At 66.9% G+C, this 53,924-nt stretch carries 60 protein-coding genes and 1 pseudogene (2 of these 61 running past the window's edge); 28 read left to right on the top strand and 33 right to left on the bottom strand.

What is annotated here, in order from left to right; all coding sequences use genetic code 11:
• The 7 genes from ABD729_RS01885 to ABD729_RS01855 form a co-directional block, all read right to left on the bottom strand.
• Window positions 1-246 carry the 5' end (the start) of a S10 family peptidase gene (locus tag ABD729_RS01885; protein WP_344708463.1) on the bottom strand. Its footprint begins 1,248 nt before the window's first position, so only the first 246 of its 1,494 coding nucleotides appear in the window; its start codon is at window positions 244-246; the stop codon falls past the left edge of the window.
• A gap of 91 nt (window positions 247-337) precedes the next feature.
• On the bottom strand, window positions 338-2,164 hold the full coding sequence (locus tag ABD729_RS01880; protein ID WP_344708462.1) for an autotransporter domain-containing protein: 1,827 nt from the start codon (window positions 2,162-2,164) through the stop codon (window positions 338-340).
• A 102-nt stretch (window positions 2,165-2,266) separates the two neighbouring features.
• Complete coding sequence (locus tag ABD729_RS01875) at window positions 2,267-2,569, bottom strand: GNAT family N-acetyltransferase (protein WP_344708461.1); 303 nt, start codon at window positions 2,567-2,569, stop codon at window positions 2,267-2,269.
• A gap of 4 nt (window positions 2,570-2,573) precedes the next feature.
• Window positions 2,574-3,851: a fumarylacetoacetase gene (fahA, locus tag ABD729_RS01870; protein WP_344708460.1), complete on the bottom strand. Its 1,278-nt coding sequence runs from the start codon at window positions 3,849-3,851 to the stop codon at window positions 2,574-2,576.
• On the bottom strand, window positions 3,848-5,137 hold the full coding sequence (hmgA, locus tag ABD729_RS01865; RefSeq protein WP_344708459.1) for a homogentisate 1,2-dioxygenase: 1,290 nt from the start codon (window positions 5,135-5,137) through the stop codon (window positions 3,848-3,850). The genes fahA and hmgA overlap by 4 nt, the downstream gene beginning before the upstream one ends.
• 63 nt (window positions 5,138-5,200) lie before the next feature.
• Window positions 5,201-5,416, bottom strand: a complete 216-nt coding sequence (locus tag ABD729_RS01860) for a hypothetical protein (protein ID WP_344708458.1) — start codon at window positions 5,414-5,416, stop codon at window positions 5,201-5,203.
• A gap of 58 nt (window positions 5,417-5,474) precedes the next feature.
• Window positions 5,475-5,705 carry a KTSC domain-containing protein gene (locus ABD729_RS01855; RefSeq protein ID WP_344708457.1) on the bottom strand — a complete coding sequence of 77 codons (231 nt, stop codon included), beginning with the start codon at window positions 5,703-5,705 and terminating at the stop codon, window positions 5,475-5,477.
• 163 nt (window positions 5,706-5,868) lie between these two features.
• Here ABD729_RS01855 and ABD729_RS01850 point away from each other — a divergent pair, with 163 nt between their 5' ends.
• The 3 genes from ABD729_RS01850 (at window position 5,869) to ABD729_RS01840 (ending at window position 12,624) form a co-directional block, all read left to right on the top strand.
• Window positions 5,869-7,041 carry a PAS domain-containing protein gene (locus ABD729_RS01850; RefSeq protein WP_344708456.1) on the top strand — a complete coding sequence of 391 codons (1,173 nt, stop codon included), beginning with the start codon at window positions 5,869-5,871 and terminating at the stop codon, window positions 7,039-7,041.
• Between the two features lie 87 nt (window positions 7,042-7,128).
• Entirely contained in the window at window positions 7,129-11,751 is a 4,623-nt protein-coding gene (locus ABD729_RS01845; protein WP_344708455.1) for an NAD-glutamate dehydrogenase domain-containing protein, read from the top strand.
• Window positions 11,752-11,760: 9 nt separating this feature from the next.
• On the top strand, window positions 11,761-12,624 hold the full coding sequence (locus tag ABD729_RS01840) for an ATP-grasp domain-containing protein (RefSeq protein WP_344708454.1): 864 nt from the start codon (window positions 11,761-11,763) through the stop codon (window positions 12,622-12,624).
• 24 nt (window positions 12,625-12,648) lie between these two features.
• On the opposite strand, the gene ABD729_RS01835 is transcribed toward ABD729_RS01840, so the two are convergent.
• From ABD729_RS01835 to ABD729_RS01815, 5 genes are read right to left on the bottom strand one after another with little or no spacing between them, the layout of a single operon-like run.
• Window positions 12,649-12,888 (bottom strand): ribbon-helix-helix domain-containing protein, encoded by a 240-nt coding sequence (locus ABD729_RS01835; protein ID WP_344708453.1) that lies wholly within the window; start codon window positions 12,886-12,888, stop codon window positions 12,649-12,651.
• A 2-nt stretch (window positions 12,889-12,890) separates the two neighbouring features.
• Window positions 12,891-13,613, bottom strand: a complete 723-nt coding sequence (gene phbB / locus ABD729_RS01830; RefSeq protein ID WP_344708452.1) for an acetoacetyl-CoA reductase — start codon at window positions 13,611-13,613, stop codon at window positions 12,891-12,893.
• Between the two features lie 29 nt (window positions 13,614-13,642).
• A complete protein-coding gene (gene hemH, locus ABD729_RS01825; RefSeq protein ID WP_344708451.1) occupies window positions 13,643-14,650 on the bottom strand; it encodes a ferrochelatase in 1,008 nt (335 codons plus the stop codon).
• A gap of 5 nt (window positions 14,651-14,655) precedes the next feature.
• Complete coding sequence (locus tag ABD729_RS01820) at window positions 14,656-16,797, bottom strand: molybdopterin cofactor-binding domain-containing protein (protein ID WP_344708450.1); 2,142 nt, start codon at window positions 16,795-16,797, stop codon at window positions 14,656-14,658.
• A 10-nt stretch (window positions 16,798-16,807) separates the two neighbouring features.
• Window positions 16,808-18,475, bottom strand: a complete 1,668-nt coding sequence (locus tag ABD729_RS01815) for a class I adenylate-forming enzyme family protein (protein ID WP_344708449.1) — start codon at window positions 18,473-18,475, stop codon at window positions 16,808-16,810.
• 69 nt (window positions 18,476-18,544) lie between these two features.
• On the opposite strand from ABD729_RS01815, the gene lgt reads away from it, so the two are divergent.
• Genes lgt through ABD729_RS01790 form a run of 5 tightly spaced genes read left to right on the top strand, consistent with a single transcriptional unit; the run spans window position 18,545 to window position 21,957 of the window.
• Entirely contained in the window at window positions 18,545-19,432 is an 888-nt protein-coding gene (lgt, locus tag ABD729_RS01810) for a prolipoprotein diacylglyceryl transferase (protein ID WP_344708448.1), read from the top strand.
• Between the two features lie 20 nt (window positions 19,433-19,452).
• Complete coding sequence (locus ABD729_RS01805) at window positions 19,453-20,406, top strand: class I SAM-dependent methyltransferase (protein ID WP_344708447.1); 954 nt, start codon at window positions 19,453-19,455, stop codon at window positions 20,404-20,406.
• Window positions 20,403-20,906 (top strand): GNAT family N-acetyltransferase, encoded by a 504-nt coding sequence (locus tag ABD729_RS01800; protein ID WP_344708446.1) that lies wholly within the window; start codon window positions 20,403-20,405, stop codon window positions 20,904-20,906. The genes ABD729_RS01805 and ABD729_RS01800 overlap by 4 nt, the downstream gene beginning before the upstream one ends.
• On the top strand, window positions 20,903-21,661 hold the full coding sequence (pgeF, locus tag ABD729_RS01795; RefSeq protein WP_344708445.1) for a peptidoglycan editing factor PgeF: 759 nt from the start codon (window positions 20,903-20,905) through the stop codon (window positions 21,659-21,661). Before ABD729_RS01800 ends, pgeF begins: the two co-directional genes overlap by 4 nt.
• 35 nt (window positions 21,662-21,696) lie before the next feature.
• Window positions 21,697-21,957: a hypothetical protein gene (locus ABD729_RS01790; protein WP_344708444.1), complete on the top strand. Its 261-nt coding sequence runs from the start codon at window positions 21,697-21,699 to the stop codon at window positions 21,955-21,957.
• Between the two features lie 4 nt (window positions 21,958-21,961).
• On the opposite strand, the gene ABD729_RS01785 is transcribed toward ABD729_RS01790, so the two are convergent.
• Complete coding sequence (locus ABD729_RS01785; RefSeq protein WP_344708443.1) at window positions 21,962-22,534, bottom strand: DUF1993 family protein; 573 nt, start codon at window positions 22,532-22,534, stop codon at window positions 21,962-21,964.
• 530 nt (window positions 22,535-23,064) lie between these two features.
• On the opposite strand from ABD729_RS01785, the gene ABD729_RS01780 reads away from it, so the two are divergent.
• Window positions 23,065-23,235, top strand: coding sequence for a hypothetical protein (locus ABD729_RS01780; protein WP_344708442.1), 171 nt, complete (start codon window positions 23,065-23,067; stop codon window positions 23,233-23,235).
• Window positions 23,236-23,285: 50 nt separating this feature from the next.
• Here the strand turns inward: ABD729_RS01780 and ABD729_RS01775 are convergent, their stop codons facing one another.
• The 4 genes from ABD729_RS01775 to ABD729_RS01760 all read right to left on the bottom strand — a co-directional run bounded on the left by ABD729_RS01775 (window position 23,286) and on the right by ABD729_RS01760 (window position 24,601).
• Entirely contained in the window at window positions 23,286-23,510 is a 225-nt protein-coding gene (locus ABD729_RS01775; protein ID WP_344708441.1) for a hypothetical protein, read from the bottom strand.
• A complete protein-coding gene (locus ABD729_RS01770) occupies window positions 23,507-23,671 on the bottom strand; it encodes a hypothetical protein (protein WP_344708440.1) in 165 nt (54 codons plus the stop codon). The genes ABD729_RS01775 and ABD729_RS01770 overlap by 4 nt, the downstream gene beginning before the upstream one ends.
• Before the next feature lie 173 nt (window positions 23,672-23,844).
• Window positions 23,845-24,021, bottom strand: a complete 177-nt coding sequence (locus ABD729_RS01765; protein WP_344708439.1) for a hypothetical protein — start codon at window positions 24,019-24,021, stop codon at window positions 23,845-23,847.
• A gap of 49 nt (window positions 24,022-24,070) precedes the next feature.
• Window positions 24,071-24,601, bottom strand: a complete 531-nt coding sequence (locus ABD729_RS01760; protein ID WP_344708438.1) for a MarR family winged helix-turn-helix transcriptional regulator — start codon at window positions 24,599-24,601, stop codon at window positions 24,071-24,073.
• Window positions 24,602-24,948: 347 nt separating this feature from the next.
• Here ABD729_RS01760 and ABD729_RS01755 point away from each other — a divergent pair, with 347 nt between their 5' ends.
• The gene (locus tag ABD729_RS01755) at window positions 24,949-25,152 is read left to right on the top strand and encodes a hypothetical protein (RefSeq protein WP_344708437.1); all 204 of its coding nucleotides are present in this window, start codon (window positions 24,949-24,951) and stop codon (window positions 25,150-25,152) included.
• A 12-nt stretch (window positions 25,153-25,164) separates the two neighbouring features.
• On the opposite strand, the gene ABD729_RS01750 is transcribed toward ABD729_RS01755, so the two are convergent.
• The 6 genes from ABD729_RS01750 to ABD729_RS01725 all read right to left on the bottom strand — a co-directional run bounded on the left by ABD729_RS01750 (window position 25,165) and on the right by ABD729_RS01725 (window position 28,670).
• Entirely contained in the window at window positions 25,165-25,701 is a 537-nt protein-coding gene (locus tag ABD729_RS01750) for a hypothetical protein (protein WP_344708436.1), read from the bottom strand.
• 35 nt (window positions 25,702-25,736) lie between these two features.
• Window positions 25,737-26,306, bottom strand: a complete 570-nt coding sequence (locus ABD729_RS01745; protein ID WP_344708435.1) for a hypothetical protein — start codon at window positions 26,304-26,306, stop codon at window positions 25,737-25,739.
• Between the two features lie 304 nt (window positions 26,307-26,610).
• On the bottom strand, window positions 26,611-27,663 hold the full coding sequence (locus ABD729_RS01740) for a ribonucleotide-diphosphate reductase subunit beta (RefSeq protein WP_344708434.1): 1,053 nt from the start codon (window positions 27,661-27,663) through the stop codon (window positions 26,611-26,613).
• A gap of 4 nt (window positions 27,664-27,667) precedes the next feature.
• A complete protein-coding gene (locus ABD729_RS01735) occupies window positions 27,668-27,811 on the bottom strand; it encodes a hypothetical protein (protein ID WP_344708433.1) in 144 nt (47 codons plus the stop codon).
• A 40-nt stretch (window positions 27,812-27,851) separates the two neighbouring features.
• A complete protein-coding gene (locus ABD729_RS01730; RefSeq protein WP_344708432.1) occupies window positions 27,852-28,235 on the bottom strand; it encodes a PepSY domain-containing protein in 384 nt (127 codons plus the stop codon).
• A 78-nt stretch (window positions 28,236-28,313) separates the two neighbouring features.
• Window positions 28,314-28,670, bottom strand: coding sequence for a hypothetical protein (locus tag ABD729_RS01725; protein ID WP_344708431.1), 357 nt, complete (start codon window positions 28,668-28,670; stop codon window positions 28,314-28,316).
• Window positions 28,671-28,771: 101 nt separating this feature from the next.
• On the opposite strand from ABD729_RS01725, the gene ABD729_RS01720 reads away from it, so the two are divergent.
• Entirely contained in the window at window positions 28,772-29,032 is a 261-nt protein-coding gene (locus ABD729_RS01720) for a DUF2171 domain-containing protein (protein ID WP_344708430.1), read from the top strand.
• 71 nt (window positions 29,033-29,103) lie between these two features.
• Here the strand turns inward: ABD729_RS01720 and ABD729_RS01715 are convergent, their stop codons facing one another.
• Both ABD729_RS01715 and ABD729_RS01710 read right to left on the bottom strand, forming a co-directional pair.
• Window positions 29,104-29,328 carry a hypothetical protein gene (locus tag ABD729_RS01715; RefSeq protein ID WP_344708429.1) on the bottom strand — a complete coding sequence of 75 codons (225 nt, stop codon included), beginning with the start codon at window positions 29,326-29,328 and terminating at the stop codon, window positions 29,104-29,106.
• Between the two features lie 282 nt (window positions 29,329-29,610).
• Window positions 29,611-31,497, bottom strand: a complete 1,887-nt coding sequence (locus ABD729_RS01710) for a ribonucleoside-diphosphate reductase subunit alpha (protein WP_344708428.1) — start codon at window positions 31,495-31,497, stop codon at window positions 29,611-29,613.
• A 739-nt stretch (window positions 31,498-32,236) separates the two neighbouring features.
• Between ABD729_RS01710 and ABD729_RS01705 the strand changes: the two genes are divergently transcribed.
• The 3 genes from ABD729_RS01705 to ABD729_RS01695 all read left to right on the top strand — a co-directional run bounded on the left by ABD729_RS01705 (window position 32,237) and on the right by ABD729_RS01695 (window position 34,561).
• A complete protein-coding gene (locus ABD729_RS01705; protein ID WP_344708427.1) occupies window positions 32,237-32,887 on the top strand; it encodes a DUF2490 domain-containing protein in 651 nt (216 codons plus the stop codon).
• Window positions 32,888-32,928: 41 nt separating this feature from the next.
• On the top strand, window positions 32,929-33,999 hold the full coding sequence (locus ABD729_RS01700; protein ID WP_344708426.1) for a TerC family protein: 1,071 nt from the start codon (window positions 32,929-32,931) through the stop codon (window positions 33,997-33,999).
• A gap of 88 nt (window positions 34,000-34,087) precedes the next feature.
• Window positions 34,088-34,561, top strand: coding sequence for an SgcJ/EcaC family oxidoreductase (locus tag ABD729_RS01695; RefSeq protein ID WP_344708425.1), 474 nt, complete (start codon window positions 34,088-34,090; stop codon window positions 34,559-34,561).
• 89 nt (window positions 34,562-34,650) lie between these two features.
• On the opposite strand, the gene ABD729_RS01690 is transcribed toward ABD729_RS01695, so the two are convergent.
• The 4 genes from ABD729_RS01690 to ABD729_RS01675 all read right to left on the bottom strand — a co-directional run bounded on the left by ABD729_RS01690 (window position 34,651) and on the right by ABD729_RS01675 (window position 38,141).
• Window positions 34,651-35,169: a DUF3617 domain-containing protein gene (locus ABD729_RS01690; protein ID WP_344708424.1), complete on the bottom strand. Its 519-nt coding sequence runs from the start codon at window positions 35,167-35,169 to the stop codon at window positions 34,651-34,653.
• Between the two features lie 71 nt (window positions 35,170-35,240).
• Window positions 35,241-35,519 carry an HNH endonuclease gene (locus ABD729_RS01685; RefSeq protein ID WP_344708423.1) on the bottom strand — a complete coding sequence of 93 codons (279 nt, stop codon included), beginning with the start codon at window positions 35,517-35,519 and terminating at the stop codon, window positions 35,241-35,243.
• 11 nt (window positions 35,520-35,530) lie between these two features.
• Window positions 35,531-36,751 carry a hypothetical protein gene (locus tag ABD729_RS01680; RefSeq protein WP_344708422.1) on the bottom strand — a complete coding sequence of 407 codons (1,221 nt, stop codon included), beginning with the start codon at window positions 36,749-36,751 and terminating at the stop codon, window positions 35,531-35,533.
• On the bottom strand, window positions 36,726-38,141 hold the full coding sequence (locus ABD729_RS01675; protein ID WP_344708421.1) for an MBOAT family O-acyltransferase: 1,416 nt from the start codon (window positions 38,139-38,141) through the stop codon (window positions 36,726-36,728). The genes ABD729_RS01680 and ABD729_RS01675 overlap by 26 nt, the downstream gene beginning before the upstream one ends.
• A 142-nt stretch (window positions 38,142-38,283) precedes the next feature.
• On the opposite strand from ABD729_RS01675, the gene uvrB reads away from it, so the two are divergent.
• Together uvrB and ABD729_RS01665 are read left to right on the top strand one after the other, a co-directional pair.
• Entirely contained in the window at window positions 38,284-40,485 is a 2,202-nt protein-coding gene (uvrB, locus tag ABD729_RS01670; protein ID WP_344708420.1) for an excinuclease ABC subunit UvrB, read from the top strand.
• Window positions 40,486-40,571: 86 nt separating this feature from the next.
• The gene (locus ABD729_RS01665) at window positions 40,572-41,345 is read left to right on the top strand and encodes a class I SAM-dependent methyltransferase (RefSeq protein ID WP_344708419.1); all 774 of its coding nucleotides are present in this window, start codon (window positions 40,572-40,574) and stop codon (window positions 41,343-41,345) included.
• Between the two features lie 10 nt (window positions 41,346-41,355).
• On the opposite strand, the gene ABD729_RS01660 is transcribed toward ABD729_RS01665, so the two are convergent.
• Entirely contained in the window at window positions 41,356-41,844 is a 489-nt protein-coding gene (locus ABD729_RS01660; RefSeq protein ID WP_344708418.1) for a flagellar hook assembly protein FlgD, read from the bottom strand.
• Here ABD729_RS01660 and ABD729_RS01655 point away from each other — a divergent pair.
• From ABD729_RS01655 to ABD729_RS01625, 7 genes and pseudogenes are all read left to right on the top strand, one after another.
• A pseudogene (locus ABD729_RS01655) lies at window positions 41,845-42,027 on the top strand (flagellin); the annotation flags it as partial.
• A 125-nt stretch (window positions 42,028-42,152) separates the two neighbouring features.
• Entirely contained in the window at window positions 42,153-42,581 is a 429-nt protein-coding gene (locus ABD729_RS01650; protein ID WP_344708417.1) for a hypothetical protein, read from the top strand.
• A 91-nt stretch (window positions 42,582-42,672) separates the two neighbouring features.
• Window positions 42,673-42,996: a hypothetical protein gene (locus ABD729_RS01645; RefSeq protein WP_344708416.1), complete on the top strand. Its 324-nt coding sequence runs from the start codon at window positions 42,673-42,675 to the stop codon at window positions 42,994-42,996.
• 25 nt (window positions 42,997-43,021) lie between these two features.
• On the top strand, window positions 43,022-43,783 hold the full coding sequence (locus ABD729_RS01640; RefSeq protein ID WP_344708415.1) for an alpha/beta hydrolase family protein: 762 nt from the start codon (window positions 43,022-43,024) through the stop codon (window positions 43,781-43,783).
• Window positions 43,780-44,196, top strand: coding sequence for a VOC family protein (locus ABD729_RS01635; RefSeq protein WP_344708414.1), 417 nt, complete (start codon window positions 43,780-43,782; stop codon window positions 44,194-44,196). The genes ABD729_RS01640 and ABD729_RS01635 overlap by 4 nt, the downstream gene beginning before the upstream one ends.
• Entirely contained in the window at window positions 44,193-44,912 is a 720-nt protein-coding gene (gloB, locus tag ABD729_RS01630) for a hydroxyacylglutathione hydrolase (protein ID WP_344709614.1), read from the top strand. Before ABD729_RS01635 ends, gloB begins: the two co-directional genes overlap by 4 nt.
• A 63-nt stretch (window positions 44,913-44,975) precedes the next feature.
• Window positions 44,976-45,410 carry a hypothetical protein gene (locus ABD729_RS01625; RefSeq protein WP_344708413.1) on the top strand — a complete coding sequence of 145 codons (435 nt, stop codon included), beginning with the start codon at window positions 44,976-44,978 and terminating at the stop codon, window positions 45,408-45,410.
• Between the two features lie 3 nt (window positions 45,411-45,413).
• On the opposite strand, the gene ABD729_RS01620 is transcribed toward ABD729_RS01625, so the two are convergent.
• Genes ABD729_RS01620 through ABD729_RS01610 form a run of 3 tightly spaced genes read right to left on the bottom strand, consistent with a single transcriptional unit; the run spans window position 45,414 to window position 49,953 of the window.
• A complete protein-coding gene (locus ABD729_RS01620) occupies window positions 45,414-47,210 on the bottom strand; it encodes an AMP-dependent synthetase/ligase (RefSeq protein ID WP_425564812.1) in 1,797 nt (598 codons plus the stop codon).
• A gap of 50 nt (window positions 47,211-47,260) precedes the next feature.
• A complete protein-coding gene (locus tag ABD729_RS01615) occupies window positions 47,261-48,556 on the bottom strand; it encodes a hypothetical protein (RefSeq protein ID WP_344708412.1) in 1,296 nt (431 codons plus the stop codon).
• Entirely contained in the window at window positions 48,553-49,953 is a 1,401-nt protein-coding gene (locus ABD729_RS01610; RefSeq protein WP_425564811.1) for a glycosyl transferase family protein, read from the bottom strand. Before ABD729_RS01610 ends, ABD729_RS01615 begins: the two co-directional genes overlap by 4 nt.
• 183 nt (window positions 49,954-50,136) lie before the next feature.
• Between ABD729_RS01610 and ABD729_RS01605 the strand changes: the two genes are divergently transcribed.
• The 5 genes from ABD729_RS01605 to ABD729_RS01585 form a co-directional block, all read left to right on the top strand.
• Window positions 50,137-50,637 carry an A24 family peptidase gene (locus ABD729_RS01605; RefSeq protein ID WP_344708410.1) on the top strand — a complete coding sequence of 167 codons (501 nt, stop codon included), beginning with the start codon at window positions 50,137-50,139 and terminating at the stop codon, window positions 50,635-50,637.
• A complete protein-coding gene (locus ABD729_RS01600) occupies window positions 50,634-51,116 on the top strand; it encodes a hypothetical protein (RefSeq protein WP_344708409.1) in 483 nt (160 codons plus the stop codon). Before ABD729_RS01605 ends, ABD729_RS01600 begins: the two co-directional genes overlap by 4 nt.
• A gap of 71 nt (window positions 51,117-51,187) precedes the next feature.
• Window positions 51,188-52,375 carry a dual-specificity RNA methyltransferase RlmN gene (rlmN, locus tag ABD729_RS01595; protein WP_344708408.1) on the top strand — a complete coding sequence of 396 codons (1,188 nt, stop codon included), beginning with the start codon at window positions 51,188-51,190 and terminating at the stop codon, window positions 52,373-52,375.
• Between the two features lie 295 nt (window positions 52,376-52,670).
• Entirely contained in the window at window positions 52,671-53,147 is a 477-nt protein-coding gene (locus tag ABD729_RS01590; protein ID WP_344708407.1) for a hypothetical protein, read from the top strand.
• 44 nt (window positions 53,148-53,191) lie between these two features.
• Window positions 53,192-53,924, top strand: partial view of an oxygenase MpaB family protein gene (locus ABD729_RS01585; RefSeq protein ID WP_344708406.1) — the 5' portion only. The gene runs 134 nt beyond the window's last position; only the first 733 of its 867 coding nucleotides appear in the window; it begins with the start codon at window positions 53,192-53,194; the stop codon falls past the right edge of the window.

Genomic DNA, 53,924 nt, shown 5'->3' with positions numbered 1-53,924 from the left:
TTCCTTGATGTAGGCGGTGGTGACGATCGCAGCCTGCGGCGTCCCTTCCTTGTCCTTGAGGAGGGTCTCGCCGATCGTCGCGCTATAGTTGAGGCGCTGGCCGCCGAAGGTGCCGCTGTGCCGGGTAGTAACGGATTGCGGCTGATAGGCCCGCGCGGCGGCTTCCGCCTTGTCCTTGTCCTGCGCCGCTGCCGGCACGGTTGCGAGCGCCAGCGCGGCGGCGGCGGTCAGTCGAAGGTATTTCATGTGATCGATGCCCCTGGAATTCGGGGGGCATCATGCCGCGGCGGGAGCCAAGCGCAAGCCATGCTCCCGCCGCGGTGATGATTGACGGGCCTTAGAAGCCGAAGCGCACTCCGCCGAGCGCGCTCACCTCATTGCCATCGTCCTTGCCGACGGTGGTGCTGGCGGTGAAGTCGAGCTGGACGCCGCGACCCATCTGCGCCGAGGCACCGCCCGCGAGGCGAGTGTAGATGCCCTTGTCACGCCCGCCGAGATCGAAGCGGTTGACGATGGTCGGGCTGGCGGTCTGCGAGAAGGTGAGGGTGCGGCCGTTCCCCTTGAGGTCCTTTTCGACCATCGCGGAAGCGAAGGGACGAAGCGCGCTTCCGCCGGCATCGAAATCGCCGCGCAGTTCGAGGCCAAGGCCGCCGACCAGCGACGAATAACGCTGCGAGCCGACATTGAGGCTGAGCGCGCCGTCACCCGTTTCGGTGTAGGCATCGACCTTGACGCGGGCATAGTCGATCGCCGCGACCGGACCGACGCGGAACCCGCCGAGCGGCGCGAGGAAGCCCGCCTTCGCGCCGGCGACAACATGCTTGCCGTCGGGGCTGGCGGCGAGGCGATCGATGACTGCGGCACGGCTGATCTTGTAGTCGGTGCGGCCGACGCCGGCGTGACCCTGCACGAACACGGGGCCCAGCGCATAGGCGGCGTAGATGCCGCCCTGCAGACCCTTGGCGTTGGTGCGCGAGGTGTTGTTGTCGAAGCGCGTCTTGTCGCGGGTGATTCCGACCGCGGCACCGACGAGGCCGTTGGCACCGAAACCGACTTCCGCACCCGCCGTCGCGCCGACGGAATCGACATCGAAGGCGTCGGTGGTGAGGCTGGCGTTCACGTCACGGCTAAAGGTGTCGCCGGTGACGAAGAAGCGCAGGCCTTCGAGCGTCTCGCCGTCGCGCGGGGAGCCGAGGTCCATCCGGCTGTTGAGCGTGCGGCTGAACTGGCGCGCGCTGTCGAGCCCGAGGTCGGTGGTGGCGCCAAGGTTGAGCGGGGCCTGCAGCTGGCGCTGGATATATTGCCCGACCACCCGGAAGCCGTCGGAGCTGAGGTGCAGCGCATCGACGTAGAAGAGATAGCCCGCGCAGCCCGACAGCACGTTCGCCTGGGTCGGCGCGCAGACCACGCCGTTGGGCAGCCCATAGGCCGTGCCGTTGGCCTGGACCGAGGCCAGCACCTTCGACAGGTCGAGGTAGTGGACCACGACGCCCCGCGCCGCATAACCCGACAGCGTCTGCTGCAGCGCATTGTTGAAGGTGGTCGAGAAGGTGTTGCGGACCGCCTGCGCAGCCGGGTTGGTCGCGACTTCGGGCAGCAGCGCGGTGTTGCCGGCAAGGAAGCTGATCGTCGGCGCGCCGGCCCCGACCAGCCGGTCGAGCTGGGTGCGGGTCGAATTGATCGCGTCATTGACGGTGAAGGCGCCGTAGAAGCCCTGCTGGAAATAGCGGGCGTCGTTGCCGCCGATCGACACGGCCAGCAGGTCGTTGCGGCCAAAGGTCGGCGCGCCGTTGGGGAAGACGCTCGACTGCGTGCCGACATTGAGGAAATTGTCGACTTCGAGCTGGAAGTCGAAGGTGGTCGCCGGGGCACCGCGCACCGCGCTTGCACCGCCGATGGCGAAGTTCTCGACCGGCGCGCCGAGCAGGAACGATAGGCTATCGATGTAATTGGTCCCGCCCGAGAAGCGCCCCGTCGGATAGATGCCACCCTGGTAGGTGGCGGGGTTCAGCCCGGTCAGCTTGAACAGGTTGCCGGTGTCGGCATAGCTGTCACCAAAGGCGACGATCCGGGTCACGCGCTGCGCTTCGGCCGGCGCAGCGAACCCGAGTGCGAGAGCGGCGGTAGCCCCGAGTAGGGCGCGGGCGCCAAGACGCTGAATCATGTGTATTTTCCTCCCCGGCCGAACGTCGGCCCGTGAGAGGCGATATGCGCGCCGCGAACGCGTGCTGACAAGTGGCGGCGCTGCAACAGTCGGGCGGTGGCGCTAGACCCCGAGCACCTTGCGATAGCCGGGGTCGAGGAGGTCGTGCACCTCCGCGTGCCGCTGCATGTATTTGGCGTAGAAGGTGCAGGCGGGGATCACCAGCAACCCTTCGGACCGCGCCCAGTCGAGCGAGGCCTTGGCGATCGCCGAGCCGATGCCCTGGCCTTCGTGATGCGGCGGGACGACGGTGTGCGGAAACTTCACCTTGCCGTGCATCGGCCTGTAATCGGCAAAGGCGACCGTCCCGTCGCTCAGGTGGATTTCGAAGCGCTGATCGGCCTCGTTGCGGATGACGTCGTGCATGATCCTATCCGACAACCAGGCCGCGGCATTCGCCAAGACCGATGGAGACAAAGCCTTGCGCCGCAGCCTGCGCCGTGAGGATCAGTTCGTCCCCATCCTCGAGGAAATTGCGGGTTTCGCCGGAAGGCAGGGTCAGCGGCTGCTTGCCGCCCTTGCTGATTTCCAGCAGCGAGCCGAGCCCGTCGGGCGAAGCGGTCGACAGCGTGCCGGTCCCGATCAGGTCGCCGGCCTGCAGGTTGCAGCCGTTGCAGCTGTGGTGCGCGACGATCTGCTCGACCGACCAGTACATGGCGTCCGCGGCGAGACCCTGGCTCAACTGATGCGGCGGCATTCCGGCGTCGCGCATCTGCCGGGTGGTCAGCAACGCCCGAACGGTGAGGCCGAGGCCGGGCTTTTCCGATCCGCCGGCCAGGTAGGGGAGCGGTTCGGGATCGCCCTCGGGCCGGCGAAAGCCTTCGGTCATGAATGGCGCCATTGCTTCGGGTGTGACGACGAACGGCGACACGCTGGTGAGGAAGTTCTTCGCCAGGAACGGTCCGAGCGGCTGATATTCCCACGCCTGCAGGTCGCGCGCCGACCAGTCGTTGAGCAGACAATAGCCGGCGACCGCGCTCTCCGCCTGGTCGATCGGGATCGGATCGCCAAGCGCATTGCCCGGGCCGATCCACACGCCGAGCTCGAGTTCGTAATCGAGGCGGCGCGAAGGCCCATATTCAGGCGCCTCGGCCTCGGGGGCCTTGCGCTGCCCGTTCGGCCGCACCACCGGCTGGCCCGAAACCCGCACGCTCGACGCCCGGCCGTGATAGCCGATCGGCACATATTTGTAGTTCGGCAGCAGCGGATTGTCGGGCCGAAACTGCTTGCCGACATTGATCGCGTGATGAATGCCAACATAGAAATCGGTGTAATCGCCGATCAGCGTCGGCAGGTGCATCGTCGCTTCCGACTGGCCGATCAGGCAGCCCTCGACCGCATCGCGATACGCCTCGTCGGAAAGCAGTTCGGACAAGCGCTTGCGCAGCGCGACCCGCGGTCCGCTGCCAAGCGCGAGGAAGGCATTCAGTACCGGCTGCGCCAGCTCGTCCACCCACGCACCGCCAAGCGTGTCGGCGATCGCGGGCAGGTCGACGAGGAAGTCACCGATCGGCACCCCCGCGCGCCGCTCGCGCCCTTCGCTGGCGAAGATGCACAGGGGCAGGTTCTGGACCGGGAAGTCCGCATGCCCGTTCGCGCTTTCCACCCAGCTGGTGCGGGCGGGATCGTGGGTTTCGTCGATTCTCATGGCAGGCGTGCCTTTGGAAAGTCGGCCCAGGCCGCGTCATAGTCGGGCTGGGCCCGCCCCAACGCTTCGGCGGGCACTTCGAACGGCCAGCAGCTTTCGATCATGAAAGCCATCGTGCCGTCGATCTTGTGGGGTTTCAGGTCGGCCTCGCTTGCGCGACGCCAGGTTTCGACGTCGGGGCCGTGCCCGCTCATCATGTTGTGGAGCGACAGTCCGCCGGGCTGGAAACCCTCGGCCTTGGCATCATAGGCGCCGGTGAGGAGGCCCATGCACTCGCTCATCACGTTGCGGTGGAACCAAGGCGGCCGGAACGTGTCCTCGGCCACCATCCAGCGCGGCGGGAAGATAACGAAATCGACATTGGCCCGGCCAGCCATGCCCGACGGTGAAGTGAGCACGGTGAAGATCGACGGGTCGGGATGATCGAAACTGACCGTTCCGATCGCGTTGAAGTGCGACAGGTCGTAGCGGCAGGGCGCAAGATTGCCGTGCCACGCGACGACATCGAGGGGGCTATGGTCGAGCGTCGTCGCCCACAGCCTGCCATCATATTTCTGGATGACCTGGGTCGGTTCGTCCCTGTCCTCGAACCAGGCGACCGGGGTTTCGAAATCGCGCGGGTTGGCAAGGCCGTTGGCGCCGATCGGGCCGAGGTCGGGCAGGCGGAACGGCGCGCCATAATTTTCGGCGAGATAGCCGCGCGCCGAGCCGTCGGGCAGCGCGATCTTGAAGCGCACGCCGCGCGGGATGAGCGCGACCTGGCCCGCTGCAAGCTCGATCCGGCCAAGCTCGGTCAGAAGCTCGAGCCGGCCGTCCTGAGGAAGCACGAGAAGTTCGCCATCGGCGGACACGAACACCCGGTCGAGCCGCTCGCGATTAGCGGCGTAGAGATGCATCGCGACCCCTTCGAGGTCCGACGGTGCGCGATTGTGGACGATGGTCGTCAGGCCATCGATGAAATCGGTTTCCGGCCCGGGATCGGGAAGCGGGTCCCACCGCAGCCGGTTGGGGGCCAGCGGACCTGCCAGGGTGACGTTCAGCCCCTTGGCGTCGTCATAGGCGACAAACGGACGGTGATCGGCGCTTGGCCGCATTCGATACAGCCACGACCGCCGGTTTTCATGCCGCGGCATGGTGAAGGCCGTTCCGGACAATTGTTCGGTGTAGAGCCCGAAGGCCGGGCGTTGCGGGCTGTTGCGGCCCTTGGGCAGGGCGCCGGGCACGGCCTCGGTCGCGATGTGCCCGCCAAAGCCTGCCACATAAGCGGGTGAGGAGCTGGTCAGCATGTCCCCGGCTCTAGGCCGGTGAAGCGGGGGAGGGAAGCCAGCAACCCGCCCCCGTTCCCCTGATCAGGTGACGTTGACGTTGATCGAGTCCGGAACCTTGATCTCGGTCTTGGACCCGCCGAACGTGCCGTTCGAATAAAGCAGGTAGCCGATCACCAGCACGGCAAGCAGAACGACGACGGCGATCACGCCGCCGCTTCCGCCGCCGCCGTCGGTATTCACTACGGTGGTGCGCTCGATCACGCGATCTTCAGTGCCGTCTCGGTTGATGTCGGCCATGTGCAAGGACTCCCATTATGTCGGCGAAACGAACGCCGGGAGCGATGAACCGTTCCGCTCAGTCGTTCACCGCGCGCCGTGCGGGTTCTTCGTCGCGCAGGGGGTGGCAGTCGTAGCGTCCTCTTATGGCACGATTGAAGTAGCTGCCCTTGGAGGAAGCCGCGGCAAATCCTTCGGCTACTTCCGCCGGGACGCCCAGGTAGAGATAGCGGCGTCCACCCGTCAGGCACAATTCGAGCGCCCGGTGATCGGGCCAGTAAAGGGCGCCGCGGATCAGGCTGCTGTCCATCCCGCCTGAAACGCTGCTTGCGCGCTGGTGACTCACCGTTGCGACGAAGGGATTCACAGGCGAGTCGAACCGATATACTTAACCATTCGGTAACTGCGACTGAGGCATTTACATCCTGAATGGGGGTAATGTTGGACGCATGGACGGCAGTTTTGCAGCAAGCATGACGGCGGACGCCGAACCGCACGACACGCCGATGGCCATCGGAAACGATGAGCGGCGGATGCATGTGCGCGCCTATAATTACTGGGCCTCGCTGCTGAACGGGCGCGACTTCCCCTCGATCGAGGATCTCGACGGTCGGGATGTCAGCGATTTTGCCGACCACAGCCTGCTGCTCGATTTCACCGCCGGCGCCGATAATCCGGCGACCAGTTTCATCGGTGCCGCGATCCGCGCCGAATGCGAGATCGGCGATGAAGTGCGGACGCTGTCCGACGTTCCGCCGCGCTCGCTGCTCAGCCGCCTGACCGACCACTGGCTGCAGATCGTCGCCAACCGCGCGCCGATCGGTTTCGAAGCCGAGTTCACCAACCAGCGTGGCCACGAAATCTGCTATCGAGGCATCCTCATGCCCTTCTCGTCAGACGGTGAATCGATCGACTTCATCTATGGCGTCATCAACTGGAAGGACGCCCCTTCCCAGCAACGGCCATCGCCCGTCCTGACCCTCGTCGAGGAAGACGCGATCCTCGACCTCACCGACCCGCTCGACGGCGAGGAAGAGCTTGTCGAGGTGCCTGTCCCTGCTGCCGACGCCGGGCTTGCCGACCGCCTCTCCGCCGCGCGCGAGACGGTGGAGGTGCTGAAGGCCGCCGATGGACGCAGCCGCGCGGCGCTCTACCGGGCGCTGTCGCTGGCTTATGATTTCGCGGTCGCCAGCCAGCGCGTTCCCGACGACTATGCCGACCTCCTCGACGATGCGGGGATCAAGGCGCAGGCCCGCGCGCCGATGACCCCGATCGTCAAGCTCGTCTTCGGCGCGGACTACGACAAGGCGCGGCTAACCGAATTCGCCGCCGCACTCGCCCATGCCGAGCGCTGCGCCATCGACTTCGAAGGCTTCCTGCCGTTCATCGAAAGCTTTCCCGGCGGCCTCAAAGGGCTGGTCGCGGCCGAACGGACCGCCCGGCGACCCGAACCGCGCGCCGACAATCGCGCCGACCAGGCGCGCATCCGCCTGCGCGCGACGAGCGCAAAATCGCTCAGCGCGCTTGCCGGCAACGATGAATTCACCCTCGTCCTCGTCCGTCGCGACGCGACCGGAAAGGTCGAGCCGGTTTGCGCCGTTCCGGATCTGAGCTTGCTCGAAAAAGCCTTCCGCAAGCTCGGCTGATTGCCCTTGGCCGGCCGCCGCGGGGTTGTGACCCGCCGTGGCCGGGTCTAGACGCGCCCCATTCCTGATGGGAGCGTAAAGAACATCATGGCGGCTGACCCCCGCGTGTCCGCCTCGCTGGCGGATGCCTTTTCCAAGGCCCTTCTCGAAGGTGCCCTGCCCGGCGAGACCGAAGGCTTCACCCCGCAAGAGCAGACCGAGGCCGCCGCCTTCGTCACCGAGGTGGCGGAGCACCGGCGCCCGGGCGAAATCGCGCTGAAGCTTCAGTCCGTCGGGGGGGAGGCTGCACGCCGCCTGATGCGGCTGGTCATCGTCAACGACGACATGCCATTCCTGGTCGACAGCGTCGCCGCGGTGATCGCCGGGCAGGGGCTCACCGTCCACCGCCTGCTGCATCCGATCGTCCATGCGCAGCGCGACGGCGACCGGCTGGTCGCTCTTGGCGAGGGCGGTTCGGAATCGATCATCTACGTCGAACTCGACCGGGCCGATGCGCGCGGCCGGCAGGAACTGGTGCAGGAGATCGAGCGGGTGCTCGATTCCGTCCGCGCCGCGGTCGGCGACTGGAAGGCGATGGTCGCGCTGATGCGCGAGGACGCGTCTGCGGTCGCTTCCGATCCTGAAAGCGCCTCCCTCCTCGAATGGCTGGCCGCCAACAACTTCACCCTGCTCGGGCACAAGTTCGTGTCGCCCGACGGACAGGTCGGCGAGGGGCTCGGTATCCTCTCGACCGCAGGCATCGACTTGTGGAGCCAGGGCGACCTTCGCGGCCTGTTCGACACGTTGCAGGCCGACGGGCGCAAGGTCCTCGCGCTGAAGGCCGACCGCCTGTCGCCCGTGCACCGGCGTGTCCCGCTCGACGTGGTGGTCGCCCGCCGCGACGACGGCACGCTGTCGATCCATGCCGGCCTGTGGACCAGCGCCGCCCTGCGCTCGCCGCCGTCCGAAATCCCCGTGGTCCGGCGGCGCCTTTCCGACCTCGACCGCGAACTCGATTTCGCGCCCGCGAGCCATGGCGCGAAGGCGCTCGCGCACGCCATGTCGACGCTTCCGCCCGACCTCCTCGTGTCGTTCAGCGAGCGCGAGGTCCGGGCTGCGGCGCTGATGGCGATGAGCCTTGCCGACCGGCCGCGCCCGGCGCTGCTGCTGCTTCCCGGCGCGCTCCATCGCCAGCTGTTCGCCTTTGTCTGGCTGCCGCGGGACGAGCTTACCACCACCCGCCGCATGGCGATCATGAAGATGATCGAGGAAGCGGTATTGTCCTCGGTCAGCAGCTGGGCGGTCGAGCTTGGCGACGGCGATCTCGCCCTGATCCGCCTCACCCTCGGCTTTTCCGCCTCGCGTCCGCTGCCCGACGTCGATCGCCTCGACCAGCAACTGGTCGACATGGTGCGCGGCTGGGGGCCGGCGGTCGAGGCCGAACTGACCGACCGTGTCGGCAGTGGCCGGGCGACCCGCCTCGCGCTCACCTACCTGCCCGGCGTTCCCGAGGATTATCGCAACCGCGCAGGCGCCGACGAGGCGGCCGCGGACATTCTGCGCCTTTGCGCGCTTGAAGGTGCGGACGACCGCGACGTCCGCCTGTTCCGCGACGCCGACGACCGCACGGGCCAGCTGCGCCTGAAGCTGTACCGCTCGGGCGGACTGGTGCCCTTGTCCGAAGCCGTCCCGGTGCTCGAGAATTTCGGCTTCAAGGTTATCGAGGAGCGCCCGACCGCGCTTGGTGACGACAGCAAGCTGGGCCACATCCACGACTTCCGGCTCGAGCTGGCGGGCGCCGATGTTGGCGACCTGCTTGCCCGTACCGACGTCATCGAAGGGGCCATCGCCGCCACCCTTCAGCGCCACGCCGAGGACGACGAGTTCAACCAGCTGGTGCTGTTCGCGGGGCTCGATCCGCAGCCGGTGGTGTGGCTGCGCGCCTGGTTCCGCTACCTGCGCCAGACCGGCGTCGCCTACGGCCTCGTCACCATGGTCGATGCGCTCAAGCGCACCCCGGCCGCGACCCGTGCGCTGGTTGCCTGGTTCAGTGCCGCCCACGACCCGGCGCGCGAAGGCCGCAAGGCTGCCGTCGATGCCGAAAGGGCCGCGTTCGAGGAGGCCCTGAACGCGGTCAAGTCGATTGACGACGACCGCATCCTGCGCCTGTTCCGAAGCGTGGTCGAAGCGACCTTGCGCACCAACGCCTTCCACCCGATGCCGGGCGAGGCGCTGGCCTTCAAGCTCGATCCCACGAAGATTCCGGGCTTGCCCGCACCGATCCCGTACCGCGAAATCTGGGTCTACAGCCCGCGCGTCGAAGGCATCCACCTGCGCGGTGGACCGGTCGCCCGCGGCGGCCTTCGCTGGTCCGACCGGCGCGACGACTTCCGCACCGAGATCCTCGGCCTGATGAAGGCGCAGCTGGTCAAGAATGCGGTGATCGTGCCGACCGGCGCCAAGGGCGGCTTCTATCCCAAGCAGCTTCCGTCGCCCGCGATCGACCGCGAGGCGTGGCTGGCGGAAGGCACCGAAAGCTACCGCATCTTCATCCGTTCGCTGCTGTCGGTCACCGACAACATCGTCGGCGGCAAGGTGGTCCATCCCGACGGCGTCGTCGTCCATGACGGCAACGATCCCTATTTCGTGGTCGCCGCCGACAAGGGTACCGCGACCTTTTCCGACGTTGCCAACGCCATCGCGCTCGAACGCGACTTCTGGCTGGGCGATGCCTTCGCCTCGGGCGGGTCGAACGGCTACGACCACAAGGCGATGGGGATCACCGCCAAGGGCGCGTGGATCAGCGTCCAGCGGCACTTCCTCGAAATGGGCGTCGACATCCAGTCCGAGCCGGTGACGGTGGCGGGCTGCGGCGACATGTCGGGCGACGTGTTCGGCAACGGCATGCTGCTGTCGAAGGCGATCCAGCTGGTCGCCGCCTTTGACCACCGTCACATCTTCATCGATCCGAACCCCGATCCGGCAACCAGCTGGGAAGAGCGCAATCGCCTGTTCCAGCTGCCGAGGTCGAGCTGGGACGATTACGATCGTTCAAAGCTCAGCCCGGGTGCGATGATCGTGCCGCGCAGCCAGAAGGAAATCGCACTGTCCGCGGAAGCCGCGGCGGCGATCGGCGTGGCGGCCGGCACCTACGATCCCACCGGCCTCATTAGCGCCATCCTCAAGGCGCCGGTCGGCCTGCTCTGGTTCGGCGGCATCGGCACTTATGTGAAATCGCGGGCACAGGCCAACAGCGCCGTCGGCGATCCCGCCAACGACGCGCTCCGCGTCGATGCGGCGGACCTTCGCGCCAAGGTGCTGGGCGAAGGCGCCAACCTTGCGATCACGCAGGCGGCCCGCATCGAATTCAGCGAACATGGCGGGCGCTGCAACACCGACTTCATCGACAATTCGGCAGGTGTCGATTGCTCGGACAACGAGGTCAACATCAAGATCCCCCTCAACCAGGAAATGCTGGAAGGGCGGCTGACGTTCGAGGACCGCAACCGTCTCCTCGAGAGCATGACCGACGAGGTCGGCGAACTGGTGCTCGACGACAATCGCCGCCAGACGCTCGCGCTCTCCGTCGCCGAACATGGCGGCGCGGCGGCGCTTCCCGTGCATGTCCGCACGCTCGAATTGCTTGAGGCGTCAGGCCGGCTCGATCGCCGGGTCGAAGGGCTTGAGACGAGCGACGAACTGCTCCGCCGCAGCGGCGACAATCGCGGGCTGACCCGGCCCGAGCTGTCGGTTCTGTTGAGCCTCGCCAAGCTCAGCCTGCAGGACGCGGCCGAAGAACTGAAGCTGGCCGAAGATCCGCTGCTTCACGAACAGCTCCTCGCCGCCTTCCCCGCGCCGCTTCGCGAAGCACATCGCGAGGCGCTGCTGCACCACCGGCTTGGCAACGAGATTCTCGCCACCAAGGTCGCCAATCGCATCGTCAACCGCCTCGGACCCAGCGTCGCGCTCGACCTCACCGAGGAAGAGGGTAGCTCGCTTGCCCAGGTCGTCGCGGCCTTCCTGACCGCCGAGCGGCTGCTGAAGCTCGATGTCTTCTGGGAACGGCTGGAGCAGGCACCGGTCACCGAGGCCGTCCGCCTCGACCTGTTTGCGATGGCCGCCCAGAGCGTCCGCAGTCACATGAGCGATATCCTGCGCGCCGCCGGGGGAGAGACCAGCGTCTCCGACCTTGTCGCCGTGCTCGAGCCGGGCCTGGCCAAGATCAGCGACGCCGCGCGCTCGATCATCCGCGCCGAGGTCAAGACACAGGCCGAAGCGCTGCATCGTTCGCTCGAGGCGACGGGCGCGGGCGAGGCGGTCGTGCGCGGGCTGGTCAAGCTTTACGAACTCGACGGCGTATTCGGGATTGCGGGCCTTGCCGCACGCAAGGACCTCGACGCGCTCGCGCTGACGCAGGCCTATGTCCGGATCGGCGAAGCGCTCGGGCTCGACTGGGCGCAGAGCCAGGCCTTGCGGTTGCAGCCGACCGATCAGTGGGAGCGCCTGCTGGTCGCCGGACTGCTCAACGAGTTCGAGCAGCTGCGCATCGACTGGCTGTCGCGCACACGCAACGACGATCCGGTGCACGCGGTCGAGCGCTGGACCGAACGTCAGGCGAAGCGGATTGCCCAGTTCCGACGCCTGATCGATCGTGCCCGCACGGCAGGCACCGTGTCGGTGCCCATGCTCGCGCAGATCGCCAGCCAGGCGCGCATCCTGCTGTCTCGCTAGGCGGCGTCCGTGCGCATCGCGATGCTCACTCCGGCGCCGTCCTACGGGTCGGACTTTAATTGGGCCTTCGACATCCAGGCCGAGGCCCTCCGCGCGGCGGGTGCGGAGGTAACGGGTGAGCCCTGGACGGAGTTCGAGGGTCCGGCGGGTTACGACCTCGTCCTCCCGCTCGTCGCGTGGGGCTATCACCAGCGCCACGCCGAATGGCTGACGTTCCTCGACCGTGCGGAGGCCGAGGGCTGGCCGATGGTCAATCCGCCGCGGCTGCTGTGGTGGAACAGCGACAAGGCCTATCTGGCCGAGCTTGGCCGCAAGGGCATCGCCAGCGTGCCGACGCTGGAAGTCGACCATCTCAACGAGGCGGCGCTGGCGGCGGCGCATGGCGTGCTCGGCGCGGATGAAGTGGTGATCAAGCCGCCGGTCTCGGCGGGTGCCTGGGGGACCTACCGGCTGAACGCTGGCCAGCCCGTTCCCGAGGACGTCCATGGCAAGCGCATGCTGGTCCAGCCGTGGCTTGGCGCGGTGGTCGAGGAAGGCGAATACAGCCTGATCCTGTTCGGCGGCCGTTTCTCGCATTGCGTGGCGAAGCGACCAAAGGCGGGCGATTATCGCGTCCAGCCCGATCACGGCGGGACGACCGAGCCCGCGGAGCTGCCCGAAGGCGCGCTCGCGCTGGCCGAGGCGGCGCTTGCCGCAGCCCCGGCTCCCGCAACCTATGCCCGGGTCGACCTTATCCGCGGCAACGACGGCGCGCTGCGGCTGATGGAAATGGAGCTCATCGAGCCCGCCTTGTTCCTGCAATGCGCGCCAGACGCGAAGGCGCGCTTTGCGGAAGCGATCCTGGCGACGGTAGCCTCGCCGCAATCCAGCTAAGCGTAACTTCCGTCAGCGCCGGGCTCAGCCCCCCAGCGCCCTCCCGAACAGCCACTGCCTGAGCGCGCTGGTGAGGTTTGGCGGATTGGCCACCTTCAGCCGCGCTTCGTCGATCTCCGCGACCAGTGCATTGACCGGCATGACCGCGTCGCGCGCCGCCACCTCGAGCGCGCGCCAGAACAAGGGTTCGAGACTGATGCTGGTCTGGTGACCACGGATCAGGACGCTGCGCTTCACAGGTGGCGAGTAGGTGACGATGTCCACCGTCAATACATGTGCTGCCCGCCGTTGATGGACAAGGTCGAACCCGTCACGAACCCGGCATTCTCGTCCACCAGGAAAGCCACTCCCCGTGCGATTTCGTCGGCGCGGCCCAGGCGGCCCACCGGAATCCGGGCGACGATCTTGCCGAGCACGTCCTCGGGAACTGCGGCAACCATGTCCGTGTCGATGTAGCCTGGCGCGATCGCGTTGACCGTGATCCCGGTCCGCGCCCCTTCCTGGGCAAGCGCCTTGGTAAAGCCATGGATGCCCGACTTGGCCGCGGCGTAATTGACCTGGCCATATTGCCCGGCCTGGCCGTTGATCGACCCGATGTTGACGATCCGTCCATAGCCGCGGCCGACCATGCCTTCCCACACCGCCTTCGCCATGTTGAAGCAACCGCCAAGATTGGTGTCGATGACTTCCTGCCACTTGGCATGGTCCATCCGCTTCATCGTGGTGTCGCGGGTGATCCCGGCATTGTTGACCAGCACGTCGACCGGGCCGACCGCCTGCTCGACTTCGCGGACGCCGGCCATGCAGGCTTCATGGTCGCTGACGTCCCACTTGAACGCCTTGATTCCGGTCCGCTCGGTAAAGGCCCGGGCGCGCTCCTCGTTTCCGGCATAATTGGCCGCGACGGTCATTCCCGCATCCCGCAGCGCAATACTGATCGCCTCACCGATGCCGCGCGTGCCGCCGGTCACGATTGCCACTCTTGCCATTTGTTACTCTCCTCCGTCCGGAAGCGAGACTAGGCAGGCGCAATCCACCCCGCAAGTTCGCGGCGGACGATCGCTTCAAGCATCTGCATGCCTTGGTCGCGATCGTTGAGGCAGTCGAGGCGGGCATAATCGCGGCCACCTGCTTCGGTGAATTCCTCCTTGCCGCGGATCCCGAGCTCCTCGATCGTCTCGAGGCAATCGGCGGAAAAGCCCGGCGCGGCGATGGCGATGCGGGTGATGCCCTGGGCCGGATAGGCTTTCAGCACCGCGTCGGTGGCGGGCTCCAGCCACTTGTCGCGCCCGAAGCGCGACTGGAAACTGGTATCGACGGTGATCTTCAGCCGGTCGCCAAGCAGCCGGGCGGTCTTGCGGCAATGGCAATGGTAGGGATCGCCCTTGCGCAGCGTCCGCTCCGGCATTCCGTGGTACGAAAGCAGAAGGCGCTGCGGCTCGAAGTCGAGCGCTTCGAGCTGAGCCTCGATGTCGCGCTGGAGCGCGCCGATATAATCGTCGCTGTCGTGATAGGGCGGAAGCGTGCGCAGCGCGGGCTGCCAGCGCATTCCCGCCAGCGTCGCAAAGGCGAGGTCGTTGGCGGTAGCGGTCGTGGCGGCGCAATATTGCGGGTAGAGTGGCGCCAGCAGGATCCGCTCGCAGCCGGCATCCTTCATGGCGGTAAGCCGGTCCGGAATGCTCGGCGCGCCATAGCGCATCGCCCAGTCGACCAGCACTTCGTCACCCAGTCGCCCGGCAAGCGCGTCGGACTGCCGCTTGGTGATCGCGGCCAGCGGCGAACCATGTTCGGTCCACACCTGCGAATAAGCATGCGCCGACTTGGCGGGGCGCGTGCGCAGGACGAGGCCGTGAAGGATCGGCTTCCAGATCGCGCGCGGGATCTCGATGACGCGGGGATCGGACAGGAATTCGGCAAGATATCGACGCACCGCGGGCACGTCGGGGGCTTCGGGCGTGCCGAGGTTGATCAGCAGCACGCCGACCTTGCGCGGCGGAATGACAGGGTGCGTGGCGGGAAGCGGCATGATTGTCAGGACTTCGGATCGAGCGGCAGGCTGCGCAAGCGGCGCCCGGTCGCGGCGGAAAGAGCGTTGCCGACAGCCGCGGGGGCTGCTGCCGGCCCGAGCCCGCTAGCCCCCCCGGGGGCCGCGTCGGAAGCCAGTATTTCGACCAGCACCTCGGGCGCGCGGGCAAGGGTCGGGATCTGCGGCTCGATCGGTTCGAGCACCCGGCCATGGCGGAAGGAGGGCGCGCGCGCCGTCGCCTGAGCAATGGCCGACAACATACCGCCCTCGACTTCGGCCTTCAGCAGCGCGGGATTGATCACCCGCCCGCAATCCACTGCGGCCACCAGCCGGCTCACCTCCACCATTCCCCCTTGGCCCAACTGGGCCTGCGCGACGACCGCGATGTGGCTGCCATAGCCGCTAAAGGCGGAAAGTCCCATCACGCTTCCCGCCCCGCCGCCGTCCCATCCGCCAAGCGCGGTCGCGCGAACCAGGCAGCGGGCGAGGCGCGGGTTGCCGGAGAGCAGCGCCATCCGCTGGCTCAGCGGATCGCGCCCTCCCAGCCGCGCCAGTTCGTCGAGAAAGCTCTCGGTGAAGAAGGTGAGGGCAGGGTGAAGCTCACCGCGGTGATAACCCAGCCGGATCGGAAGCGCTGCCGGCGCGAACTCCAGCGCGACGTCGGGAATGCCATAGGGGAGGGGCATGAGCGCGGCTTGCCGCGGTCCCTGGCCGCTTGTCCCGAACAGCCGCGCCATCGCCTCGGCAGTGCCATCGCCCCCGGCGACCCGCATCCGCCAGCCGGCGATCGAACCGTCCGGAAGCGGACGGGCGAACATCCGGGCCTTGAGCGGCGCCCGCACGGCGTCGGACCGCACCTGCTCGGTCCGGCTTGCGGTGGCCTGCACCGGGCGGCCCGTCCGCCTTACCAGCGTGGCGGCGATCGACACCATGTCGGCTTCGAGCGCCGCGCCGCCCTGACCGCCGACGGGCATGGGATAAAGGATGGTCTTGCCGAGCGCATGCCCGGCCGCCTCCGCCCCTGCACGGCGCGCCAGTACGGGAGCCTGCGTCGCGGCCCATATTTCGAGCAATCCGCCCTGGAGCCGGGCCGTCGCGCTCGGCGGCTCGATGTCGGCGTGCAGCTGTGCCGCGGCGGTATAGGTCGCGGCCAACGGCCGGGCCCCTTCGAATGCCTGGTCGACGTCGCCGACGCTGTGCAAGACTTCGAAATCGTCGCCCGCGAGTGCTTCGTCCAGGGCCGCGGCGATGGCCAGGTCATTACCGCCGGCAGGCCCAAGTGTAGTGACCTTCGCAGCGGCAAGAGCGCGCTCGGCCGACCACCAGTCGTCGGAAATGGCGGCGACCCATCCGTCGCCCGTCTCGAACCGTACCCCTTGCGGAGGCCCGGACTTAAGCGCGATCGTCCCGCGCCCCGCGCGCCGCACAGAAGCGTGGAGCAGGTCGGGCAGCCGGACGTCGCCCGCGAAGCGAAGCCGCCCTTCGGCCTTGGGAAGGGCATCGAGGCGGGCGAGCGGCTTGCCGACCAGATCGCCGACCGCCTCGCGCAGCGGGATGTCACCGCCAGGAAGGGATCGCACCGCAGCGCCCTCGCCCAGCGCTGCAAAGGGCAGCGACTTGCCTTCGTGGCGCACGAAACCGCCGCTGGTGTCGCATTCGGCCGCGCTGACGCCCCACCGGTCGGCGGCCTCGGCACATAGGAGCAGCCGCGCGACGGCCGCAACCTGTCGCATCGGCTGTGCATAGGCCCGGACCGATGTCGCGCCGGCGGTGATCCGCGTCACGCCCGCTTCGGACGCGAACGGCCAGGGCCGTGCGCCTGCTATCCAGCCTTCCACCTCGGCAAGGCTGTTGTCCCAGGCACTGCCGGAACGGGCGGGCGCGACCGCGACCGATTCCCAGGCCGCGCCAAGCTCGTCGGCGGCGATCTGGGCAAGGGCGGTCGAGATACCCTGCCCCGTCTCCACCTGCGGGACGGCAATCGTCACCCGCCCGTCGCGGCCGATCAGGATCGCCGGTCCGAGCGCCGACTGGTCCTTTCCGGCAAGCAGGCTGGCGCGCTCCCCGCGAGGCCAGGCGGCCCAGGCGACGATAAGGCCGGCAGCCGCGCCGGAGCCGACCAGGAGGGTTCGGCGGGTCAGCTTCAAGTGCGTAGCCTCAAGCCGCGTACTGGGCTTTCAGTGCCACCCGGTCGATCTTGCCGGTGCCCAGTCGCGGCAGGCTGTCGTGCGCGAAGATGAAGCGGCCGGGCACCTTGAATGCGGCAAGGCGCGGCTCGAGGAAGCGGCGCAGATCCGCTTCGCTGAGGTCGCTGCCCTCGGCCGGTAAGACGACCGCCACGGGCACCTCGCCGAGCCGGTCGTCGGGCGCACCGAATACCGCGGCTTCGGCCACCTTTTCGCAGGAATAGATGGCGGCTTCGACCTCGGCCGAGCTGATGTTCTCGCCGCCGCGAATGATGATGTCCTTCTTGCGGTCGACGATGAACAGGTAACCGTCCTCATCCAGAAAGCCGATGTCACCGGTGCGGAAATATCCGTCGGCGGTGAAGGCCGCTGCGGTGGCCTGGGGGTTCTGCCAATATTCCTTGATGTTCGCGGCCGAGCGGATCGCAACCTCGCCGCGCTCCCCACCGGACAGATGCGCGTCGCCATCGCCAAGGATCGCAATGTCGACAAAAGGCAGCGCGCGGCCCGTCGACGCGGGCTTGGCAAGGTAATTGCCCCAGTAATTGCCGCAGCCGACGGCGTTGGTTTCGGTCAGGCCATAGCCAAGCGCCGGCTGCGCGGCCTCGAAGCTGTCCTTGAGCCGCTGCACATGCGCGACCGGCCGCGGCGCGCCGCCAGCCGCAATGTCGGTCAGGCTGGACAGGTCGAAGCGATCCCTGTCGGGATGGCTCATCATTTCCAGGCTCATGGTCGGCACGCCGACGAAATAGGTGATCTTTTCCCTCTCGATCAGCCGCAGCGCCTCGCCCGCGTCCCACTTTGGCATCAGCACCATGCCCCGGCCGATGACGAAGCTGTTGAGCAGGACCGGGACTTCGCCGGTGACATGGAACAGCGGAACGTTGAGCAAGGTCTTGGGCGGATGCTTGGGTTCCGACCCCATGCTCTGCATGATGCCGAGCAGGCACATCAGGCTGGTGGCATAAGTGTAGACGCCCTGCGTCACCGCGCGGTGCGTCGACAGCGCGCCCTTGGCGCCGCCGGTCGATCCCGAAGTGAACAGGATGGTGGCATCGTCGTCCGGGCCGATGTCAGGCAGCTCGGCAGATGTGTCCTCGCCCCCGGTGATCGGGGCCATGGCTTCGGCGATCGGGCGCTCGATCGGAAGCGACACCAGCGCGATCTGCCCGCACCCCGCTTCGAGGCGGCGGAAGCGCGGTTCGTCGGCGATGATCAGCTTGGGCGCAGTGAGCTCCAGCGCGTAGCGCGCTTCCTCCGCCTGCCACCAGCCGTTCAGCAGGGTGGAAACGCCGCCCGCCTTGAGGATCGCCATGTGAGCGACGATCCAGCTTGGGCAATTGCGCATGGCGATGCCCACCCGGTCGCCCTTGGCGATGCCGTGCCGCGCCACCAGGGCGCGCGCCACCTCGTCAGAGATCCGGTCGAGGTCGGCGAAGGTCAGCCTTTCCTCGCCGCTGATCACCGCTTCCACGCCGGCATTCAGCTGGCAGAAGGTCTTGAAGAAGGCCGGCAGCGTCGCGGGAAAGTTGGTGACCATGCGCCGGCCCTGCGCGTCCTCACCGACCACCAGGCGCCCGCCCGGCCCCGTGACGGCCGCGAACACGGCGTCGTAACGTTGGTCGAGCTCGGTCGGCATGGTGTTGTCGTTCCTTGGCCTTTGCTTTCCCGCACCTTATGGGACGCGGGGGCGCCTAGGGAAGACCGAATGAACAATGTAACATCCGCGGGTATCGACTTTACCAGCCTCGGGCTCGATCCCGTCGCGCTGAGCGTTCCCCTCGGTTTCACGACGTTCGAGCTGCGCTGGTACAGCCTGGCCTACCTCGCGGGCATCTTCCTTGGTTATTTCTACATGCTGCGTCTGATCCGCCAGCCGGGCGCGCCGATGGCCCGGCGCCACGCCGACGACCTCGTCTTCTATGCCTCGCTCGGCGTGATCCTCGGCGGGCGGCTCGGTTATGTCCTGTTCTACCGCCTCGGCTTCTATCTCGAAAACCCGCTGGAGATCATCAAGCTGTGGGACGGCGGGATGAGCTTCCACGGCGGCGTGATCGGGACCAGCCTCGCGATCATCTACCTGTCGTGGAAGGAGAAGCTGAACTGGCTCCGGATCCATGACTATGTCTCCTGCGTGGTGCCGATCGGGCTGTTCACCGGCCGCCTCGCCAACTTCGTCAACGGCGAACTGTGGGGTGCGCCGACGACGGTGCCCTGGGCGGTTCGCTTCCCTGAAGTGATCGCAGGCGTGGTGACGCTCGGGCCCCCGCGGCATCCGAGCCAGCTTTACGAGGCGGCCCTCGAGGGGATCGTCCTGTTCGCCATCCTCGCCTTCATGTTCTGGCGCACGCGCGCACGCTATCAGCCGGGCCTGCTGACTGGCGCCTTCCTGTTCTTCTACGGCATCTTCCGCTTCGGGGTGGAGTTCATCCGCGAGCCCGACAATCATCTCCGCGCCTTCGCCGAGGCGACCGGCCTCCATATGGGCCAGTGGCTGTGCGTGCCGATGATCCTGGGCGGGCTTTACCTGATCGCGACCGCCGCGAGCCGCCGCCGCCGCGTGGAAAGCTTCGCCGGCCAGGAGAGCGTCGCCTGACGCCTTTCGCGCGCGCGCTGATGGAGCGGCTCCGAAGCCAGGGGCCGATGACCGTCGAGGCCTATATGGAGGCGTGCAACACCTATTATTACGCGACCCGCGATCCGCTCGGCGCGGGGGGCGACTTCACCACCGCGCCCGAGATCAGCCAGATGTTCGGAGAACTGGTCGGCGCGGCGCTGACCGACGTCTGGCGGCGCGCAGGCGCTCCGGCGAACGTGCGCTACGTCGAACTCGGGCCCGGGCGCGGGACACTGGCAAGCGACGCTTTGCGGGTGATGCGCTCGGCCGGCCTTTCGCCACCCGTCCACCTCGTCGAAACCAGTCCCACCTTGCGGCAGGCGCAGGCAGCTTTGCTCGGCGATGTCACCCATCATGACGCGATCGGCGACCTGCCCGGCGACAGTCCCCTGCTGGTCGTCGCTAACGAATTCCTCGATGCGCTGCCGATCCGGCAGCACGTCGGCAGCGCGGAGCGGCATGTCGAGTGGATCGGCACCGGCCTCGCCTTCGATCGTGACGGCGAGATCGTGGAGACTTCCCCCGCACGAGACGAAGCGGTGCGGGCACTGAGCGAGGGACTGGTCGCGCTCGGCGGCGTCGCCCTCGTGATCGATTATGGCCACGCCCGCAGCGCGCGGGGGGACACCCTTCAGGCCGTCCGCAGCCATCGTTTTGCACCTGTGCTCGACAGCCCGGGCGAGAATGACCTCACGTCGCATGTCGATTTCCAGCGCGTGGGCGAGGTGGCGCAGGATGCCGGGGCATTCGTCGCCGGCCCGGTCGAACAGGGGGCGTGGCTTGAGCGCCTCGGCATCCAGGCCCGCGCCCGCGCCCTCGCCAATGCTTCGCCTGCGCGGGCGGGTGAGATCGAGGCCGCCCGCGCGCGCCTTTGCCGACCCGACCAGATGGGCAGCCTGTTCAAGGTGCTTGCCATTCACTCGCCCGAATGGCCAAAGCCCGCCGGGCTATGATCATCCGTCCCGCTACCGCTGCCGACCTCCCCGCGATCGACCAGGTCTTCCGCACCTCCTTCTGCGACACCTTCGCGCACCTCTACGATCCGGCCGATCTCGCCGCCTTTCTCGATGGCTTCACTGCCGCGACGTGGCAGGCCGAATTCGACGATCCCGACTATGCCTTTCAGGTCGGCGAAGTGGGCGGAAAGGTGGTCGGCTACATCAAGCTCGGCCCGAACAAGCTGCCGCATGTCGAGCCGGGACAGTTGCTGGAGCTGAAGCAGCTCTACCTCCTCAAGGAAGCGCAGGGGACCGGCCTTGCGCATGGCCTCATGAACTGGGCGCTCGACGAGGCGAAGTTGCGCGGAGCACGGCGGATGGCGCTGTCGGTGTGGAGCGAGAATTGGCGGGCGCAGGCCTTTTACGACCGCTACGGTTTCGAGGACCGCGGGCCGGTCGGGTTCATGGTGGGGAACCACCGCGACGAGGACCGGGTGTGGGAAGCCGAGCTGTGAGCGTCCCGGTGTGGCGCGCGCGCAGCTTCGGCGACCTGCCGCACGGCTTCCTCGGCCGCGCCGGCGGGGTGAGCGAGGGCGCGATGGCGAGCCTCAATTGCGGCTGGGGAAGCGGTGATGATCGGGCCCTGATCGTCGAGAACCGGCGGCGCGCCGCCGACGCGGTGCTGCCGGGCGCGGCAATCGTCTCGCCCTATCAGGTCCACGGGATCGACGTGCTCGAAGCCGGAGACTGGTCCGACAACGAGCGGCCCCCTGCCGACGGGCTGGTCACCGACAGGCCGGGTGTCCTGCTCGGTATCCTCACCGCCGACTGCGCGCCCCTGCTGTTTGCCGATCGCGAGGCCGGCGTGATCGGTGCCGCCCACGCCGGGTGGCGCGGCGCGCTGGGCGGGGTGGCGGAGGCGACGATTGCCGCGATGGAGAGACTGGGCGCCGACCGCTCCCGCATCGCCGCGGCGATCGGCCCGACCATTGCGCGGGCCTCCTACGAGGTCGATCGCGCCTTTCCCGAACCGTTTCTCGCGGCCGATCCCGAGACCGAGCGCTTCTTTGCCGAGGGGCCGGCGGGCAAGCCGCATTTCGACCTTCCCGCCTACCTGCTCCACCGTCTGGCCGCCGCGGGGCTGCGGCAGGTCGAGGCGCTGGGGCTCGATACCTACGACCGCGAGGAAGACTTCTATTCCTTCCGCCGCGCCACCCACCGCGGCGAGCCGAGCTATGGCCGGCAGATCAGCCTGATCGGGCTGCGCTAACCACTCGGCAAGGGATTGGCCTTATTCGCAAGGGCATGGCGCGACCCATGCCCTCGGCCAAGAAAGCAGTCGACCTTGCCGGCGGACCCCGGAAGGTCGGATCGCGCATTCGCCGTGCGCCGCCGCCCAAGCCCGAAAAGCGGCTCACCGCCGCCGAACTGCGCGAGCGGGAGCGGACGGTGGTGGTCGGCGGAATCCTGCTGTTCGCGGTGGCCCTGTGCGTGATCATGGTCGCGGCCGGGCAGTGGGGCGGGTGGAGCCCGAGCCACGTCCAGCTGGTTATCAACGCCAGCTGAGCGATCAGCCCGCGGCGGGCATCGTCCCAGGGCGGAGATAGGCCCACATGTGCGGTACGTAGTCGCGCTTGCCGAGCGGGACGCCGGCGCTGCGCAGGAGGGCGTAGGCCATGTCGACGTGGAAGCTGACCTGCGGCAGCGCCCAGTCGCGGACGTAGGCGAAGCCGGTCATGTCGAATACCATGCCCATCGGAAGCACGTGCGAAAGCGGGCGGTCGGCGGCGGCGTCGAGTTCGTCGGGGCCGACGCCTTTCAGCAAGGCGACCGCGGCGGCGAGGATGGCGCGCAGCTCGGCGAGGGAGCCGGGCTCATCGGGCCGGGTCGCGCCGTGGGTGCGGATGGCGGTCACCTCGTCGGGCACCTCGGCGTCGCGGAGGCGGTAGACGGCTTCCTGCGTCAGATAGGCGGCGAAGCGCAACTGGGTCCCGAGCGGGAACATGTCGGTCGCCAGGCGGACGCGGAGGAGGTCGTCGACCGTCATCTTCTGCGCGGCGGCATGCTCCTCCCCCTTGTCGAGCCAGGCGAGCAGGGCGGTGAGCTGGTTGGTGAAGGTCGGAACGACGAGCTTGGTCAGCATGGGGCCTCTGGCGATCGGGATGAGGGGCCATGCTTAGCAGCCGCGGCGCTGCGGGTCACACCCGTGACCCGCGGTGAAGCGGAAACCCAAGGCGCGAAGTTGTCGAAGTTGACGCGGTCGGTGGGGTCCGGCTTGTGACCTTTCCCTTCCACGGCGAACCGCACAGGTTCGTTAAGCGATCAAATCCTACACTGCAAGCGGGCGGGGTCAGCGGGCGAAGGTGAAGCCCGCGACCGGGCGTGTCTCACGGTGCTGGTGGACATCATTTGGCCCGCCCCTCTTGGGAAGGGACGGGCCGCCGCATCAGGGGAGATGCTGATATAAGTGTAACGAAACCCGACACCCCTGGTTCCGCCTAGTGGCCCGGCGCCATCCTTGGGAGAGACGCCGGACCACCGGGAGCCAAAACTCGCGCCAAACCGCCGTTGTTCCGGTGCCGGACCGGCGCATGGTCGCCGCGCGATACGATTAGGTTGAACGATTTGGCGCGCCGTCGATTCCTGACGTCATCCAATGATGGAGGCGTCAGAATGTCGAACGAACGCGAGCTGATCGATACCGGCACGGACAAACGCTATGTCCGCCGCGACGAGGAAGGGCGCTTCAAGGAGAGCGTCGATGTCAGCCGGTCGCTGAGCCAGGATGCGCGCAAGCATGCCGCGACCAAAAAGCCGAGGAACCAGGGCGACAAGGGCGACTGAGGAACCGCGAACGGCTCCTCATTTCAGCCACGCCCCGGGCCTTGCGCGCCCTAGTGGCGCGAGAAGGCGGGCCGGAAGCGTTCGCGGCGGGCGTCGTTGGCGATGATCTTGCCCTTGAACTTCTGCGTCATGAGGACGGCGCCGGCGCTGCTCTGGCAGACCAGGCGGGTGCCGCCATCGGGCAGTTTTTCAAGGGCCGAGATGCCGACCTTGGCCGCATCGCACTTGGCGATGACGTCCTGCTGGGCGAGCTTGAGGAAGAGGACCCGGCTCATGCGTTGGCCGCCCGGCGACGCGCCGTGATGCGCTGGCCATAGGCTTCGAACAGGTCGAGGTGGGCCTTGGCCGAGGCCTGGCAGGTCGCGGCGCGCGCACGCGCCAGCGAGACGCCGCGGCGCCAGTAGAGATAGTTCATGTCCATGAGATGCAGCTCCATTGCCGGTAAGCAAGAGCGCGTAGGATCTCTCAGTCGCACGGGCTTACAGGGCCAATCCGTGCGATGGGCAGCATGTAGCACGGATGGGGTGGAATGGCTAATCGGGGCGGGGCCGGGAGCGCACCCGGGCGCAGGCGGCACGCGCCTCGCGCAGATCCGCCAGGAACGATCGATCAGCTGGTGTGCTGGCTCAGGGCCCCGATCGCCTGCTGCAAGCCGTGCGCGGCCAGTTCGAGATGCACCGCAACCTCGGGAGGACCGCCATGGCCGTCGAGGAGGTCGACCGCTTCGGAAATCAGTCGCAGCGCGGCCTGGAAAGCGTCGCGCTGCTGGAACTCTGCACCCGTCATCCCGGAAATACCTCCAGAATGGTGGGACTATCCCTCTATCGAGGTGGAATCAACGCCGGTCGACCGGCGCGTCCGGGAGGCCTGCGGGCGTGGCGCGATAGAGCCGGGTCAGATAGCTTTCCATCACCGCGCGGCCCTTGGCGGTCAGCCGGATCAGCTGTCGCCGCCCGTCCGCGCTGTCCGCCACGCGCTCGATCAACTCTTCGCGCACAAGCAGCGCCTGCCAGCGAAGCCCGGTCGAGCCGCTCGCCTCGGCGGCATGGGTGAGGCTGGTGACGGTGAGCACCTCGCCGCGGTGGGGCAGGCAATAGAGCGCGAGCAGCATGTCCCAGGCCGGTTCTCCGAACAGGCTCCGGTCGAGCAGCCGGTAGCGCGCGCGCCGCGCTTCGAAGATCCGGTCGGCGAGCTGGACGAGCTCGCCCGTCGTCGGCGCGGCGGTCGGAGGGTCGCGCCGCCGGCCCTCGTCGCCACGGGCAATGTCGTCGAGCCGCAGCGTGAGCCTGATTTCGATGCAATCGTCGCCAAGCGGCGTGGCCGAAACACCGTCGGCTAAGTCGAAACGATCCTGCCGCGACAACATCCGCTCCCAAGCACACGCATGACCGCAGCAACGCTGCGGGCCGAGCAACCCAACGCTAACAATCTTTGCTCCCGGCGCAAGTTAAACCGGGCTCGGGTGACCGGGTGCGGCTTGGTGGGGCGTTCGGTTCGGAAGTTCGGGGCGGTGCGGCGGGAGGGGTGGTTGCCGGCGTCTGGGGTTGGTGTTGAGGGGCGACCGGGATGAGCGGTCGCGCGCCGTTTCCGCGCGGCGAACACCTACCAATTGCCGTAGCGTCGGGGGTGCAACGATTCAGCGTTTCGGCCATTTTCAGGGGTGCCGATGCGGCGAGTGAGCCCGCGTTTGTTGCACCCTTCGGAGAGGCTGCGATGAGCACCAAGGACCGAGATTATATGCTTGCCCGCGCCGCCCAGGAGCGGGCCATGGCCGAACAGGCGCCCGACGAGATCATCGGGGAAATCCACCTGCAACTCGCGCACGAATATGAGGTGCGCGCCAATGTGCAGGACGTGGCGTCGCGGGCGGGCAATGACGCGCTTGGGTTGGTTTCGGGGGGTGATCGGAGTTCTTAGAGCGCGGTTCGGTTAGTGGGAGGGCTGGCCGGTCGGCGTTTGGGTTGGTTTGCTTTGTGCGGCATCAGCTCGCACGTCATCAAGACGCCTCATCAGGCTTTGCACCCGGGACGACAGACGGTTCTCGAGTGCAATAGCAGTCTTCTGGTCAAGAACGCCGGCTTCGAGCGCTGCGCCAGCTTTGCTGGGTCGAAAGCGGTAATGCCATATCCAGCCGCCTTGTTTGTCGACGTAAACCGAGCTTGCTGCGTGAACGATCCTGTTCCGCCAATTTAAGTCGCTCTGGAGCTCATCGAGATCGGAAATGAGCTGCGGCGCTTTCTTGTGGGGGCAGCCTTGAAGAACCGTCTTCAGAACTTTCATGCGCGCTCCGAAGACAGTTGGCTGCTTTTCGCCCGGCGGAAGTGGCAAGGCGGCAATCGTCAGCGTTGCTGCTTCTTCAAGCCTGGCCAGCGTTTCGATGCAGTGCCCACGCCATCTGTTGAGTTCAGCGACGGCGTGACGATGCGCGTCTTGTAGGGATTGGCTGACCGGCAGTTCGACTGACATGGCCTACAGCATGATCGAGAGAAGTTGCTTTCCGGTTAGGCGATAGCTTTGGTCATCATCTCCACGACCGATCGTAGCTCACCATAGCCGATCTCCTCGGCATGGCGGCGGAGGGTCGCCAGCGACAGGCTTGCCTGTTCGGGAAGCGCCCTTTCTCCAATTACGAAGAAGCGCCACTGCAGAGGGTCGCGATGATCGGTATCTTCGTCGCATAAGGGATGCCAGGCGAAGATGAAGATGTCCGCGTTGCGGCTGCGTCCCGAGGTCCAGCTGCCATCACTTTCGTAGCGACCCGTCTTGTAGGCCGTGCTGAAGTGGCCTCGGCTTGGTTGGGCGCCGGGACTATGCCAGCTTTGCCGCGCGGCCGATTGCTTGACCTGGATGCGCAGGCCCGACGGGTGCTTCAGGTCGCATTCGCCCCAGTCGCCCGTTAGCTGCCACTCCGGCTCCAACGCGGTGGCGACGATCTCCTCCACGAGTTCGCCTCTGGCCGAATTGCGAACGATGGGTGAGCCGTAGAGCCGTCGTGCGAGACGCTCGATGATGGGTAGCCAAGATTGCGTCATCAATTGTGGGAATGCATAGAAGAAACCTACTGAGCGCATGGGATACCTTCGAATTCGGGAAGCTGCACTGAGGGCCGCTGCACCCTCCTTCCGCAGTCTTTCTTTAATTCCCGCACACGAGCTGCAGTGAGCACTCCTTTTGTTTTGAGGTCGTGACAAGTCGGGCATAGAAGCGCGATCCCATCAGCGGCGTGCTCTGTTGCATCGGCGTACTCGGGATCAAAGTGGTCGTATTGATAGAGCGAGGCTCGGCAGCGAACGCAACCAAACTGGCAACTCTGCCGAACCTCGCGCTTCACATCCGCCGGAATAGTTCGAGACAGGCCATGTTTGTTCGGCACTACTACTCCGCCGCCACCCCGGCCGCATCGAACAGTCCACCCTCAGCCTCGGCCTCCGGCGCGTCGTTCGCGATCTTGGCTTTCTGGCGGCTGTCGAAGTTGGACCACACCGTGTTCCAGTCTCCCTTGGTCGCGGCCTTGGAATATTCGGTCGCGCGCTGCTCGAAGAAGTTGGCGTGCTCGACGCCGTTCAGCAGCGGGGCGAGCCAGGGGAGGGGGTGCTCGTCGACCATGTAGATCGGCTGGAAGCCGAGCTGGCCGAGGCGCCAGTCGGCGATGTAGCGGACGTACTTCTTGATCGACTTGGGGGTCATGCCCTCGACCGGGCCCTGCTCGAAGGCGAGGTCGATGAAGGCGTCCTCGAGGCGGACGGTCTTCTGGCACTGGTCGATGATCGCGTCCTTGACGTCCGCGGTCAGGCAGTCGCGCTCCTTCACGAAGGCGTGGAAGAGCTTGATGATGCCCTCGCAGTGGAGGCTCTCGTCGCGGACCGACCAGCTGACGATCTGGCCCATGCCCTTCATCTTGTTGAAGCGCGGGAAGTTCATCAGCATGGCGAAGCTGGCGAACAGCTGCAGCCCTTCAGTGAAGGCGCCGAACATGGCCAGCGTCTTGGCGATGTCGGCGTCGGTGTCGACGCCGAAGGTGCCGAGATAGTCGTGCTTGTCCTTCATCTCCTTGTACTGGAGGAAGGCGCTATATTCGCTTTCGGGCATGCCGATCGTGTCGAGCAGGTGCGAGTAAGCGGCGATGTGCACCGTCTCCATGTTGGAGAAGGCGGTCAGCATCATCTTGATCTCGGTCGGCTTGAACACCGAGCCGTACTTGTCGTGGTAGCAATCCTGCACCTCGACGTCGGCCTGGGTGAAGAAGCGGAAGATCTGGGTGAGAAGGTTGCGCTCGTGCGGCGTCAATTTCTGCGCCCAGTCGCGGCAATCCTCCCCCAGCGGCACTTCCTCGGGCATCCAGTGGATCTGCTGCTGGCGCTTCCAGAATTCGAACGCCCACGGATATTCGAAGGGCTTGTAGGCCTTGTTGGCTTGCAGGAGGGGCATGTCGTCAGTCCTTGTGGGCGGTGTCGGTGGTGGAGGAGGCGGCCTGTTCGGCGCGTTTGCGTTTGGCGTGCATCGCGAGGAGCACGGTCATGCAGCCCGAAAAGACCGCGACCAGCGCGGCAAGCAGAGCGATGAATTCAGGCTTCATGGCTTGGTCCTTTCACGGTGAATGAGGGCGGAACGGGCGGTCACCAGAAGAACCGACCGCCGCGCGGCGCCGAGGATTTGCCGGCGCGGGCGCGGAACATCTGGAGGTACATCCACAGGCCCGAGAAGGCGAAGAAGACGAGCGCCACGCCCGACAGCATGGCGAGCGCGGTGCCGACGGGGCCGAACTCCTCGCCCGAGTGGAGGTGATGGAGGAAGCCGACGTTCCAGCCGCCGGGCTGCGGCTTGGGCCGGCAGGTCATGGTCTCGGGGCAGACGAAGCCAGCGGGGATGGCGGGCGGCGGGGCAGCGGCCTGGCGCGAATCGTTCACCAGGCTGCCGATGTGGCTGAGCAGCCCGGTCACCGCGATGAACAGGATCAGGAGGCCGAAGAAGACGCTGAGCCAACGGTGCCACTTACGCATGCGTTATTCCTTTGTTGCGAATCGTTCGCAAGGCGTGGCGTTGTTGCGAGCGTTTCGCAAGAGGGTGCGATGCGCGGGTCACGAGGCGAGGTCCAGGCCGATCAGGATCACCGCGACGACGCCGATCACGGTCAAAGTGACGGTCAGCCACCACTGGTAGCGGCGGCGGGTGGGGTCGTCCTCGCGCCGCGGCATGTCCTCAGTGCGCGAATTGATGAGGGTGATCCCGACCAGCGCGGCAAGCGTGGCATATTGGATCGGAAGCTCGCGGCCCGGCACCACGTCGAGCCGGACGGCGAAATGCCAGAGGAGGATGGCGATTGCGGCGCCCTCGCACAGCACGCCCAGCCATTGCACCCAGTTGAAGGGCCGCTTCGGCCGGGTCGGCGCGGAAGCGTGCCGGGGGTCGAAGGACGAGGCCTGGCGGTAGCTCATGCGGCCAGCTTCCGGGTGTGACGAGGACAATGGAACGGTAGTGCATCGAAACCCGAAACCGGGCGTTCAGCGCTCATCATTCCCCCAAGAGGAGCAGAACGATGACCGACACCAGCAACATCCGCGAGCATATGGAAGTGATCGGCGCCGACGGCGTCCATGTCGGAACCGTCGACAAGGTCGAGGGCGACCGCATCAAGCTGACCAAGAAGGACAGCGGTGCCGAGATCGAGGGTGCCGAGGGCAGCCATGCCGGGCACCATCACTACATCTCGACCGGCCTCGTCGCCGAGGTCGAGGGTGACAAGGTGCGGCTGTCGGCGACCGGCGCCAATGCCGTGACCTTCGAAGAAGAAGCCTAGGATCGCGGTGTCGCTCGCCCCGTGAAGGGCGGGCACCGACGAGAATGCGGGGGCGGCTGGGCTGGAGAGGCTCATGCCGCCCCCGTTTCGTTGGCGAATTCGGGGTAGGGTTTGGTCGTCACATAAGCGATCGCGAAGCCGCCGAGCACCAGCCCGAAGGCGAGCAGCATCATGCCCGCGATCAGCTGCGCGGTGGACTTGCGGCTTTCGCCGACCCGGCCGCGCAACGCGGCGACGAGCATTAGGAGACCGGCGAGGGCGGACACGCCGCCGAGGATGACGAAGAGGATGTTCATGCGGTCCTCAACGCTTCTTGCTGCTCTTCGCGCCGACCCACGAGCCGAGCACGATCACGCCGCTGGCCAGCACGAACAGCACCACCGGACTGGCAAGCCAGCTCATTGGCCGGGCCTGCCGCCACGGGCGCGGAGGAGGAGAAAGGCGATTCCGGCCACCAGCGCGAGAAGGATGACGATCCTGAGCATGTCCTGACTGTCCTCCTTTCGGCTGGGGGAAACGAGCAGCGCTCGCCGGGCCGTCCGTGCCCTCTCCCCGACAAAGGAGAGAGGGCTACGGGCTTACTGGCAGGCGAGGCACTCGTCGTAGTTGGTGACCTCGACCTGGATTTCGCGAAGCGCAGGGGTGTTGTCGGCTTCCACCCCGCCCGCGAAGCCGGCGCGCTGCACCGACTTGGAGCGGAGATAGTAGAGCGACTTGATGCCGAGCTCCCAGGCGCGGAAGTGGAGCATCATCAGGTCCCACTTGTCGACGTCTGCCGGGATGAACAGGTTCAGCGAGGTGGCCTGGTCGATGTAGGGCGTGCGGTCGGCGGCAAGCTCGATCAGCCAGCGCTGGTCGATCTCGAAGCTGGTCTTGTAGGTAGCCTTTTCGTCTTCCGAGAGGAAGTCGAGGTGCTGGACGCTGCCGCCCTGCTCGAGGATCGAATTCCACACCGCGTCCGAGTTCTTGCTCTTCTCGGCGAGCAGCTTCTCCAGATACGGATTGCGGATCGAGAAGGAGCCCGACAGCGTCTTGTGGGTGTAGACGTTGGCCGGGATCGGCTCGATGCAGGCCGAGGTGCCGCCGCAGATGATCGAGATCGACGCGGTCGGCGCGATCGCCATCTTGCAGCTGAAGCGCTCCATCACGCCCATGTCGGCGGCGTCGGGGCAGGGCCCGCGCTCGACCGCCAGCTGCAGCGAGGCCTCGTCGACCTGCGCCTTGATGTGATTGAAGATCCGGAGGTTCCAGCTCTTGGCCATCGCGCCCTCGAAGGGGAGGCCGCGGGCCTGGAGGAAGGAGTGGAAGCCCATCACGCCGAGGCCGACCGAACGCTCGCGCTCGGCGCTATACTTGGCCCGCGCCATCTCGTCGGGCGCGCGGTCGATGTAGTCGGTGAGGACATTGTCGAGGAAGCGCATGACGTCCTCGATGAACTGCTTGTCGCCGTTCCACTCGTCCCACGTTTCGAGGTTGAGCGAGGACAGGCAGCAGACCGCGGTGCGGTCCATGCCGAGGTGATCCTTGCCGGTCGGAAGGGTGATTTCCGAGCACAGGTTCGAGGTCGAGACCTTGAGCCCGAGGTCACGGTGGTGCTTGGGCATCGACCGGTTCACCTGGTCGATGAAGATGATGTAGGGCTCACCCGTCGCGAGGCGGGTCTCGACCAGCTTCTGGAACAGCGAGCGGGCGTCGACGGTACCGCGCTCCGACCCGTCCTTCGGGCTGCGCAGGGTGAATTCGCTTCCTTCACGGACGCATTCCATGAATTCGTCGGTGATCAGCACGCCGTGGTGGAGGTTCAAGGCCTTGCGGTTGAAGTCGCCCGAAGGCTTGCGGATTTCGAGGAATTCCTCGATCTCGGGGTGCGAGACGTCGAGATAGCAGGCGGCCGAGCCGCGGCGCAGCGAGCCCTGCGAAATGGCGAGGGTCAGCGAATCCATCACCCGGACGAAGGGAATGATGCCGCTGGTCTTGCCGTTGAGGCCGACCGGTTCGCCGATGCCGCGCACCGCACCCCAATAGGTGCCGATGCCGCCGCCCTTGGAGGCGAGCCAGACATTCTCGTTCCAGGTGTCGACGATGCCGTTCAGGCTATCCGACACGCTGTTAAGATAGCAGCTGATCGGCAGGCCGCGGCCGGTGCCGCCGTTGGACAGCACGGGGGTCGCCGGCATGAACCACAGGCGCGAGATATAATCGTAGACGCGCTGCGCATGCGCTTCATCATCGGCGTAGGCCGAGGCGACGCGGGCAAACAGGTCCTGATAATTCTCACCGGGCAGGAGGTAGCGGTCGTTGAGCGTCTCCTTGCCGAATTCGGTCAGGAGCGAATCGCGCGACTGGTCGGTGACGACGGTGAAGCGGCGCGCGTCGACCGTCTTGCTGTCCTTCTTCGACTTCGCCGCCTGGGGCGGGGTGGTGACGTCGGTCGTGCCGACTTCGCTGCCGCTCGAGAAGTCCATGCCTATACCCTCCTGGCGAGTCTCAATCGCGACTCGCATGTTCTTGTTCCGTTCTCGTTCGGTCATGGCCCAGCCAGCTCCCGAATCCAAGCGCTCGGCCAAGGGCGAAGCGGCCTTTCCCCGCTTTCCACAGGGCGCACTTCTGCATGCTGGGAATATAGTTATCCCCAGACCCAGTCACAAGCTTGTGTGGGTGCCCCCTCGGCTCTGCTACAACATCTTGTGCTTTCATCCGCGTGCGGACGCAAGCCGGTTTGTGCTGGTTAATGCAAAATTGCGGTGGACGGTTGGCCGCACGAGAGGGCGGCTGCGGCACGGATGCAACAGCCTGGGCCGGGCCGGCTGGCGGTAGGGCAAGCGGGCGGCTCGGACCCTTCGCGAAGCACCCGGACTTTCGTCCAGTGCGCCGCGCGGGGGGTTGAAGGAGGCGATATCGGCAGTTATCTGCCCCAACGCGGACCGGGCCCCTCTGGCGCGTTCGCGGCTGCATGAAGCAGCTGTGAGCACGTGATGTCGGACCGCATCGGATCATCCGATGTGAGCTGGCCCGGGCACAAGCGCCCCCACACACTGAACGATGCTCCGATCGGCTTCACCCGTCGATACGAGGAGGATCAGGACTTGGACCCGCATGCGTTCCGGCCACCGCCGAGGCTGCTGTCATCAGCCTGCAATATTGTTGTAACAGGGGGCACGCGACGGACGCGAGGATCGCGTCCCCACGAGGGGTGCACCTGCAATGACCTTCCGACTGCTTGGCGCGGCGCTTGCCGTTGGCCTGTCCACGCCGGCGCTGGCCGAGGAGAACCGCTTCGAAGCCTGGTTCGACGGGACGATCTCGAAGGATCTGGGCGGCGGCACCTTTGCCGAATTCCAGACCCAGCAGCGCCAGCGCGGAAGCAGCAATCCGATCGGCGACAACCAGACCTACCGGCTGTGGCTGGGCCAGAAGTTCGGCTCCACCAAGGCCAGCTTCGGCGTCCACCGGAGCAAGGAAGGGCTGGTGCGCGAGACGCGGCTGATCCAGTCGGTCAGCTACAATATCGGCGCGTCGGGGCTGAAGGGACGGACCCGGCTCGAGCAGCGCTTCATCGACGACGCGCCGCGGACCAGCTGGCGGGTGCGCCAGCGGTTCGGTTACGCGATCCCGCTGACGGGCGAAAAGGGCGGCTGGAAGCTGGCCGGCAGTGCCGAGGGCTTCTGGACGCTGCGCGCGACCAGCAGCACGGGCGATACCGGGCTGACCGGGATCAGGACCTTTGTCGGCTTCGAACGGAGCCTCGGCCAGCTCGACCTCGGGGTCGGCTACACCCGCCAGCAGAACATCCGAAAGAACAGGCCGGACCGGGTCGGCCACGCGCCGACGCTCAACCTCACCCTCAATCTCTGAGCCGCCCTGGCGCGGCTCCGATCCGCTAGGAGCCGCCCACCATGGAATTCCTGTTCACCGACTGGCTCGGGACCCCCGTGTGGTTCTGGCTGTCCTTCGTCGGCATCGTCGCCGCGCTTACCGCCTTCGACCTCGGCTTCCTTCACAAGGAGGACAAGGAGATGGGGATCGCGGAGAGCCTGAAGCTTTCCGCCTTCTACATCTCGATCGCGCTGGCGTTCGGCGTGTGGGTCTATTTCCAGAAGACCGCGGCCTTTGGCGAGGCCGAGGGCATGCAGCTGACCATCAGCTATTATACCGCCTTCTTCATCGAGAAGGCGCTGTCGATCGACAACGTCTTCGTGATCAGCCTGATCTTCACCTACTTCGCGATCCCGCCGAAGTATCAGTATCGCGCGCTGCTGTGGGGCATCATCGCGGTGATAATGCTGCGCGGGCTGATGATCGGCGTCGGCGCGGCGGTGGTGCAGCAGTATGAGTGGGTGCTCTACATCTTCGCCGCGTTCCTGGTGTTCACGGGGATCAAGATGCTGTTCGCCGGCGACAAGCCGATGGACATCGAGCATAATCCGGTGGTGCGCTTCATCTCCCGCCACATGCGGGTGACCAAGGAGCTTCACGACCAGCATTTCTTCGTGAAGATCGCCGACGGCAAGACCGGCAAGCTGATGTGGGCGGCGACCCCGTTGTTCCTCGCGCTGGTGGTGATCAACCTCGCCGACCTGGTGTTCGCGGTCGACAGCGTGCCGGCGGTGTTCGCGATCACCACCGATACGTTCATCGTTTACACCTCGAACATCATGGCGATCCTCGGCCTGCGCGCGCTCTACTTCGCGCTGGCGGCGATGGTGCACCGCTTCCACTATCTGAAATATGCGCTGGCGCTGGTGCTGGTTTTCATCGGCGCCAAGATCTTCATCGCCGACTTCGTGCTGGGCACGAAGTTCCCGCCGCTGCTCAGCCTCGGCGTCACCGCGGGCCTGATCGCGGGCGGGGTCTTCTATTCGCTGTGGAAGACCAGGGGCGCCGAGGAACCGCAGTGGCCGGCCGGCGAGGACGAAGGTGCGGCCCGGCGCCACGTCCAGGAGCTCACCGACGGCAAGGCCGTGTGAGCGGCGGCGGGCGGCGGCGGCGATGAACGCTGCCGCCTGCTGCCGGCATTACCCGTACGAAACGTCTGACAAATGGGAGAAAAGAAGGATGAAAAATCTCGCTTCCTTGATGCTGGCTTCGGCCCTGCTGGCCAGCCCGGCGATGGCGCAGGGGCAGGCCGCATCTTGCGCGCCGATCCCGGCCGATGCGCCGACCGCCCTGTTCAACCAGTTCAATGCCGCCTGGGCGACGAAGAACCCCGACACGGTGACGGACCTGTTCAGCAAGGATGCGGTGCTGCTGGCGACCGTGTCCAATGTCCCGCGCACCGACCGGGCGGCGATCCGCGACTATTTCGAGGCGTTCCTGAAAGGCGCGCCGGTGGGCACGATCAACACCAGCAACGTCCGCCAGGGCTGCAACATGCTGGTGAAGATGGGCACGTGGACGGTCGCGCTGACCAACCAGAACAGCGGCGTGCGCAACAACGTCAAGGCGCGCTACACCTTCATCTACAAGTATGAAGACGGCGCGTGGAAGATTGCGCACCTCCACAGTTCGATGATGCCGATCAGCGAGTAAAAAGGTTGGGTGGGAGGAAGCCGCAGGTAGCAGTGATGGCGCCGGCCGGCTTCTTCCCACTCACATACGAATGATCAAAGCTCGAGCGATCAGGACTTCTTCGCTGCGGTCTTGGTGTCCGCACCCGCCGCGCTGCACTGGTCGGCGACCTTGCGGGCGGTGATCTCCTCGACCAGCGTATAGTCGCCGGGGCCGGAGAAACTGCTGTTGGCGTTCAGCGATCCCGAGAAGCCTTCGGCGTCATATTTGCCGTTGAAGATGGTCATCACCTTGCCCTGCCCCTTGCGGTTGCAGTCGAGCGTGACGTTCATCCGGCCCGAGCGGACATAGGGGTCGGTGACGGTGCACTGGTCCCCCTTGGCGGCGAGCAGTTCGGGCGCGGGCAGGCCGTCGTCGCCGACGCAGCCTTGCGACTTCACCGTGTCGCCGACCTTGGCGAAAGTGGGGACGGGGGTCTTGTCGGTGGACGCGAGCGATTTGACCGTCGCGGTCACTTCATAGGTGCCGGCGGCGAGCTTGGCCGGCACTTCGGCCTTCTTGGGTGCTTCGGCTTCCTGCCCGCAGGCGGCAAGGCCGAGACAAAGGGCGGCGAACGCAACACGCTTCATAGACTTGATCCCCCTGGAAAATACCGGTCGGCCGCCAGCTTAGCGGAGCCGGCGGTCCGTGCAACGCCGGTTCAGGCCTTGCGGCGGCGGGTGGGGGCGTGAAAGTCGGGCGACTTGTTCGCGACCCAGCCGAGGAAACGGGCAAGCTCGGGATTGAGGGCGAGCGCCTGCGGGTTGTCGCCGGCCTTTTCCAATTCCTTGTTGGTGAAGGTCGCGTGGAGCGTCCGGTGGCAGATCGGGTGAACTGGCCGGGTGACCCGCCCACCGCGCGACTTTGGAACGGGGTGATGCTGTTCGACCCTGCGACCGAGCGGCCGGCCGCACAGCCAGCATGCCTCCTCCTCCACCATGGCAGCATAACTCAGGACCGGCGAAGCGGTGCCCCGGCGAGTTGGCCCTTGCAGTTGGCGGTGGCGAGCGGCGGCGGGGCATCGGGGCGGAGCGCCACGCGGTCCGTCAGCTGGACGAGGCGCCGAACATAGGCATCAGTGAAGACCGTGGCGCAGGTCCGGCTGAGGTGGCTCCATTCGGGAATGTCGAGGCCCTGAGCAGCCGGCAGATCGTCGGCGTGGATCCCGCGCGCGGGAACCTGCGCCAGGAGCCGGTCCCACACCTTCGCCTTGGGCATCCGCTGTTCCTCGTTGACGCGCAATTGCGGGGCCGAAGGCGGGCGGATGAAGATCACGTCGCCGCCCCGGGCGCGGATGCGGTTCACCGCGTCACGGCTGCGGGCGATGGTTTCGGCGATGTCGGCGGGTCTGCCGGGCGGGCCCTTGAACCCGCCCCAGGCGTGCCGGGCCTGGTCCTGCAGGTAGCCGGGCTTTTCGATCTCGCCCCACATGAAACGCTGGCGGCCGGGGAAGCTTTCATCGACCTTCCACACGTCGTCGTAGGGACTGTCGCTGCCTTTTCGCCAGCCATGGTCGTTTCGCGACAAAAGGCGGCTGAGGCGCATGTCTTCATCGAGGAAGGCGAAGAGCTGCTGCAGCCAGCGGTCGAGGTAGAGGCCGCTGATCTGGCTCGGCTCCCGGTTGCGGGCGTAGCCGTCGATCCAGGGCGCGCCGACCCCGGCACCGGCCTTGACCGGGCGGAAGTAACTGGTGTCGGCCATGCCGACCAGCAGCAGGCCCTTGTAGGCAGGATCGGCGGCGATGTTTTCGAGCAGGTTGCGGCCGTTGGTGCCGTGGATCGCTAGCTGTTTGGGCGCGACGCCGGTCAGCCGCTGGAAATGCGCAAGGTCGGTGTCGAACAGGATCCGGCTGTCGCCGACGATCACGAGGTCGTCGGGTGCGATGCTGGCCCGCGTCTCCGCCCATTTCTGCGGACTGTCGCCGATGTCGGCGGTGCGGAGGCCGAAACCCCTCGCCCAGGCTTCCCAGCCGCCGACGCCGATCAGCATGACGAGCAGGGCTACCAGCGCGATCCCCTTCCACGGCCGGGCCGGGACGTCGCGGACCGGCACGGGCTGGGCCTGGCCCGGGCGGTCGCTGGCGGTCAGGCGAAGCCCCCTCGGAAGCGCCCCTTCGCGGATGGTGCCGACCGGCGGCAGCGGGGCGTCAGAAGGCGAAGTAGATGAAGGCATTGCCGCGCCCCTGTTCGATGATGACGAGGAAGGCCATGAGGCCGAGGACCGGGGCCAGCACCCACGCCGGCGCCTGCTCCACCACCGCTTCAAGCGTGGTGTCGCGCATCCGCCAGTGGATGAGGAAGATGGCGGTCACGATCCCGAAGGCGGCCAGAAGATCGAAGCCCGGAAGCAAGGCGACGCCGCCGGGCGCATGGCCGCCCATGCTGGCGAGGATGGTCCCGGCGGTGCCGAAGGTCTTGGCGCGGAAGAACACCCAGGTGACGTTGATCGCCATGAAGGTGAGGAGCGCGAGGCCGAACAGCTGGACCTGGCCCGGCTGCCAGCCCCCGAAGCGGCCCTTCAGCCAGCGTTCGACCGACAGGTACAGGCCGTGAAGCCCGCCCCACACGACGAAGGTCCAGGCAGCGCCATGCCACAGGCCGCCCAGCAGCATGGTCCCCATCAGCGCCATGTAGGTGCGCGCGGGGCCATGGCGATTGCCGCCAAGCGGGATGTAGAGATAGTCGCGCAGCCACGACGACAGCGTGATGTGCCAGCGCCTCCAGAAGTCCGAAAAGCCGACCGCGCCATAGGGAAAGCGGAAATTGTCGGGCATCGCGAAGCCGAGCGCCAGGGCGACCCCGATCGCCGAGGTCGAATAGCCCGCGAAATCGCAGAAGATCTGCCCGGCAAAGGCGAGCACGCCGGCCCAGGCGTCGAGCGTCAGCGGGACCTTGTTGGCATCGAACACCGTCTCCGCGATCGGGGACAGCAGGCCGTCTGCGATCACCACCTTCTGGAACATGCCGAGGGTCAGCAGGGCGAGGCCGAACAGGATCATGTTGGCACTCGCCCGGCGCGGCTGTTCGAACTGGGGGACGAGTTCGGTCGGCCGCATGATCGGCCCCGCGACGAGGTGCGGGAAGAAGGTCACGAACAGGGCGTAGTCGAGGAAATGCTTCGCCGGCTCCGCGCGCCGCAGATAGACGTCGAGCGTGTAGCTCAGCGTCGCGAAGGTGTAGAAGCTGATCCCGACCGGGAGGATGATGTCCCAGGCGGGCGGCTGGTAGGCGATGCCCGCGGCGTTCAGGATTTCCGCGAAATTCTCGAGCAGGAAATTGCCGTATTTGAAGTAGCCGAGCATCCCGAGGTTCACGACCACCGAGACGATCATCCACGCGCGGCGCGTGGATTGCCGCTGCGAGCGCACCATCCATTGTGCCGCCCACCAGTCGACCACGGTCGACACCCACAGGAGGATGACGAACGGCGGGTTCCAGGCGGCGTAGAACAGGTAGCTGGCGACCAGCAGGTTGAGCTTCTTCTGGCGCCAGGAGAAAGGCGCGTTGTGAAGCGCGAGGACGATCGCGAAGAAGACCACGAAGGTCAGCGAGTTGAAAATCATGCGGCGGCGGCCCCCCTGGGCATGAGCACGCAGCACAGGTGGCACCCCCCGGCACCACGGCGAACGGCGTAACCTAGTCCGGCCGCTTTATCCAGCGCGTGCCGAATTGCGGGACGGGGCCGCAGCCCCCATATGTTCCTCCATGCAAATCCAGATCCGCACGAGCCTTGCCGAGCCTGAAACCGGCAGTGATTTCGTGCCGCATCGGCCGGCGCGCCCTGAGAAAGCGGAAGGCGGACGCCCGTTTGTCCTCAAGAGCGAGTACGAGCCGGCGGGCGACCAGCCGACCGCGATCCGGGAGCTGGTCGAGGGGATCAGCGAGGGCGGCGAGAAGAGCCAGGTGCTGCTGGGCGTCACGGGATCGGGCAAGACCTTCACCATGGCGCAGGTGATCCAGCACACCCAGCGCCCGGCACTGGTGCTGGCGCCGAACAAGATCCTGGCCGCGCAGCTCTATGGCGAGTTCAAGAGCTTCTTTCCCGACAATGCGGTCGAATATTTCGTCAGCTACTACGACTACTACCAGCCCGAAGCCTACGTGCCGCGGACCGACACCTACATCGAGAAGGAAAGCTCGGTGAACGAAGCGATCGACCGGATGCGGCATTCGGCGACGCGTGCGCTCTTGGAACGGGACGATGTGATCATCGTCGCGTCGGTCAGCTGCCTGTACGGCATCGGGTCGGTCGAAACCTATTCGGCGATGGTCTTCAGCCTGAAGAAGGGCGAGATGGCCGACCAGCGCGAGGTGATCCGCAAGCTGGTCGCGCTGCAGTACAAGCGTAACGACGCGGCTTTCAATCGCGGCAATTTTCGCGTGCGCGGCGACAGCCTGGAGATCTTCCCGTCCCACTATGAGGATAGCGCGTGGCGGGTCAGTTTCTTCGGCGACGAGATCGAGGACATCGTGGAGTTCGATCCGCTGACCGGCAAGAAGGTCGGCAGCCTGCCGAGCGTGAAGGTCTACGCCAACAGCCACTATGTGACGCCCGGGCCGACGATGAAGCAGGCTGCGGCCGCGATCCGCCACGAGCTGGAGGAAAGGTTGAAGGAGCTGAATGCCGAAGGGCGCTATCTCGAAGCGCAAAGGCTCGAGCAGCGCACCAATTTCGACCTCGAGATGATCGCGGCGACGGGGAGCTGCGCGGGGATCGAGAATTATTCGCGCTTCCTGACCGGGCGCCTGCCGGGCGAACCGCCGCCGACCCTGTTCGAATATCTCCCCGACAATGCGCTTCTGTTCATCGACGAAAGCCACCAGACGGTGCCGCAGATCGGCGCGATGGCGCGGGGCGACCACCGGCGGAAGATCACGCTGGCCGAGTTTGGTTTCCGCCTGCCGAGCTGCATTGATAACCGGCCGCTGCGGTTCAACGAGTGGGACGCGATGCGCCCGCAGTCGGTGTTCGTCAGCGCGACGCCCGGCCCGTGGGAGATGACCGAAACCGGCGGGGTGTTCTCCGAACAGGTGATCCGCCCGACCGGGCTCATCGATCCGCCGGTCGAGATCAAGCCGGTCGAGGACCAGGTCGACGATCTGGTCGCCGAGGCGCGGGCGACGGCGAAGAAGGGCTTCCGGACGCTCGTCACCACCCTGACCAAGCGGATGGCCGAGGATCTCACCGAATATCTGCACGAGGCGGGGCTCAGGGTCCGGTACATGCATTCGGACGTCGAGACGCTGGAGCGGATCGAGCTCATCCGAGATCTTCGACTGGGCGTCTATGACGTGCTGGTCGGGATCAACCTGCTGCGCGAAGGGCTCGACATTCCCGAGTGCGGGCTGGTCGCGATCCTCGATGCGGACAAGGAAGGGTTCCTGCGGTCCGAAACCTCGCTGATCCAGACCATCGGCCGCGCCGCGCGCAACGTCGAGGGCAAGGTCATCCTCTATGCCGACCGGGTCACCGGCAGCATGGAGCGCGCGCTCAACGAGACCAACCGGCGGCGCGAGAAGCAGGAGGAATATAACCGCGAGCACGGCATCACGCCGGCGACGATCAAGCGCGACATCAGCGACATCATCGCGCACGTTTCGACCCGCGACGGGGTGGTGGTCGACACCGGCGATCCCGACACGCCGCATCTCGTCGGGCATAATCTGCGCGCCTACATCAGCGATCTCGAGGAGCGGATGCGCAAGGCCGCGGCCGACCTCGAGTTCGAGGAAGCGGCGCGGCTGCGCGACGAGATCCGCAAGCTGGAAGAGGACGAGCTCGGCATCCCCGACCATCAGCGCGCGGCGCCGCGGGTCGGCAATTCGACCGAGGGCAAGCCTGGCACGCGCAAGACGCGGTTCGGCAAGCAGCAGCAGGTGCGGATGAACAAGCGCGCGCGGCGTTAGCCAAGCCCGCTGGTGCGTTGATCGAAGGAGGGGTAGCTTTCCGCCGCGCGCGTTGCTGAGCCATGCGCGACAACAGGGGAGCCGCCATGAAAGCCATTCTCGCACTCGCCGCCGCCAGCGCGCTGACGCTGTCGGCCTGCGCCACGATCGGGCCGGCGCCGGCCGATCCGGCGCTGTACAGCGCTTCGGTCGCCAATCCGGCGCGGACCGAGGAATTGCGCAAGCTCGACGAGAGCCGAAAGCCGGCCGAGGTGCTGGCGTTCCTCGGGCTGAAGCCCGGCATGGCGGCGGCGGACCTGCTGACCGGCACCGGCTATTGGGCGCAGATCATGGCCTCGGTGGTCGGGCCGAAGGGTTCGGTGACCGCCTTCGAGCCGCAGGAATTCTACGCCGGCGGGGAAGAGAGCAAGAAGCTCGACGCGCTGATCGCCGCGTCACCGGGCGTGACCCTGGCGCGCTATCCGTTCGCGGGCTTTGCGCCGGGCGCCAACCGGTTCGATTTCGCGCTGATCAACCTCAGCTATCACGACCTTTACTGGCAGTCGGAGAAGTTCAAGATTCCGCGCACCGATCCGGCGGCGTTCGTGCGCAACCTGTATGCGGCGATGAAGCCGGGCGCGGTGGTCGGGGTGATCGACCATGTCGGGATGCCGGGCGACACGCGCGCGATCGTCGACAAGGTGCATCGGATCGATCCGGCGACCGTTCGCGCGGACTTCGAACGGGCCGGCTTCCGGCTGGAGGCGGAAAGCCCGATCCTCGCCAATCCGGCGGACGATCACAGCAAGCTGGTGTTCGACCCGTCCATTCGCGGCAAGACCGACCGCTTCCTCTACCGGTTCCGCAAGCCGCGCGGCTGAGCGGAAGAGCTCAGGCCGCGATCCGGGTCAGCTTGGCGAGCGGCAGGGCGGCCGCGCCAAGCCCGGCCCACAATTCGCCTTCGCGGCTGACAACTTCCTGCACCTTGCCGAGGCTGGTGAGGGTGGGCTGGAGCGTCGTGCCGTCGGCGGTCTTGGCGGTGAGCTTCAGGACATAGGCGCCGTCGGGGGCACGCGCGCCGCTGTCGAGCTGTCCAGTCCAGCGGAAGGTGCCGCTGGCGGCGGCGGTGACTGTCGGCCGGGCGACGACCTTGCCGGCGCTGTCGAGGATTTCGGCATCGACCGTGGCGGGCTTGGCCGGCAGGGTCCAGCGCCATTCGGCCTGGTTCTGCCCGCTCAGACTCGAGACCGAGCTGTCGAATTCGGCGGTGCGGCCGATCAGCTGGCCCGCGCTGGTGAGGTCATCGCCCGACATCTTGTCGAGCATGTTGCGCAGGACGCCGGTCTGCTGGATCGACTGTTCGACCTGCGAATATTGCACCAGCTGCTGGGTGCCAGCAAGCTGAGCGACGTGGTCGAAGCGTCGGTCGGCAACCTGGTCGACGCCGACCTCGCCAAGGAAAGCGCCAAGCTGCAGGCCCTCCAGGTCAAGCAGCAGCTCGGCGTCCAGGCGCTGTCGATCGCCAACCAGGCGCCGCAGGCGATCATGTCGCTGTTCCGCTAAGCGGAAGCACTTGGGGGCGGTCCTAATCCCCACAGGGACCGCCTTGAGTGGGGCCGGGGTGATCAACGTGTCGCCCCGGCCCTTTGTGCTTCGCCATGATCCGCCATCGGGCAGGGAGCAGCAACATGCGTGTGCGTGACATCATTCACCGGGACGGGCCGCGGCTTCGTCTCAGCCTCGCGCCGGGCGAGGGCGGGCATGGCCCGCTGATCCGGCTCAGCGATCCGGGCCGCCCGGGTTCGCGTTCCATCCTTCTTGACCTCTACGGGGCCGAGCTTCTCGTCGGCTTCCTGATGAGCGCGCGGCTGTCGGCCGTGGGTGAGCTTGCCGACGAATGCTGCAATGGCGACTATCCGCTGATGATGCGGCTCTGTGCCGTCGGCGGCAGCGTCCGCATCGAACTCGACCAGCTTGGCGAGGGGCTGCCGATTGCCGGCAAGCTGTGGGACCGCCTGTACGCCGAACTACAATTGAACCTTGCGCACGGCCGCAACCTTGCCGCCAGCGGCCGGCCCGGCTTCATGCTGAGCCAGTCGCGCCGCCTGCTGCACTGAGGCCACAAGCCGAGCCGAAAGCGCGACCGGCACCCGGACTTTGCGCCAGGGTGCGAAGCTAGTTCGGCTGTGGTGCGTTGCCCCGATAGCCATGCCGATTCCCGACGAGAAAGCACGGGCCTGGACCCGTCCCGAAGATTATTGGCCGCCGCGCCGGTCGCGGCGCACGGCCCGCCAGCGCTCCGCGCGGCTGGTTCCAGCGGTCGCCGAAGACACCGCTTGCGAGACGCGGCCATTCCTCGACATCGTGCCTTATGCCGTGCTGCTGATGAGCCTCGCGGTGCTTGCGGTCGCGATCATCGCACTCGCCTGGCCCGGCCGGACCGTCCCGCAAAAGGAGGTCGAGCCCGCCGCGACCGAAGTGGGCAATGCGCCCAAGGGCTGGATCAACCAGGCGGACCCCGCTCGTCGCTGACGCGCGGCTCGGCTAGGGCAGGCGCATGGAACTCCAGCATCTCGCCCGCCCCAGCGGTCATGCCATCGCCGTCCGCCATCACCTGAAACGCGGCGATGCGCAGACCATCCTGTTTCTGCCCGGCTACGCGTCCGACATGATGGGTTCGAAGGCGGTCGCGCTCGACGCGCTGGCGGACCGGGAGGGGCTCGGGATGCTCCGCTTCGACTATCGCGGCACGGGCGAAAGCGAAGGCCGGTTCGCCGACTTCACGCTGGAGGACTGGCTGGACGATGCCGCGGCCGTGGCCGACACTGCCGCGGGTCCGCTGCTTCTCGTCGGCTCGTCGATGGGCGGCTGGCTGATGCTTCACCTTGCCGAGCGGTTGGGCGACCGGGTGAAAGCGATCGTCGGGATCGCCGCGGCCCCTGACTTCACCGACTGGGGCTATACCGACGCGGAAAAGCAGGCACTCGGCCGCGACGGCGAGCTGCGCCGCGACAACCCTTATGGCGGCGACGCGGAGCTGACGACGCTAGCGCTGTGGCAGTCGGGAGAGCGGCTTCGGCTGCTTGACCGGGCGGTCGGGTTCGCAGGCCCGGTGCGGCTGCTGCACGGCGATTGCGATGCCGAGGTACCGTTGGACATCGCCGCGCGGCTGAAGGACGCGCTCGTCTCGAGCGACGTCCAGCTGACCATCGTCAAGGGCGGCACCCACCGCCTTTCCGCGCCGCACGAACTTGCGCTGCTCGAACGCACGGTAATGGGCTTGGCAGCGGGTGTCCCAGCACCCATCTGGCCGGCATGAAATTCCTTCACACCATGATCCGGGTCACCGACCCCGATGCCACCGTCCGCTTCTTTAACCTGCTCGGCCTCGATGAGCGTCGCAGGATGGAAAATGAAGGCGGCCGTTTCACTCTCATCTTCCTCGGCGTACCGGGCGACGAGGGCGGCGAAGTCGAGCTGACCTATAATTGGGACCCGGAAGAGTATGACGGCGGCCGCAATTTCGGCCACCTCGCCTATCAGGTGGACGATGTGTACGCGACCTGCCAGCGGCTGATGGACGCGGGCGTCACCATCAACCGTCCGCCGCGTGATGGCCGCATGGCCTTCGTCCGCACCCCCGACGACATCTCGATCGAGCTGCTGAACAAGGGTGGCGCGAAAGCCCCGGCCGAGCCGTGGGCGTCGATGCCGAATACGGGCGTCTGGTGATCGAGGTCGCGCTCCTTCCGGCGCTCAGCGACAATTACATCTGGCTGCTGCACGATGCGGAAGCCGGGCATACCGCGGTGGTCGATCCCGGCGACGGAGCGGTGGCGCTGAAGGGCGCGGCGGAACGCGGCTGGACGATCGACCAGGTGATGGTCACTCACTGGCACCCCGATCATACCGCCGGCATCCCCGCCGTGGTTGCCGCCACCCGCGCCAAAGTGTGGGGACCAGAAGCCGAGCGCGACAAGTTTCCCGGCCTCGACCATGGTCTCGCCGATGGTGATGGGGTCGAGGTCGGCGGTGCGCAGGCGCGGGTCTGGCACGTGCCCGGCCACACGCTCGGCCATATCGCCTTCATCCTCGACGGGCATGCGTTCGTCGGCGACACCTTGTTCGCGGGCGGTTGCGGTCGCCTGTTCGAAGGCACGCCGGCGCAGATGCACGCCTCGCTCCAGCGGCTTGCGACCCTGCCGGACGAGACGATCGTCTATCCCGCGCACGAATACAGCCTGTCGAACTACCGTTTCCTCGCCGCGCAGGCGCCCGACGACGCGGCAGTGCAGCGGCGGCTGGGCGAGATCGAGGCGCTGCGGTCGGACGGCAAGCCGACCCTGCCGACCACCATCGCCGAGGAGAAGGCGAGCAACCTCTTCATGCGCGCACCCGACGCCGCCGAATTCGCGCGCCTGCGGGCCGCAAAGGACAGCTTCCGTTAAGCGTGGAGAGAGCAGCCTGTTCAGGCGTTCTTCACGTGACCACCTTGCCAAGGAACCGCTGCCATGCGCCGCCTGACCATCGCTTCGATCACCGTGCTGGCTTCGGCCGGACTGCTCGCATCCTGTGCCACGACCGCGGGCAATCCCGAGCCGCGCTCGCCGAAGGCCCAGGCGGAACTCGATCGGTGGCTGACCGGCAAGGTCGCCGGCCAGTCGCAATCATGCCTTCCCAATTATCGCGCGCAGGACATGGTGGTGATCGACGAGAACACCATCCTCTTCCGCGACGGATCCAACCGGGTGTGGCGAACCGATCTGCGCGGCCCTTGCAACGGGCTTGGCCGGCCCGGCACCGCGCTTCTGACCAAGCAGTTCGGCGGCACCGGCATGTGCAGCGGCGAGATCGCCCAGGTGATCGACACCGCGGGTGGTTTCACCGTCGGCAGCTGCGCCATGGGTGAGTTCGTACCCTACACCGGGCCGACCCCGCGGCGCTGAACCCTATTTGCCGTAGAGCGCGTCCAGTCGCTCGCCATAGGCCTGCTTCAGGACGTGGCGGCGGATCTTCATGCTCGGCGTCATCTGCTCGTTGTCGACGCTGAATGCTTCGTCGGCGAGGGTGAAGCGGCGGACCTTTTCGACGACGCTCAATTCGGCGTTGACCCGGTCGACCGCCTTCTGGAGCTTGGCGCGGATGGTCGCCTCGTCGCCCTTCACGTCGGGCTCGGGGACCAGCAGCGCGACGAGGTGCGGCCGGCGGTCGCCATAGACCATCGCCTGCGCGATCTCGGGCTGCAGCGTCAGCATCCCCTCGACCCGCTGGGGCGAGACATTGTCGCCCTTGTCGTTGACGATCAGGTCCTTCTTGCGATCGGTGATGACGATCCGGCCGCCATCGTCGAAATGGCCGACGTCACCGGTGTGCAGCCAGCCGTCCTTTAGGACCCGCGCGGTTTCCTCGTCGTTGTTCCAATAGCCGTGCATGACCAGCTCGCCGCGGACCAGCAGCTCGCCGTCCTCCGCGAACCGCACTTCGGTGTCGAGCAGCGGCGGGCCGACCGTCTCCATCCGGATCCCGTTCTTGGGCCGGTTGCAGCTGATCACCGGCCCGGCCTCGGTCTGGCCATAGCCTTGCAACATGGTGATCCCGAGCGAGTGGAAGAACAGGCCGACGTCCGGGTTCAGCGGCGCGCCGCCCGACACCATCGCCTTGATCCGCCCGCCGAATTTCTGTGACACCTTGCGCTTCAACAGCAGCCTGACCGCGAGGTCGGCCGGCCAGTCCTTGATCGGGATCGAGCCCTTGTCGTAGCGCTCCTTGCCGATCTCGAGCGCGCGGGCGAGCAGCTTGGCGCCGATCCCGCCCTGCTTCTCGATGGTCTTGAGCATCCGCTGGCGCAGCATCTCGAACAGGCGCGGGACCACCACCATCAGGGTCGGGCGGACTTCCTCGATGTTGGCGGCAAGCTTTTCGAGGCTTTCGGCGAAGTAGATCTGGGCGCCGAGCGCGATCGGGAACATCTGTCCGCCGCTATGCTCATAGGCGTGGCTCGCGGGGAGGAAGGACAGGAAGACCTCGTCGTCCCAGCCGAAGTCGTTGGCGATGACGTCGATGCAGGCGGCGGTATTGTGCAGGATCGCGCCATGATGCTGGCGAACCCCGCGCGGGGCGCCGCCGGTGCCGCTGGTGTAGATCAGGCAGGCAAGGTCGTCGCGGCCGATTCCTGAGACGCGGGCGCGCACATCGTCGAGGCTGCCGCCGCTTGCGACCAGGTCCGACCAGATGTGGAACTTGGCGCCATTGACCGGCTGGCCGGTGCGAATGTCCTCGATCCCGATCACGTCGTGGCAATCGGAGGAAAACAGCACTGCCGGGATCAGCGTCTTGGCGAGCTTCTGGTTGGAAACGACGACCGCGCGCGCACCCGAATTGCTGAGGATATGGGTGTGATCGCGGGTCGTGTTGGTGGTGTAGGTCGGCACCGTGACGCAGCCGGCGGCCATGATCGCAAGGTCGGCGATCAGCCATTCGGGGCGGTTCTCGCTGACCAGCATCACCCGGTCGCCGGGCTTGAGGCCGAGCTCCAGGAGGCTTTGCGACAGTGCGGCGACCTGGCGCGCGGCTTCGGTGTAGCTGATCGACTGCCAGCGGCCGTCGCGCTTGGCCCACAGGAACGGCGTGTCGCCGCGCTGTGCCACCCGGTCGAGGAACATCGCGACCAGGTTGGGAAAATGCTCCAGCCTGTTGCCCTTGCGCACGACCTTCAGTCTCCTCCGCCCACTTCGAACCGCAGGCATCTAGAGCAGTCGGGGCCGGTGCGCAAAAGAGTGCCGAAGGGCCCCTTCCGCTAGAACCCCGCAGCGAGGGTCAGGGCAGGCCCGCTGCGCGGATCGGCATTGCCAGTCACCCGGAAGCGATAGTCGAGATGGGCGCGCAGATTGGGCCGCAGCTGGTAGCTGAGCCGCGGTCCCGCATCGAAGCGGTGGAGGCCGGGCTGGATCCCGCCCCATATGCCCCCGCCGATCGCGAAGCGAGGCATGAAGGGATAGGTGGCGGCAAGTGCCCCGTCGGCGAACAGGTCGCGGCGGTTGGCGCCGACAACGCCGGCCTGGCCATAGCCGTCGAGCATGGCCCCGAACGGCAGCGGCTGGCTGTAGACCCCGCCCTCGGCGAGCAATGCGAAGGCATCGCGTCCGCCGCCGAGCGCGCCACCAAGCTGTTGCCGACGCTCGGCCAGCAGCCGGACGGGCAGGGCCTTGAGCGGCTGCCAGCTGATCCCGAACGCGCCTTCGCCGCCAGCCAGTGCCTGGTTGCGCGCGCTTCGCCCCTGCGGGATCAGCGCACTTGACGCGCGCAGATAGGCGCCCAGCGTCGCCAGTGGGCGCCAGCTGATCCGCATCCCGGCCTGGCTGCCGCCGAGCGACCCGGCGGAGGCGAGGCCGGGGTTAAGGCTGCCGTCCGACCCGTCAAGCCGATAGGTGCCTTCCCGAGGCCTCAGCATCGCCCAGGCATCGACCGACCAGCGGTTCGGTGCGGCCGAGGCAAGCGGCTGTTCGCCGCGGTCCCGCCCCTTGCCCCAGCGCGGCGTCACCTGAGTCGAGGTACCGAGCGCGACCGAGCCGATGCTGCCGATCGCCGGCCATTGGTCGATCGACGGGACCGGTGCGCCATAGCCCTGGGCGCCGCCCTCATCGAGGCTCGCGGTGCGGTAGACCGCTTCGGAAGGGGGCCTGATTCGCGGTTCGTAGCTCGCTTGCGCCGGCACCGGATAGGGCATCGGATAATAGACCGGGCGCACCATGCGCTGCGCTTGCGGCGGCGGCATCATCACCGGGTAGGGCGCGGCCATGTAGGGATAGGGCGATGGGCCGTAAGCGGGGGGATAAGGATAGCCGGCGGGATAGGGATAGCCGGCGGGCCCGGGCGGATAGGGTGCCGGCTGTGCCTGCGCATATTGCTCGGCCGGGGCCGGGCCCATGTCGGCGGGAACGCCCGGCGGCAGGATCGCCTCGGCCGGAGCCGCCTTGTCGCTGGTTGCCGCTGACGTCAGGGCGGGCGCATCGAGGGCCAGCGCGCTGCTTGCGGTGCGCAGGCCCACGTAGGCGAGGATGGCGAGCCCGAGGAAGCGGATCGGCGCGCTCATGACCGGGCGGGCCCGGCTGGTAGCAGGTGGTCGGCGGGAAAGATGTGTTCGGTCTTGTCCCACTTCTTGGGACCGCCCCCCGCGTGCAGGAACAGCGCGCGGCCGGCGGCGAGAATGGCGATCAGGTTGGCGATGGCGATGCGCGGGATCGACGCCAGCCCTTCCCCGAAACCGTAGACGTGGGTGGTGAAGGCGATCCGCATGAACACTCTCCAGAGGAGCAGGGCGAAGTTGACGTGGAGCAGGGTCGCCAGCAGCGGCGAGGCTTGCGGCGGCAGGGGCGCGCCAAGCTTGGAGGCGAGCCACAATTGCCCCCACAGCAGGGCCGACAGGTAACCGGCGAGCAGGAGGACAGCGGCAAACGGCCCGCGCCGGTCGCGCAGCCGGAACCAGCGCTCGCCAAGGCCGCCGCGCCAGCCGAGCCGGTCCCAGCCGGCAAAGGCGATCCCGCCCAGCCAGCGCGCCTTTTGGCGAACGGCTGCACCAAGCGTGTTCGGGAAATGCCCGCGGCTCGCGACCACGCCGGGATGGCCGGGGCTCTCGGGCAGACGAACGAAGATCGTCCGCTCGCCGAGCGCGCCGATGCGCAGGCCCATTTCATAGTCTTCGGTCATCGACCCGCCCGCGAAGGGCTTCCCGTCATGCGCGGCGGCGAGCCTGGCGATGGCGAAGCGCGAGATGGCGCAGCCGACCCCGGCGAGCGGGATCGAGGCGCCGACCGCCTCGCGAACCACCAGCTCCTTGCCGTGAGATTCGGCGAACTCGTCGCAATAATGGCCCGAAATCCACTCGCTCGAGCGATCGGGGAGGGGGACGACCGGCAACTGGATCACTCCGGCCCGGTCGGCCAGCTGGTCGAAGATCCTGAGTTCAAGCGGGTGGACGAGGTCCTCCGCGTCATGCAGCACGACCGCCCGCGCCTGCCGCCCGCTCGCCGCCTCGAGCCGGACGAGGAAGGCGTAGAGGTGGTTCAGGCAATCGGCCTTGGTGGTCGGCCCGTCGGACGGCACTTCGACCGCCATCACCCGCGGATCGGCGACCCCCTCGATCGCCAACCGGGTCGCGGGGTCGTTGCGATAATAGCCGACCAGCAAGGTATAGTCCGGGTGATCGAAGCTACGCAGCGTCGCGCGGAGCATGGCGCGGATGACCGCGGATTCGTCCCAGGCCGGGATCATCACCACCAGCCAGCCGCTCGGCCGGCCCTCGACGAGCGAACGCGCGTCGCCGCGCGGGTGGCGGCGATAGACGGTGATCGCGCGCCAGCCGTTGCGCGCGAAAAAGATGATGTCGACCAGCAGGTCGTCGATCGAGAAGAGGAAGAAGCCGACTGCTGCGAACAGCGCCAGTTCGGCCGCACATTCGGCAAGGAAAAGCTGCAACGTCACTGCGCGCATCCCTCGGGCCGCGGTGACGAACGCTTGCAGAAAAGTGAATCCACCCGGCCCACACGCCCCCAAGCGCTGGTTATCCGAGCCCGACCTTTGTCTCACGAGCGGGACGGGCTTGCAAGCCGCTTGCGCCGCGCCCCTTCCCACGCCATCCCTCGCCTCCGAGATTATCTGTTGGGGGACAATGACGTGAACCTGCCCGCCATGGTGCCGGAGTGGCTGTTCTGGGCGTTCATCGCGCTGCTTGCGCTTGCTGCGGTGCAGGACGCGATGATGTTGAAGATCAGCAATTATATCTGCGGCGCGGTGCTGTTGCTGGGGATTGGCGGGGCGATCGCCCATGGCCCGCAGATCGCGTTGTGGGAGAACGGACTGGTATTCGCGATCGCACTGGTGATCGGCACCTTCCTGTTCGGGCGCGGCATCCTTGGCGGCGGCGACGTCAAGCTGTTCGCGGCCACCGTGCTGTGGTTCGACCTTGGCGGCGCCGGCCGGCTGCTGACCTGGACGGCGCTTGCGGGCGGCGTGCTTGCGGTCCTGATCATCTTCCTGCGGACCCTGCCCTGGCCCGACGGCCTGCGCGCGCGGGTCCGCGTGCTTCAACCGAAGGCTGGCATCCCCTACGGCATCGCCATCGCGGCCGGGGCGATCATCGCCAGCCTGCAGCTGATCGCGCTCAACGCCGCGTGACCCGCGCGCTGGCCGCACTGCTGGCCGGCCTGCTCGGCATGGCGGGGGCGGCGCAGGCGCAGCGGCTGCTTCATGCCGGCACTTTCTGGGCCGCGCTGGAGCGACCGGGTGGCCTTTGCGAAGCGGTGTCACGCGCCGAACTCATCGCGCCGCCGGGCAGCCCCCAGGCGCGCGCAAGCATCGCCTTCAGTCGCGATCGCAAGCGGCGCGGCGAATTGCACTTCCTTGCCGCACGTGCCTTCCGGCCGGGTGCGGCGGCGGTCCTCACCGTCGGCGACCAGGAGTTCCTGCTGGTGACCCGCGGCCAGAGCGCGTGGAGCCGTGGGCCCGCGCAGGAAGCCGCGATCATCGCCGCGATCCGCCGCAGCGCCGAAATGCGCCTTCGCGGGCAGGGGGTCGGGGGACGGATCAGCGATCGCTACCTGCTGGGCGGTGCACCGACCGCGATCGACGCGGCTGCGCTCGCCTGCGCCGGCTGACCCGCGACCGCGCTCACCAGGAAGACGCCCACTGGAAAAAATCGCCAAACCCGCTACATGGCGCCTCTCCCATGAGCGCTGATACGAACCTGATGGCCATTCCCGGGCCAATCGACCCTGTGCCCGTCCCGCGTCCTGCGGCGGTCGCTTCCGATGGCCGCGTCGAACTGATCGGGCTGAAGCGCGAGCAAATCCGCGAAGCGCTGGAAGGCGCCGGCATGGATGCGCGCCAGGCCAAGCTGCGCTCCAAGCAGCTGTGGCACTGGATCTACAACCGCGGCGTCACCGACTTCGCGCTGATGACCGACATCGCCAAGGCGCAGCAGCCGTGGCTCGCCGAGCGCTTCCGCATCTCACGCCCCGGCGTGATGGAAGCTCAGGTGTCGTCCGACGGCACCCGCAAGTGGTTGCTGCAGACCCACGACGGCCACGATTTCGAAATGGTGTTCATCCCCGACGCCGATCGCGGCACCCTGTGCGTGTCGAGCCAGGTCGGCTGCACCCTCAATTGTCGCTTTTGCCACACCGGGACCATGCGCCTCGTCCGCAATCTCGATATCCACGAGATCGTCGGCCAGGTGATGCTCGCCCGCGACGCGCTGGGCGAATGGCCGAGCCAGCCCGAGGGCCGCATGCTCACCAACATCGTGATGATGGGCATGGGTGAGCCGCTCTACAATTTCGACAATGTCCGCGACGCCCTGAAGATCGTCATGGACGGCGACGGGCTTGGCCTGTCCAAGCGCCGGATCACGCTTTCCACCTCGGGCGTGGTGCCGATGATGGAGAAGTGCGGCGAGGAGATCGGCGTCAATCTCGCGGTGTCGCTGCACGCGGTGACCAAGGAGATCCGCGACGAGATCGTGCCCCTCAATCGCAAATACGGCATCGAGGAACTACTGCAGGCCTGCGCCGACTATCCCGGTGCCAACAATGCCCGCCGCATCACCTTCGAATATGTCATGCTGAAGGGCAAGAACGACAGCGACGACCATGCCCGCGAGCTGGTCCGGCTGATCCGTCACTATCGCCTGCCGGCCAAGGTCAACCTGATCCCGTTCAATCCGTGGCCGGGCGCCGAATATGAATGTTCGACGCCCGAGCGAATCCGCAGCTTCTCGAACATCGTGTTCGAAGGCGGGATCTCGGCGCCGGTCCGCACCCCGCGGGGCCGCGACATCGATGCCGCCTGCGGTCAGCTCAAGACCGCTGCCGAGAAGAAGCGGCGCGCGGACCTCGACCGCGAAACGGCCGCCTGACGATCAGGATCGCGCGGGCTGGAAATTGCCCTTGCGCTGCAACACCCGCGTCTGGAGCTGATCGACCGCATGCGTTCCGCAATACATTGCACCGTTGATGATCGCCCCGGCTGCCTTGTCGCAGCCGTCGGTCGAGCAGGGTGGCAATACTTTGCAGGTCAACGCTACCTCGATCGATTTCCGTTACGCATGTTCCTTATCTAGTTGAAAGTCGGTTCAACTTGTCGGCACTTGCTGCACAGACTGTGCACCCGCGCCCTGTGGTGCTAAGGATCGTCCATAAGGCGCAGGGCTGATGATCCGAATTCAAGCGCAACAGCGGGCCGGGGGCGAGAGCCGCCTTGCCGGGATCCACATGGCGATCCTGACCCTTCGGTGCATGGAGCACTATCGGGAGGTAGCGGGCGACCATCACAGCGCGCTGGTGCTTCTCGCGGTGGTGGCGATCTCCGCGGAACGCCTGACCCGGGTCGGGCTGCCGGAAGACTTGCGCAGTCTCGAAGCGCCGTTCCCGCAAGAGGCGTTGGGCGTCTGCAACATCAGCTCGATCGCGGTCGCCACCGGCCTCAACCGGGAAACCACGCGCCGCTACGTCAATCGCCTGATCGAGCGCGCGATCCTCGAGCGGGGGCCCGATGGAACGGTTCAGTTCACCGCCGGCTACCTGCAAAGCGGCAGCATCGCCAGTCTCCTGCAGATGCAGCTCGATACGCTGGGCCGGTCGGTGACCGAGTTCCTCCGCATGGGCGCGATGACGATCCTGGAAGACTGAGCCGCCGGAGCGGAGCCGCCGCACCCGCCGCTCGTTCTCCTCTCATGGCCAGTCGCGCTTCTCCCCCGTTCGAAGACCTTCGCCGCCGGATTGCCGGCGAAGTGGCGAACTTCTTCAATGACGCGGCCAAGGGCCAGCAGCCCATTGTGCCGTCCGACGAGGCGCTGTGCCCGCCGGGCGGAGCGGCGTGGAAGGTCCATGCTGACCTTGCCGGCATGATGGTCGGCGGGGTCGCCGCCCTGCTGTGGCAGATGCTCCACCCCCAGGCGCTGGCGGGCGTGTGGGACCATTCGGATTTTCGCCGCAACATGCATGGCCGCCTGCGCAACACCGCGCGCTTCATCGCGATCACCACCTATGGCGCGCGGGACGAGGCCGAAGCGGCGATCGCTCGGGTCCGGCGAATCCACGGCCAGGTGACGGGAACGCTTGCCGACGGCACGCCCTACGACGCCAGCGATCCCCGGCTGCTCGCCTTTGTCCATGTCGCTGGCTCGGCGATGTTCCTCGCCGGCTACCGCCGCTTCGCCAACCCGCGCATGCCGCGGGCCGAGCGCGACGCCTACTGGCGCGAGGTCGCGGTGATGGCCCGGATGCTCGGGGCCGACCCGGTGCCGACTACCGAAGCGGAGGCGGAAGCGCTCGCCCGCGACTTCATGAGCGAGCTTCGGGCCGACGAGCGCAGTGCGGCGGTGCGCGACATCATCCTCAACGCGCCGCCCGAACGGCTGCGGATGTTTCCCGTCCAACGCCTCCTGATGCGCTCGGCCACCGACC

The sequence above is a fragment of the Sphingomonas humi genome (assembly GCF_039536725.1).
GTDB classification, from domain to species: Bacteria; Pseudomonadota; Alphaproteobacteria; order Sphingomonadales; family Sphingomonadaceae; genus Sphingomicrobium; species Sphingomicrobium humi.
Note: the sequence above shows the minus strand (reverse complement) of the source record. Positions and strands in the feature narration are given on the sequence as shown.

Excerpts from the sequence above, each read along its gene's own strand:
- ABD729_RS01880 (WP_344708462.1), bottom strand. The coding sequence starts at position 2,164 with ATGATTCAGCGTCTTGGCGCCCGCGCCCTACTCGGGGCTACCGCCGCT.
- ABD729_RS01685 (WP_344708423.1), bottom strand. The coding sequence starts at position 35,519 with ATGGTGGAGGAGGAGGCATGCTGGCTGTGCGGCCGGCCGCTCGGTCGC.
- rlmN (WP_344708408.1), top strand. The coding sequence starts at position 51,188 with ATGAGCGCTGATACGAACCTGATGGCCATTCCCGGGCCAATCGACCCT.
- ABD729_RS01875 (WP_344708461.1), bottom strand. The coding sequence starts at position 2,569 with ATGCACGACGTCATCCGCAACGAGGCCGATCAGCGCTTCGAAATCCAC.
- ABD729_RS01680 (WP_344708422.1), bottom strand. The coding sequence starts at position 36,751 with ATGCCTTCATCTACTTCGCCTTCTGACGCCCCGCTGCCGCCGGTCGGC.
- ABD729_RS01760 (WP_344708438.1), bottom strand. The coding sequence starts at position 24,601 with ATGTTGTCGCGGCAGGATCGTTTCGACTTAGCCGACGGTGTTTCGGCC.
- ABD729_RS01750 (WP_344708436.1), bottom strand. The coding sequence starts at position 25,701 with ATGTCAGTCGAACTGCCGGTCAGCCAATCCCTACAAGACGCGCATCGT.
- ABD729_RS01815 (WP_344708449.1), bottom strand. The coding sequence starts at position 18,475 with ATGCCGACCGAGCTCGACCAACGTTACGACGCCGTGTTCGCGGCCGTC.
- uvrB (WP_344708420.1), top strand. The coding sequence starts at position 38,284 with ATGCAAATCCAGATCCGCACGAGCCTTGCCGAGCCTGAAACCGGCAGT.
- ABD729_RS01775 (WP_344708441.1), bottom strand. The coding sequence starts at position 23,510 with ATGAGCCGGGTCCTCTTCCTCAAGCTCGCCCAGCAGGACGTCATCGCC.
- fahA (WP_344708460.1), bottom strand. The coding sequence starts at position 3,851 with ATGAGAATCGACGAAACCCACGATCCCGCCCGCACCAGCTGGGTGGAA.
- ABD729_RS01705 (WP_344708427.1), top strand. The coding sequence starts at position 32,237 with ATGACCTTCCGACTGCTTGGCGCGGCGCTTGCCGTTGGCCTGTCCACG.
- ABD729_RS01860 (WP_344708458.1), bottom strand. The coding sequence starts at position 5,416 with ATGGCCGACATCAACCGAGACGGCACTGAAGATCGCGTGATCGAGCGC.
- ABD729_RS01765 (WP_344708439.1), bottom strand. The coding sequence starts at position 24,021 with ATGACGGGTGCAGAGTTCCAGCAGCGCGACGCTTTCCAGGCCGCGCTG.
- ABD729_RS01625 (WP_344708413.1), top strand. The coding sequence starts at position 44,976 with ATGCGCCGCCTGACCATCGCTTCGATCACCGTGCTGGCTTCGGCCGGA.
- ABD729_RS01745 (WP_344708435.1), bottom strand. The coding sequence starts at position 26,306 with ATGCGCTCAGTAGGTTTCTTCTATGCATTCCCACAATTGATGACGCAA.
- ABD729_RS01650 (WP_344708417.1), top strand. The coding sequence starts at position 42,153 with ATGCGTGTGCGTGACATCATTCACCGGGACGGGCCGCGGCTTCGTCTC.
- lgt (WP_344708448.1), top strand. The coding sequence starts at position 18,545 with ATGAACAATGTAACATCCGCGGGTATCGACTTTACCAGCCTCGGGCTC.
- ABD729_RS01675 (WP_344708421.1), bottom strand. The coding sequence starts at position 38,141 with ATGATTTTCAACTCGCTGACCTTCGTGGTCTTCTTCGCGATCGTCCTC.
- ABD729_RS01805 (WP_344708447.1), top strand. The coding sequence starts at position 19,453 with ATGGAGCGGCTCCGAAGCCAGGGGCCGATGACCGTCGAGGCCTATATG.
- ABD729_RS01790 (WP_344708444.1), top strand. The coding sequence starts at position 21,697 with ATGGCGCGACCCATGCCCTCGGCCAAGAAAGCAGTCGACCTTGCCGGC.
- ABD729_RS01645 (WP_344708416.1), top strand. The coding sequence starts at position 42,673 with ATGCCGATTCCCGACGAGAAAGCACGGGCCTGGACCCGTCCCGAAGAT.
- ABD729_RS01615 (WP_344708412.1), bottom strand. The coding sequence starts at position 48,556 with ATGAGCGCGCCGATCCGCTTCCTCGGGCTCGCCATCCTCGCCTACGTG.
- ABD729_RS01770 (WP_344708440.1), bottom strand. The coding sequence starts at position 23,671 with ATGGAGCTGCATCTCATGGACATGAACTATCTCTACTGGCGCCGCGGC.
- ABD729_RS01855 (WP_344708457.1), bottom strand. The coding sequence starts at position 5,705 with ATGGACAGCAGCCTGATCCGCGGCGCCCTTTACTGGCCCGATCACCGG.
- ABD729_RS01800 (WP_344708446.1), top strand. The coding sequence starts at position 20,403 with ATGATCATCCGTCCCGCTACCGCTGCCGACCTCCCCGCGATCGACCAG.
- ABD729_RS01610 (WP_425564811.1), bottom strand. The coding sequence starts at position 49,953 with ATGCGCGCAGTGACGTTGCAGCTTTTCCTTGCCGAATGTGCGGCCGAA.
- ABD729_RS01735 (WP_344708433.1), bottom strand. The coding sequence starts at position 27,811 with ATGAAGCCTGAATTCATCGCTCTGCTTGCCGCGCTGGTCGCGGTCTTT.
- ABD729_RS01755 (WP_344708437.1), top strand. The coding sequence starts at position 24,949 with ATGAGCACCAAGGACCGAGATTATATGCTTGCCCGCGCCGCCCAGGAG.
- hmgA (WP_344708459.1), bottom strand. The coding sequence starts at position 5,137 with ATGCTGACCAGCTCCTCACCCGCTTATGTGGCAGGCTTTGGCGGGCAC.
- ABD729_RS01700 (WP_344708426.1), top strand. The coding sequence starts at position 32,929 with ATGGAATTCCTGTTCACCGACTGGCTCGGGACCCCCGTGTGGTTCTGG.
- ABD729_RS01780 (WP_344708442.1), top strand. The coding sequence starts at position 23,065 with ATGTCGAACGAACGCGAGCTGATCGATACCGGCACGGACAAACGCTAT.
- ABD729_RS01695 (WP_344708425.1), top strand. The coding sequence starts at position 34,088 with ATGAAAAATCTCGCTTCCTTGATGCTGGCTTCGGCCCTGCTGGCCAGC.
- ABD729_RS01635 (WP_344708414.1), top strand. The coding sequence starts at position 43,780 with ATGAAATTCCTTCACACCATGATCCGGGTCACCGACCCCGATGCCACC.
- phbB (WP_344708452.1), bottom strand. The coding sequence starts at position 13,613 with ATGGCAAGAGTGGCAATCGTGACCGGCGGCACGCGCGGCATCGGTGAG.
- ABD729_RS01620 (WP_425564812.1), bottom strand. The coding sequence starts at position 47,210 with ATGCCTGCGGTTCGAAGTGGGCGGAGGAGACTGAAGGTCGTGCGCAAG.
- hemH (WP_344708451.1), bottom strand. The coding sequence starts at position 14,650 with ATGCCGCTTCCCGCCACGCACCCTGTCATTCCGCCGCGCAAGGTCGGC.
- ABD729_RS01690 (WP_344708424.1), bottom strand. The coding sequence starts at position 35,169 with ATGAAGCGTGTTGCGTTCGCCGCCCTTTGTCTCGGCCTTGCCGCCTGC.
- ABD729_RS01845 (WP_344708455.1), top strand. The coding sequence starts at position 7,129 with ATGGCGGCTGACCCCCGCGTGTCCGCCTCGCTGGCGGATGCCTTTTCC.
- ABD729_RS01715 (WP_344708429.1), bottom strand. The coding sequence starts at position 29,328 with ATGAACATCCTCTTCGTCATCCTCGGCGGCGTGTCCGCCCTCGCCGGT.
- ABD729_RS01785 (WP_344708443.1), bottom strand. The coding sequence starts at position 22,534 with ATGCTGACCAAGCTCGTCGTTCCGACCTTCACCAACCAGCTCACCGCC.
- ABD729_RS01725 (WP_344708431.1), bottom strand. The coding sequence starts at position 28,670 with ATGAGCTACCGCCAGGCCTCGTCCTTCGACCCCCGGCACGCTTCCGCG.
- ABD729_RS01730 (WP_344708432.1), bottom strand. The coding sequence starts at position 28,235 with ATGCGTAAGTGGCACCGTTGGCTCAGCGTCTTCTTCGGCCTCCTGATC.
- ABD729_RS01740 (WP_344708434.1), bottom strand. The coding sequence starts at position 27,663 with ATGCCCCTCCTGCAAGCCAACAAGGCCTACAAGCCCTTCGAATATCCG.
- ABD729_RS01710 (WP_344708428.1), bottom strand. The coding sequence starts at position 31,497 with ATGGACTTCTCGAGCGGCAGCGAAGTCGGCACGACCGACGTCACCACC.
- ABD729_RS01850 (WP_344708456.1), top strand. The coding sequence starts at position 5,869 with ATGACGGCGGACGCCGAACCGCACGACACGCCGATGGCCATCGGAAAC.
- ABD729_RS01665 (WP_344708419.1), top strand. The coding sequence starts at position 40,572 with ATGAAAGCCATTCTCGCACTCGCCGCCGCCAGCGCGCTGACGCTGTCG.
- ABD729_RS01640 (WP_344708415.1), top strand. The coding sequence starts at position 43,022 with ATGGAACTCCAGCATCTCGCCCGCCCCAGCGGTCATGCCATCGCCGTC.
- ABD729_RS01590 (WP_344708407.1), top strand. The coding sequence starts at position 52,671 with ATGATCCGAATTCAAGCGCAACAGCGGGCCGGGGGCGAGAGCCGCCTT.
- ABD729_RS01720 (WP_344708430.1), top strand. The coding sequence starts at position 28,772 with ATGACCGACACCAGCAACATCCGCGAGCATATGGAAGTGATCGGCGCC.